This window comes from Streptomyces sp. NPDC088766, assembly GCF_044750845.1.
Classification (GTDB): domain Bacteria; phylum Actinomycetota; class Actinomycetes; order Streptomycetales; family Streptomycetaceae; genus Streptomyces.
This window is the reverse complement of the sequence record NZ_JBIVKQ010000032.1, coordinates 15,471-71,629: the sequence shown is the minus strand read 5'-3', so window position 1 is coordinate 71,629 and position 56,159 is coordinate 15,471. Positions and strand designations below refer to the sequence as shown.

At 72.2% G+C, this 56,159-nt stretch carries 50 protein-coding genes, 1 pseudogene and 1 riboswitch; of the genes and pseudogenes, 33 read left to right on the top strand and 18 right to left on the bottom strand.

From position 1 onward, the window contains the following. The first annotated feature begins 87 nt into the window (after positions 1-87). Entirely contained in the window at positions 88-1,521 is a 1,434-nt protein-coding gene (locus tag ACIP5W_RS32190) for a DUF1775 domain-containing protein (protein WP_401481007.1), read from the top strand. Positions 1,522-1,671: 150 nt separating this feature from the next. Here the strand turns inward: ACIP5W_RS32190 and ACIP5W_RS32185 are convergent, their stop codons facing one another. Beyond that, positions 1,672-2,031 carry a metalloregulator ArsR/SmtB family transcription factor gene (locus ACIP5W_RS32185; protein WP_363089483.1) on the bottom strand — a complete coding sequence of 120 codons (360 nt, stop codon included), beginning with the start codon at positions 2,029-2,031 and terminating at the stop codon, positions 1,672-1,674. 198 nt (positions 2,032-2,229) lie between these two features. On the opposite strand from ACIP5W_RS32185, the gene ACIP5W_RS32180 reads away from it, so the two are divergent. Both ACIP5W_RS32180 and ACIP5W_RS32175 read left to right on the top strand, forming a co-directional pair. Beyond that, on the top strand, positions 2,230-3,549 hold the full coding sequence (locus ACIP5W_RS32180) for an MFS transporter (protein WP_401481005.1): 1,320 nt from the start codon (positions 2,230-2,232) through the stop codon (positions 3,547-3,549). Between the two features lie 184 nt (positions 3,550-3,733). Continuing rightward, entirely contained in the window at positions 3,734-4,360 is a 627-nt protein-coding gene (locus tag ACIP5W_RS32175) for a hypothetical protein (RefSeq protein WP_401481003.1), read from the top strand. A gap of 10 nt (positions 4,361-4,370) precedes the next feature. Here ACIP5W_RS32175 and ACIP5W_RS32170 read toward each other — a convergent pair whose 3' ends face one another. Then, positions 4,371-4,967, bottom strand: a complete 597-nt coding sequence (locus ACIP5W_RS32170) for a TetR/AcrR family transcriptional regulator (RefSeq protein WP_401481001.1) — start codon at positions 4,965-4,967, stop codon at positions 4,371-4,373. Positions 4,968-5,110: 143 nt separating this feature from the next. Between ACIP5W_RS32170 and ACIP5W_RS32165 the strand changes: the two genes are divergently transcribed. Together ACIP5W_RS32165 and ACIP5W_RS32160 are read left to right on the top strand one after the other, a co-directional pair. Then, positions 5,111-5,986, top strand: coding sequence for an NAD(P)-dependent oxidoreductase (locus ACIP5W_RS32165; RefSeq protein WP_401480999.1), 876 nt, complete (start codon positions 5,111-5,113; stop codon positions 5,984-5,986). A gap of 18 nt (positions 5,987-6,004) precedes the next feature. Continuing rightward, entirely contained in the window at positions 6,005-6,904 is a 900-nt protein-coding gene (locus ACIP5W_RS32160; protein WP_401480997.1) for a homoserine O-acetyltransferase, read from the top strand. Between the two features lie 111 nt (positions 6,905-7,015). On the opposite strand, the gene ACIP5W_RS32155 is transcribed toward ACIP5W_RS32160, so the two are convergent. After that, positions 7,016-10,363 (bottom strand): AfsR/SARP family transcriptional regulator, encoded by a 3,348-nt coding sequence (locus tag ACIP5W_RS32155; RefSeq protein WP_401480995.1) that lies wholly within the window; start codon positions 10,361-10,363, stop codon positions 7,016-7,018. 272 nt (positions 10,364-10,635) lie between these two features. On the opposite strand from ACIP5W_RS32155, the gene ACIP5W_RS32150 reads away from it, so the two are divergent. The 4 genes from ACIP5W_RS32150 to ACIP5W_RS32135 all read left to right on the top strand — a co-directional run bounded on the left by ACIP5W_RS32150 (position 10,636) and on the right by ACIP5W_RS32135 (position 14,820). Beyond that, positions 10,636-11,181: an SDR family NAD(P)-dependent oxidoreductase gene (locus tag ACIP5W_RS32150; RefSeq protein ID WP_401480993.1), complete on the top strand. Its 546-nt coding sequence runs from the start codon at positions 10,636-10,638 to the stop codon at positions 11,179-11,181. Positions 11,182-11,349: 168 nt separating this feature from the next. Further along, the gene (locus tag ACIP5W_RS32145; RefSeq protein ID WP_401480991.1) at positions 11,350-12,594 is read left to right on the top strand and encodes an MFS transporter; all 1,245 of its coding nucleotides are present in this window, start codon (positions 11,350-11,352) and stop codon (positions 12,592-12,594) included. Positions 12,595-12,893: 299 nt separating this feature from the next. Continuing rightward, positions 12,894-14,093 carry a transposase gene (locus tag ACIP5W_RS32140; protein WP_401480989.1) on the top strand — a complete coding sequence of 400 codons (1,200 nt, stop codon included), beginning with the start codon at positions 12,894-12,896 and terminating at the stop codon, positions 14,091-14,093. Between the two features lie 37 nt (positions 14,094-14,130). Then, positions 14,131-14,820 carry a response regulator transcription factor gene (locus ACIP5W_RS32135; RefSeq protein WP_401480987.1) on the top strand — a complete coding sequence of 230 codons (690 nt, stop codon included), beginning with the start codon at positions 14,131-14,133 and terminating at the stop codon, positions 14,818-14,820. A 65-nt stretch (positions 14,821-14,885) separates the two neighbouring features. On the opposite strand, the gene ACIP5W_RS32130 is transcribed toward ACIP5W_RS32135, so the two are convergent. After that, a complete protein-coding gene (locus tag ACIP5W_RS32130) occupies positions 14,886-15,638 on the bottom strand; it encodes an arylmalonate decarboxylase (protein ID WP_401480986.1) in 753 nt (250 codons plus the stop codon). Between the two features lie 170 nt (positions 15,639-15,808). Between ACIP5W_RS32130 and ACIP5W_RS32125 the strand changes: the two genes are divergently transcribed. The 12 genes from ACIP5W_RS32125 to ACIP5W_RS32070 all read left to right on the top strand — a co-directional run bounded on the left by ACIP5W_RS32125 (position 15,809) and on the right by ACIP5W_RS32070 (position 28,519). Beyond that, positions 15,809-16,960 carry an isopropylmalate synthase gene (locus ACIP5W_RS32125; protein ID WP_401480984.1) on the top strand — a complete coding sequence of 384 codons (1,152 nt, stop codon included), beginning with the start codon at positions 15,809-15,811 and terminating at the stop codon, positions 16,958-16,960. Positions 16,961-17,029: 69 nt separating this feature from the next. After that, positions 17,030-17,215, top strand: a complete 186-nt coding sequence (locus ACIP5W_RS32120) for a lysine biosynthesis protein LysW (RefSeq protein WP_401480982.1) — start codon at positions 17,030-17,032, stop codon at positions 17,213-17,215. A gap of 1 nt (position 17,216) precedes the next feature. Continuing rightward, complete coding sequence (locus ACIP5W_RS32115) at positions 17,217-18,065, top strand: RimK family alpha-L-glutamate ligase (RefSeq protein ID WP_401480980.1); 849 nt, start codon at positions 17,217-17,219, stop codon at positions 18,063-18,065. Then, a complete protein-coding gene (gene argC / locus ACIP5W_RS32110) occupies positions 18,062-19,129 on the top strand; it encodes an N-acetyl-gamma-glutamyl-phosphate reductase (RefSeq protein WP_401480978.1) in 1,068 nt (355 codons plus the stop codon). The genes ACIP5W_RS32115 and argC overlap by 4 nt, the downstream gene beginning before the upstream one ends. Positions 19,130-19,170: 41 nt before the next feature. Continuing rightward, entirely contained in the window at positions 19,171-19,983 is an 813-nt protein-coding gene (locus tag ACIP5W_RS32105) for an acetylglutamate kinase (protein WP_401480976.1), read from the top strand. A gap of 12 nt (positions 19,984-19,995) precedes the next feature. Further along, positions 19,996-20,559, top strand: a complete 564-nt coding sequence (locus ACIP5W_RS32100) for a type 1 glutamine amidotransferase (RefSeq protein ID WP_401480974.1) — start codon at positions 19,996-19,998, stop codon at positions 20,557-20,559. Between the two features lie 53 nt (positions 20,560-20,612). After that, on the top strand, positions 20,613-21,731 hold the full coding sequence (locus ACIP5W_RS32095) for a Glu/Leu/Phe/Val dehydrogenase dimerization domain-containing protein (protein ID WP_401480972.1): 1,119 nt from the start codon (positions 20,613-20,615) through the stop codon (positions 21,729-21,731). Beyond that, entirely contained in the window at positions 21,728-23,398 is a 1,671-nt protein-coding gene (locus tag ACIP5W_RS32090) for an AMP-binding protein (RefSeq protein WP_401480970.1), read from the top strand. The genes ACIP5W_RS32095 and ACIP5W_RS32090 overlap by 4 nt, the downstream gene beginning before the upstream one ends. 87 nt (positions 23,399-23,485) lie before the next feature. Beyond that, entirely contained in the window at positions 23,486-24,778 is a 1,293-nt protein-coding gene (locus ACIP5W_RS32085; protein WP_401480968.1) for a pyridoxal phosphate-dependent aminotransferase, read from the top strand. A gap of 31 nt (positions 24,779-24,809) precedes the next feature. After that, entirely contained in the window at positions 24,810-25,760 is a 951-nt protein-coding gene (locus ACIP5W_RS32080) for a fumarylacetoacetate (FAA) hydrolase (RefSeq protein ID WP_401480966.1), read from the top strand. 162 nt (positions 25,761-25,922) lie between these two features. After that, on the top strand, positions 25,923-27,308 hold the full coding sequence (locus ACIP5W_RS32075) for an NtaA/DmoA family FMN-dependent monooxygenase (protein WP_401480964.1): 1,386 nt from the start codon (positions 25,923-25,925) through the stop codon (positions 27,306-27,308). Next, positions 27,305-28,519, top strand: coding sequence for an LLM class flavin-dependent oxidoreductase (locus ACIP5W_RS32070; protein WP_401480962.1), 1,215 nt, complete (start codon positions 27,305-27,307; stop codon positions 28,517-28,519). The genes ACIP5W_RS32075 and ACIP5W_RS32070 overlap by 4 nt, the downstream gene beginning before the upstream one ends. Positions 28,520-28,726: 207 nt before the next feature. Here ACIP5W_RS32070 and ACIP5W_RS32065 read toward each other — a convergent pair whose 3' ends face one another. From ACIP5W_RS32065 to ACIP5W_RS32010, 12 genes are all read right to left on the bottom strand, one after another. Then, complete coding sequence (locus ACIP5W_RS32065; RefSeq protein WP_401480960.1) at positions 28,727-29,854, bottom strand: LLM class flavin-dependent oxidoreductase; 1,128 nt, start codon at positions 29,852-29,854, stop codon at positions 28,727-28,729. A gap of 14 nt (positions 29,855-29,868) precedes the next feature. Next, the gene (locus ACIP5W_RS32060; RefSeq protein ID WP_401480958.1) at positions 29,869-30,960 is read right to left on the bottom strand and encodes an LLM class flavin-dependent oxidoreductase; all 1,092 of its coding nucleotides are present in this window, start codon (positions 30,958-30,960) and stop codon (positions 29,869-29,871) included. Continuing rightward, positions 30,957-32,330 (bottom strand): NtaA/DmoA family FMN-dependent monooxygenase, encoded by a 1,374-nt coding sequence (locus ACIP5W_RS32055; protein ID WP_401480957.1) that lies wholly within the window; start codon positions 32,328-32,330, stop codon positions 30,957-30,959. The genes ACIP5W_RS32060 and ACIP5W_RS32055 overlap by 4 nt, the downstream gene beginning before the upstream one ends. A 21-nt stretch (positions 32,331-32,351) precedes the next feature. Beyond that, a complete protein-coding gene (locus tag ACIP5W_RS32050; RefSeq protein ID WP_401480955.1) occupies positions 32,352-33,557 on the bottom strand; it encodes an LLM class flavin-dependent oxidoreductase in 1,206 nt (401 codons plus the stop codon). A 301-nt stretch (positions 33,558-33,858) separates the two neighbouring features. Continuing rightward, positions 33,859-34,635 carry a GNAT family N-acetyltransferase gene (locus ACIP5W_RS32045; RefSeq protein WP_401480953.1) on the bottom strand — a complete coding sequence of 259 codons (777 nt, stop codon included), beginning with the start codon at positions 34,633-34,635 and terminating at the stop codon, positions 33,859-33,861. A gap of 89 nt (positions 34,636-34,724) precedes the next feature. Then, a complete protein-coding gene (locus ACIP5W_RS32040; protein WP_401480951.1) occupies positions 34,725-35,750 on the bottom strand; it encodes an ABC transporter substrate-binding protein in 1,026 nt (341 codons plus the stop codon). Between the two features lie 118 nt (positions 35,751-35,868). Further along, entirely contained in the window at positions 35,869-36,744 is an 876-nt protein-coding gene (locus tag ACIP5W_RS32035) for an amino acid ABC transporter ATP-binding protein (RefSeq protein ID WP_401480949.1), read from the bottom strand. Continuing rightward, positions 36,741-37,805, bottom strand: coding sequence for an amino acid ABC transporter permease (locus tag ACIP5W_RS32030; protein WP_401480947.1), 1,065 nt, complete (start codon positions 37,803-37,805; stop codon positions 36,741-36,743). Before ACIP5W_RS32030 ends, ACIP5W_RS32035 begins: the two co-directional genes overlap by 4 nt. Positions 37,806-37,970: 165 nt before the next feature. After that, on the bottom strand, positions 37,971-38,105 hold the full coding sequence (locus ACIP5W_RS32025) for a hypothetical protein (RefSeq protein ID WP_401480945.1): 135 nt from the start codon (positions 38,103-38,105) through the stop codon (positions 37,971-37,973). Between the two features lie 251 nt (positions 38,106-38,356). Beyond that, positions 38,357-39,508, bottom strand: coding sequence for an LLM class flavin-dependent oxidoreductase (locus ACIP5W_RS32020; RefSeq protein ID WP_401480943.1), 1,152 nt, complete (start codon positions 39,506-39,508; stop codon positions 38,357-38,359). Between the two features lie 42 nt (positions 39,509-39,550). Continuing rightward, on the bottom strand, positions 39,551-40,117 hold the full coding sequence (ssuE, locus tag ACIP5W_RS32015; RefSeq protein ID WP_401480941.1) for an NADPH-dependent FMN reductase: 567 nt from the start codon (positions 40,115-40,117) through the stop codon (positions 39,551-39,553). A gap of 178 nt (positions 40,118-40,295) precedes the next feature. After that, positions 40,296-40,661 (bottom strand): hypothetical protein, encoded by a 366-nt coding sequence (locus ACIP5W_RS32010; RefSeq protein ID WP_401480939.1) that lies wholly within the window; start codon positions 40,659-40,661, stop codon positions 40,296-40,298. 1,177 nt (positions 40,662-41,838) lie between these two features. Between ACIP5W_RS32010 and ACIP5W_RS32005 the strand changes: the two genes are divergently transcribed. The 6 genes from ACIP5W_RS32005 (at position 41,839) to ACIP5W_RS31980 (ending at position 47,064) form a co-directional block, all read left to right on the top strand. Continuing rightward, entirely contained in the window at positions 41,839-42,165 is a 327-nt protein-coding gene (locus tag ACIP5W_RS32005; protein WP_401480937.1) for a winged helix-turn-helix domain-containing protein, read from the top strand. A gap of 25 nt (positions 42,166-42,190) precedes the next feature. Then, entirely contained in the window at positions 42,191-43,420 is a 1,230-nt protein-coding gene (locus tag ACIP5W_RS32000) for an acyl-CoA dehydrogenase family protein (RefSeq protein ID WP_401480935.1), read from the top strand. A gap of 442 nt (positions 43,421-43,862) precedes the next feature. Further along, entirely contained in the window at positions 43,863-43,991 is a 129-nt protein-coding gene (locus tag ACIP5W_RS31995; protein WP_401480933.1) for a putative leader peptide, read from the top strand. 215 nt (positions 43,992-44,206) lie between these two features. After that, the gene (locus ACIP5W_RS31990) at positions 44,207-45,313 is read left to right on the top strand and encodes an aliphatic sulfonate ABC transporter substrate-binding protein (protein WP_401480931.1); all 1,107 of its coding nucleotides are present in this window, start codon (positions 44,207-44,209) and stop codon (positions 45,311-45,313) included. A 40-nt stretch (positions 45,314-45,353) separates the two neighbouring features. Beyond that, on the top strand, positions 45,354-46,151 hold the full coding sequence (locus ACIP5W_RS31985) for an ABC transporter ATP-binding protein (protein WP_401480929.1): 798 nt from the start codon (positions 45,354-45,356) through the stop codon (positions 46,149-46,151). Continuing rightward, complete coding sequence (locus ACIP5W_RS31980) at positions 46,138-47,064, top strand: ABC transporter permease (protein WP_401480928.1); 927 nt, start codon at positions 46,138-46,140, stop codon at positions 47,062-47,064. The genes ACIP5W_RS31985 and ACIP5W_RS31980 overlap by 14 nt, the downstream gene beginning before the upstream one ends. A gap of 265 nt (positions 47,065-47,329) precedes the next feature. On the opposite strand, the gene ACIP5W_RS31975 is transcribed toward ACIP5W_RS31980, so the two are convergent. Then, on the bottom strand, positions 47,330-48,115 hold the full coding sequence (locus tag ACIP5W_RS31975; protein ID WP_401480926.1) for a TSUP family transporter: 786 nt from the start codon (positions 48,113-48,115) through the stop codon (positions 47,330-47,332). A gap of 565 nt (positions 48,116-48,680) precedes the next feature. Further along, positions 48,681-48,790: riboswitch (SAM riboswitch) on the top strand. A 28-nt stretch (positions 48,791-48,818) separates the two neighbouring features. Between ACIP5W_RS31975 and ACIP5W_RS31970 the strand changes: the two genes are divergently transcribed. From ACIP5W_RS31970 to ACIP5W_RS31945, 6 genes are all read left to right on the top strand, one after another. Next, positions 48,819-48,941: a putative leader peptide gene (locus ACIP5W_RS31970; protein WP_401480924.1), complete on the top strand. Its 123-nt coding sequence runs from the start codon at positions 48,819-48,821 to the stop codon at positions 48,939-48,941. Positions 48,942-49,124: 183 nt separating this feature from the next. Continuing rightward, complete coding sequence (locus ACIP5W_RS31965) at positions 49,125-50,747, top strand: ABC transporter substrate-binding protein (protein WP_401480922.1); 1,623 nt, start codon at positions 49,125-49,127, stop codon at positions 50,745-50,747. A 3-nt stretch (positions 50,748-50,750) separates the two neighbouring features. Then, a complete protein-coding gene (locus tag ACIP5W_RS31960) occupies positions 50,751-51,710 on the top strand; it encodes an ABC transporter permease (RefSeq protein WP_401480920.1) in 960 nt (319 codons plus the stop codon). Then, a complete protein-coding gene (locus tag ACIP5W_RS31955) occupies positions 51,707-52,633 on the top strand; it encodes an ABC transporter permease (RefSeq protein ID WP_401480918.1) in 927 nt (308 codons plus the stop codon). The genes ACIP5W_RS31960 and ACIP5W_RS31955 overlap by 4 nt, the downstream gene beginning before the upstream one ends. Next, entirely contained in the window at positions 52,630-54,339 is a 1,710-nt protein-coding gene (locus ACIP5W_RS31950; RefSeq protein ID WP_401480916.1) for a dipeptide ABC transporter ATP-binding protein, read from the top strand. The genes ACIP5W_RS31955 and ACIP5W_RS31950 overlap by 4 nt, the downstream gene beginning before the upstream one ends. Continuing rightward, positions 54,336-55,160 (top strand): DUF1684 domain-containing protein, encoded by an 825-nt coding sequence (locus ACIP5W_RS31945; protein WP_401480914.1) that lies wholly within the window; start codon positions 54,336-54,338, stop codon positions 55,158-55,160. The genes ACIP5W_RS31950 and ACIP5W_RS31945 overlap by 4 nt, the downstream gene beginning before the upstream one ends. Before the next feature lie 43 nt (positions 55,161-55,203). On the opposite strand, the pseudogene ACIP5W_RS31940 reads toward ACIP5W_RS31945, so the two are convergent. Beyond that, positions 55,204-55,401, bottom strand: a pseudogene (locus tag ACIP5W_RS31940) (hypothetical protein); the annotation flags it as partial. Positions 55,402-56,159 lie beyond the last annotated feature (758 nt).

The following is a 56,159-nucleotide window of genomic DNA, read 5'->3' as shown; positions in this document are numbered from 1 at the left end:
ACCGGCCGGCTGGACCCCGCTGCCGATCGGCCACTTTTCCCGGGCCGCGCACCCGGCACACGGCCGGTACCGCATGATGGGCGGGCCATGCAGCAGCCCACGACGACACCACGCCCGCCCCTGCCCGTCCTGCGGGCCGCGGTGTTCGCCGTCGTCGGCACGGTGCTGGGGACCGGCGCGCACCAACTGCTGGCGGAGCGGCCGGTGCCGTGGGCGCGGGGCGCGACCGCGGCCGCCGTGCTGTTCGGCCTGGGACTGGCCGGCACGCGCCGCCCGCGCCGTCCGGCCACGGTCGTCGTCGTGAGTGTCCTCGCGCAGTCCGGGCTTCACCGGTGGCTGACGCACACCGGGCACCCGCAGGCGTCGCCCGCCGCACACGTCCACGCCCCGCACGACGCTCACGCCGCCCGGCACGTGCGGCTGCACGATTCCCTGGCCATGACGGCGGCCCACGTCCTGGTCGCGGCGGGCGCCGCCGTCCTGCTGCACCGCGCGGACACGGTGTGCTGGTCGCTGGCGCGCGGGCTGACGGCCGCGCTCGACGCCGTCCGCGCCCGTCTGCTCCTCGGGGCGACGCGACGCGTGGGTTACGCGTCCGGTGCGCCGGTCGCGCCCGTCGCGGCGGAGGGGGACCGGTTGCCCGCCTTCGGGCCGGTGCTGGCACACGCACTGGTCCGACGGGGGCCTCCCCGGTCGAGGTCCGCCCTCGTCAACCGACCTCGTGGGAGAGCCCGTCGGCAGCGGCCGTACGGCTCCCGCCACACCCCGTACCTGGAGAGACCCATGTCCCGCACCACCCTGCCGCGCGGCGCGCGGCGCCTGACACTCGCGGTGGCCGCCGCGACGACCGCCGTCCTGCTGACCGCCGTTCCGGCCGCCGCCCATGTCGAGGTCGAGTCGGCCGGAGCGCAGGCCCTCGCCGAGAACGTCCGGCTCACCTTCGTGGCCGAGTCGGAGTCCGCCACCGCCGGCATCACCGAACTGCGGGTGGTCCTGCCCGAGGGCATCGAGCCGGCCGACGTGACCTACGGCGAGGGCCCGGCGGGCTGGGAGTTCGCCGCCACCGCCGACGGCTACCGCGTCAAGGGCCCGGCCGTGAAGGTCGGTGAGGACGTCGAACTCTCGGTGGTGGTCAGGCAGTTGCCCGACGTGAAGGAGCTGGCGTTCAAGACGCTCCAGACCTACGGCGACGGCAAGGTCGACCGCTGGATCGAGCTGGGCGGGTCCGGCGGCGACGACCACGGGCACGGCAACGAGGCACCCGTCCTGAAGCTGAGGGCGGCCGCGCCCGGCGCGCACACCGTCAGCCCCTCCCCCAGCGTCCCGGCGAGCCCCGCGGCGACCCCGGCGCCGACGGCTGGGGAAACCGCCACCGACCCGTCCCCGCAGGCGGCCGACACCGCGAAGGACGACGAGGGGGGCCTGTCCGCGGGCGCCTGGACCGGCATCGTCGCGGCGGTCCTGGCCGCGGCCCTGGCCGCGGTGTTCCTCGTCCGTCGCCGGGGCGCCGCCCGGCAGTAGCCGGACAGACGGCCGAGGGCCCTCGCGCACGGGGCACGGGTGCGCGGGGCCCTCGGCCCGCCGTGCGGACGGCCCGTCGGCCACGCCGCCACGCCACCAGTCCGCCACGCCGCCCGTCCGCCACCCCGGCAGGTCGGCTCCCCCGGCAGGTCAGCCGTGCGGCGCCTGTCCGCTCACCCGGTGGTCGGCGTGGCTCAGCGCCTCCAGGACCAGGCGCCGCAGATGGCCGTCGCTGAGCCGGTAGTGGATGTGCCGGCCGTCGCGGCGGGTGTCCACGAGACCGGCGAGCCGCAGCTTCCCCAGGTGCTGGCTGACCGCCGTCCGGGAGGCGCCGCAGCGTTCGGTGAGGGAGCCGACGTCCGACTCGCCCTGCGCCAGCAGCCACAGCAGGTGCAGCCGGGTGGCGTCCGAGAGCATCGCGAACACCCCGGTGGCCTCGGCCAGCCGCGCACTGTCGGGGGCTCGCAGATGCACATCGGCCGCAGGTGAGATGGGGTGGCTGTCGGACATGGGGCCAGCCTAGAGCCATCCGTCCGCGGGGCGGCCATCCGCCCGAGGCACGATCGGGCGCCCGAGGCACGATCGGGCGGCCGGGGATCGCGAGCGTCAGGGACCGCGCGCACATCACTTCATCATGTGCACAGATGCGCACATGACAGCTACACTCGTGGCACCGACCCGGACCGCGCCGCCGAGAGGGCCTCCCGCATGCTCGCCGTCCTGCGCAACCGCAGCTACCGCCACCTCTTCGCCGCCCAGGTCGTCGCCCTGGTCGGCACGGGTCTGGCAACCGTGGCTCTCGGGCTGCTGGCCTACGACATCGCGGGCGCCGACGCCGGTTCGGTGCTCGGCACCGCGCTCGCGATCAAGATGGTCGCGTACGTGGCGATCGCCCCGGCCGTGGGCGCGCTGGCCGACGCCCTCCCCCGCAAGGCCCTCATGCTGTCGGCGGACCTCACCCGTGCCGGAATCGCCCTGCTGCTCCCCTTCGTCGACCAGGTGTGGCAGGTGTACGTCCTGGTCTTCGTGCTCCAGTCCGCCTCGGCCGCGTTCACCCCGGCCTTCCAGGCCGTCGTCCCCGAGGTGCTGCCCGAGGAGCACGACTACACCCGGGCGCTGTCGATGTCCCGGCTCGCGTACGACCTGGAGAGCCTGTTCTCACCGGCCCTGGCGGCGGTCCTGCTGTCCGTCGTCACCTACAACCGGCTGTTCACAGGCACCGCCCTGGGTTTCCTCGCCTCGGCCGCACTCGTGGTGTCCGCCGCCCTGCCCCCGGTCCGCCCGGCACGGGCGGGCGGTGCCCGCGCCCGGGCCGCGGCGGGCACCCGGCTGTTCCGCACCGTCCCCGCGCTGCGGGCGCTGCTCGCCCTCAACCTCGCGGTGGCCGCGGCGAGCGCGATGGTGACCGTCAACACCGTCGTCTACGTACGCGACTTCCTGGGCCTGCCGACCGGGGCCGTGCCCCTCGCGCTCGGTGCGTACGGCGCCGGCTCGATGACCGTGGCCCTGGTCCTGCCCCGACTGCTCGACCGGGTGCCGGACCGGACGGTGATGGTGCGCGGGGCCGCGCTGCTCGGGGTCGTCTTCGCCGCGCTCGGTGCCGTCACCGGCGCGGGCGGCGGCGGTTGGCGGTGGCCCGCCCTGCTCGCCGTGTGGGCCGCCTTCGGTGCCGCCTGCGCGATGGTGCTGACGCCGACCGGACGGCTGATCCGCCGTGCGGCGCCGGCCGAGGCGCGGACGGCGGCCTTCGCGGCGCAGTTCTCGCTGTCGCACGGCTGCTGGCTGCTGACGTACCCGCTGGCGGGCTGGCTGGGGGCGGCGGCCGGACTCGGGTGGGCGGTGGCCGCCCTGGGCTCGATCACCCTGGGAGCCTCGCTGACGGCGGTACGGCTGTGGTCGGCGCCGCCGCCTCCCGCGCACACGGACCTGCCCGCGGGGTACCCGCACCCGGCGCCCGCCCGAGGCGTACGGTCCGGCCGACGGCACCGCCACGGCACCCTGGCGGACGGGGCGCACGCCCGGCCGTAGCCCTCTCCCCCGACGCGGACGTGGCGGACGCCCGCTCCCAGCCCCCTCACGAGCGCGGTGGACGCCGCTCCCGCCACTCCCGCGAACCGGCGTGCGCCCGCTCCCGGCACTCCCGCGCACGGCACGTGCCGGGATGTTTCAGCACGTTCCGGGTAGGGCTGTCCCAGGCAACCCGGAGGAGTCCATGCCCCCTGCGTCCCCTGTGCCCCCTGCGACACGCCGTGCGGCCCGCTGGGCGGCCACCGCCGCCGCACTCGTCCTCACCGGCGCCTGCGGCGGCGGCGAAGGCGACGGCGCGACGCGGACCGCGCCGGCCCCGCCGCCCACCGGCTCCGCGGCGGCACCGGCCCCCGCCGGCAGCTCCCCACCGCCCACCGCGCAGTCCCCCACCCCCACGGGCACCGCCCCGGCGGACCCGGACGGGGCCGAGCGGGACATCCGGGCCGCGTGGAAGACCCTCTTCGCCCCGGGCTCCTCCGTCGACGACCGGAGCGGGGCGGTCGAGGACGGCCCCCAGAACGCCCTGATGATCGAGAACCTCTTCGCCGACCGCCTCGGCGGCCGCCTGCGCGCCACGGTGACCTCCGTGGCGTACACGACGTCCCAGGACGCCGCCGTCGGCTACACCCTCACCCGCGACGGCCGGGCGCTGGACCCCGGCGGGCCGGGTGCGGCCGTCCGGCAGGGCGACACCTGGAAGGTCGCACTGCGTACGGTCTGCGCCCTGACCCGGCACGCCGAGGACGCGCCCAGGGCGCCGAGGTGCGACGAGCCCGGGTCGCCGTCGGCCACGGCGCGGGTGCGGCCGTAGCGCCGTCCGTTCAGCCCTTGCGGCTCACCGCCGCGTCGAGCAGCGGACCGAGTTCACGGGCCGCGCCCGTCAGCGCGCGCACGTCCTGCTCGGCACGGGCGATGAGGATCGCCCCCTCCAGGGCTCCGATCATGAGCGTGGCCAGCGGTGCGGCCCGTTCCGACGGGACACCCATGCCGGTCAGGGCGTCGGCCACGGCGCCGTTCCAGACGGCGAACGCGGCGGCCGCGGCCTCCCGCGTGGACTCGACGGACTCGGCGCAGTCCACCGTGGCCGCGGCGACGGGGCAGCCGCCCGCGAACCCGGCCGACTCGTACTCGTCGGTCCACTGCCGCACCATCTCGCCGAACAGAGCGCTCGGCGTCGGCTCGGGCAGCGCGGCCAGGAACCGCGTCACCCGGCCGGCCGCATAACGGCCGGCCCAGGCCAGCGCCTCGTTGACCAGCTGCTCCTTGCCGCCGGGGAAGTAGTGCTGGAGCGAGCCCCGGGGCGCCCGCGCGTGGGCGGCCACCTCGCGCATGCCGGTGGCGCCGACGCCCTCGCGCCGGACGAGCTGGGCCGCGCTGAAGACCATCCGCTCACGCGGCCCCCGTTCGGACGGCGCCATGGTCGACCTCCAGGATGTCGCGACTGACCGGCGCCCACTCTATGACAGCCGTCATGGGAGCGCCTACCATGACGGCTGTCATAGTGGCCCGCCCAGGGCGACGGCAATGGCTCCGCCTCGGCACGGGCCAGGAAAGGCAGCACATGACGTACGTCGGTTTCCTCGGCCTCGGGGTCATGGGGCAGCCCATGGCACTCAACCTCGCCCGAGCCGCGACGCCCCTCCTCGTGTGGAACCGCACCCCCGGCCGCTGCGAGCCCCTGCGCGCCGCCGGGGCCGAGGTCGCGGCGAGCCCCGCCGAGGTCTTCGAGCGGGCCGGCACGGTGATCCTCATGCTGGCCGACGAGACGGCCGTCGACACGGTCCTCGGCCGCGGCACCCCGGACTTCGCCGCCCGCGTCGCCGGACACACCGTCGTGCACATGGGCACGACCGCGCCCGAGTACTCCGGCGAACTGCGGGACGACATCCTGGCCGCGGGCGGCCGTTACGTGGAGGCGCCGGTCTCCGGCTCGCGGGTCCCGGCGGAGCGGGGCGAGTTGGTCGCCATGCTGGCCGGGGACGACGACGCCGTGGCGGCCGTACGCCCGCTGCTGGCCCCGCTGTGCCGCGAGACCTTCGAGTGCGGCGGGGTGCCGGGCGCCCTGCTGATGAAGTTCTCGGTGAACCTCTTCCTGATCACCCTGGTCACCGGTCTGGCCGAGGCCTTCCACTTCGCCGACCGGCACGGGCTCGACCGGCGCCTGCTGCGGGACGTCCTGGACGCGGGCCCGATGGCCAGCGCGGTCTCCCGGGTCAAGGCGCCCAAACTGCTGTCCCGCGACTTCACCGTCCAGGCGGCGGCCGCGGACGTCCTGAAGAACAACCGCCTGATCGCGCGGGCCGCCCGCACGGCGGGCATCGCCTCCCCGCTCCTCGACGTCTGCCACGCCCTCTACGGCGAGACCGTCGAACAGGGCCACGGCGACGAGGACATGGCGGCCGTCCTGCACGCGCTGGAGGCCCGCACCCGGGGTTGAGGGGCACCTCGGTGCCGGGTGGTCAGAGGACGGCGGCCGTGGCCTTGGGACGGGCTCATCGGGGCCGGTCTGGCCCTGGACACGGACCGCTGGTTCGTCGTCGCCCCCAATGTGCTGGGCGGCTGCCAGGGCAGCACCGGACCGTCCTCGACGCGTCCGGACGGACGACACTGGGGTGGCTCCTTCCCCGCTCTGACACAACGTGACCAGGTCGCCGCGGAGGCCGGCCTGGCCGACGCGCTCGGCATCGGCCGCTGGGCCCTGGTGGTCGGCGGCTCCATGGGCGGAATGCGCGCCGTGGAGTGGGCCGTGTCGTATCCGGAGCGCACGGGCGCGCTCCTCCTGCTCGCGACCACGGCGGCGGCGAGCGCGGAGCAGATCGCCTGGGCCGGCATTCAGCTCCACGCCATCCGCGGCGACCCGTACTGGCGCGGCGGCGACTACCACGGCACGGGCCGGGGCCCGCACGCGGGGCTCGGCCTGGCCCGCCGCCTCGCCCACGTCACCTACCGCAGCGAACCGGAGTTGCAGGTCCGCTTCGGTCGCACGCCCCAGGGTGCGGAGGACCCCTGGAACGGCGGCCGGTACCAGGTCGAGTCCTACCTCGACCACCACGCCGCCAAGCTGGTGCGCCGCTTCGACGCGGGCAGCTATGTCGTGCTCGCAGACGCCATGAACACGCACGACATCGGTCGCGGTCGTGGCGGTACGCGCGCCGCCCTGCGCCGTGTGACCGCCAGGACGCTTGTCGCCGGAGTGAGCTCGGACCGCCTGTATCCCCTCACCCAGCAGGCGGAGCTGGCCGCCGGGATCGGCACGGCGGACGACCTCCGGGTGATCGAATCCCCCCACGGTCACGACGGCTTCCTCATCGAGGTCGAGCAGGTCGCCGCGTTCGTACGCGAACTCCTGGGTTGACGGCTGCCGTTCGGGGCCGCCGATGCGATCGCCTCGGAACCCGGCGCGCGACACGGGCCGGCGGATCCCGGGGGACACGTCCTCGAGCCGTCGCAGGACACCGGCCCGTGCTCAACCGGCCTCGCCCATCAGCCGGTCGAGTGTCGTCCGGGCATGGAGTACCGCCTCCTCCACGGCCAGCCGTGTGCCACGGTCGAACGCCTCCGCGAAGGCGGGCCCGCCCAGGGCGGCCCGTGCCGCCGCCGCGATGCGGTCGACGTCTGCGCGCTCGGCGGGCGGCAGCGGGGCGCCCACGCCTCGCCGGGCCGCATCCGCCGCGCCGAGCAGTACGACTGCGCACGTGGCGGCGGGTTCGTCTCCGCGCAAGGCCAACGCTCCCGCGAGACCCTCCAGCGACAGCGCGAGGGCGCGCGGCTCGCCGAGGGAACAGGCGACGTCCAGACCGCACAGGTGGTGAGCGGTGGCACGGGCCGCGTCGCCGCGGAGTTCCGCGACGAAGCCGAGTTCGGCCAGGAGGAGGTGGTCGCCCGCCCGGGAGGAGACGTCCGCGTGGCCGTCGCCGATGTGCAGCAGGTGCGCTTCGGCGGCGTCGAGGTCGCCGGAGCGGCGCGCGCCGAGGGCGAGGCCCATCTCGGAGTGGATCTCGCCGTACTTGTAGCCCTGTTCGAGGGCGATGCGGCGGGCCTGCTCGTGCAGGTCGCGGGCTCGGTCCCAGTCGCGGGCGAGCAACGCGAGCCGGCCGAGCCCGGAGAGCCGCGCCGAAACCTCCGCCTCAAGTCCCAGCTCCCGGGCCATCCTGAGCCCTTCGTGCTGGCGGTGTGCCGCTTCCCGGTACTCGCCCTTGATCTCGGCCAGCGCGGCCAGCGGCGAAACGGTCTGCAACTCTCCCCATCGGTCGCCCAGTTCGCGGAAGAGACCGGCGCTGCGCAGCCCGTCGCGGCCGAGCCCGGCCAGGTCGCCGCGGACCAGCGCGAGCATCGCCCGCAGGCCGAGCGCGGCGGCGGTGCCCCACTGGTCCTTCGTGGCGGCGGAGAAGGCGAGGACACGGGTGTTCAGCTCGTCGCCGTCGGTGGTGGCGCCCGCGCTGAACAAGCCGTACGCGCACAGCCACAGGGCGCGGGCCCGGTGCAGGGTGTCGGGAACGGCCTCGACGGCACGGATGGCGGAGGCCGCGCCGGGCTCGCCGGTGAGAAGCGCGAACGCGGCGTGCAGCAGGACGAGTTCAGGGGCAACGTGACCGGGCGGACCCGCGTCCTGCGGGAGGGCTCCGAGGACGGCCCGCAGGCTGCGGCGGGCCTCGGTGAGGCGGCCCCGCAGGAGCCACCACCAGGACAGGGCGGTGGCGAGCCGTACGGCGTCGTCCGCGTCGTCCGCGGCGGCGCGGCGCAACGCCTCGTCGAACGCCGCGCGCAGATTGCCGGTCTCGGCGTCCAGACGGGCGAGCCAGGACTGCTGCCCGGCAGCGCGCAGCTGAGGCTCCGCACGTTCGGCGAGGGCAAGGTAGTGGCGCAGATGGCGGTCACGTACGGCGGTGAGGTCCTCCATTTCGTGCAGTCGCTCCCTCGCGTACGCGGAGACGGATTCCAGGAGCCGGTAGCGCCGCCCGGCCGGCACGTCCACGACGGCGACGAGGGACCGGTCGACCAGCCGCGTCACGAGATCGAGCACTTCGTCGCGGGTGACCCCCTCCCCCGTGCACACCGCTTCGGCGGCCTCGAGGTCACAGCCGTCGCTGAAGGCGGCAAGGCGGCGCAGGACGATGCGCTCGGGCGCGCTGAGCAGTTCCCAGCTCCAGTCGATCACCGCCCGCAGGGTCTGCTGGCGGGCCGGCGCCCCACGCCGTCCCGCGGTCAGGACCCGGAACCTGTCGCTGAGCCGGGCGGCCAGCTCCCGCACGCCCAGGGCGCGTACACGGGTCGCGGCGAGTTCGAGTGCGAGCGGAATGCCGTCGAGGCGGCGGCAGATCTCGGCGACGGTGTCCCGGTCGCCCGGGTGGGACGTGTCCGGATCGAGCGGGAAGCCGGAGGCGGAGGCACGCTCCATGAACAGCCGGACGGCGTCGGCGGTCGGGAGGGGCTCGACCAGGAACACCTCCTCGCCGGTCAGACCCAGCGGTTCCTGGCTGGTGGCGAGGACGTGCACGCCGGGTGCGGCGTGCAGGAGTGCCTCGGTCAGTTCGGCTGCGGCCTCGATGACGTGCTCGCAGTTGTCCAGGACGAGCAGGGTGCGACGGTCCCGCAGGGCAGCGGTGAGGTGGTGCACCGGGGAGGGGGTGCCGGTGCACGTGCCCGGCAGGACGGAGGGAGCGTCGTCCCTGATGCCGAGGGTGGTGGCGACGACCTGGGCGAGGTCGGCGGCGGTGCCGACACGGGTGCCGGCGAGTTCGACGAGCCAGACACCGTCGGGAAGTCCACCGGCGTCGGCCGCTGCCGCGGTGCCCGCCGCCACGGCCAGGCGGGTCTTGCCGACGCCGCCGGGGCCGGTGAGGGTGACCAGCCGTGCCGAGCCGAGAAGGTGTGAGAGGCCGGTGAGGGCCCGGTGCCGGCCGATGAGGGGAGTGAGGGGAACGGGCAGGTTCGAGCGGATACCGGTCGGGGGCAGGTCCTCGAACGCGGCGGGCGGTCGTTGCGCGTGGCGGAGGGGAACTCCCCCGTCCGAGCGGGGCCGGGAACCCGGTGAAGGCCGGCCACGCCGTCCGCCGCCGGGTGCGCCGGGGGCGGGGGCCAGTTCGGGATCCTGCCGGAGCACCGCCTGGTGCAGTGCGGTGAGCTCGGGGCTGGGATCGACCCCGAGCTCCCCGACGAGGCGGGATCTCAGGTCCTCGTACGACGCGAGGGCCTCGCTCTGACGTCCCGCCACGTAGAGGGCCCGGATCTGCAGGGCGCGCAGGCGCTCCCGCAGCGGGTGCTGAGCCACGAGGTCGGCGAGCTCTCCCGCGAGGAGCACATGGCCTCCCGCCTCCAGACGGGCTTGCGCCTGTTCCTCCAGCACGGACAGCCGCTGTTCCGCGAGGCGCTGCGCGGTTCCCCGCACGAACTCCTCGTCCGCGAAATCCGCGTATGCGGGTCCCCGCCACAGTTCGAGGGCCTGGGTGAGCAGCGCGGCTCGCGCGCCGGGGTCCTGGACGAGGCGGGCCTCGGCGGCAAGGGCGCCGAACCGTACGGCGTCCACCTCGTCGCCGTCACCGTCGAGCCGCAGCCGGTAGCCCGGCGGCTGCCGCACCACCCGATCCCGGCCGAGGACCCGGCGCAGCTGGGAGACCCTGGCCTGCAGGGCGCCCGCGGGCCTGCCCGGCGGCCGGTCGCCCCACAGGTCGTGGATGAGGCGGTCCGCCGCGACCGGGCCCCCGTCGTGCGCGAGCAGGTTCGCGAGCAGCGCGCGGACCTTGACTTCGGGGACTTTGACCGTCTCTCCCCCGTCGTCCCACACCACCAGTGGCCCAAGCACCCCAAACCGCATGCGAGTCACTGTATATGTACCTGCATATGTACGGGTGGCCGCCGTCTCCGGTTGCCCGGCCCGCCGCTCCGCCGACGGATCGGGCCCCGGCGGCGGGGAAGTCCACCCCCCCCCCGCTCCCTTCGGACGCATCTTCACCCACTCGTCCGGTGCGACCGGCCGGCCCGCAGCCGTTCCGAAGGATTTCCGAAGCGCCCCCGCGCACAGTCGTTCCCGACGGGTGGCACCGCGCGCCCGGCGGGAACAGCGCATCCGGGGAAGGAGCGGCGCACATGGCCAAGTACGCGGACAGGAGGGCCGTGGTGGTGGTCGGTGCGGCGAGCGGCATCGGTCTGGCCATCGCCAAGCGCCTCGTGGAGGGAGGCGCGGAGGTCCTGCTGACCGCCCGTACCCCGCAGGAGCGCGTCCGTATGGGCAACGAGCTGGGCTCCGCCGCCCGTGTCGTCGCACCGGGCGCACTCGAGGGCTGCCTCGCCCCGGGAGACGGCGTCGATCTCCTTTTCGCCGACGCCATGTCCACGGTGCAGGCCCTGGTGCCGAGTCTGAGGGACGGCGGCGCGGTCGTCCTCACCGCCCTTCCCCCGTCGCCCGCCTCCGTGCACGCGCTCGCCAGGGAGCTCGTCTCCCGCGGCATCCGCGTCAACGCGGTGGCCCCGGGCTGTATCGAGGCGCCGGGCGGCGGCGCCGTCCCCCTGCCGCCGTTGGGCCGTCTCGGCGCCGCCGAGGAGGTGGCCCGCGCCGCGCTCTTCCTGGCAACGGACGCGACCTTCACGACGGGCGCCCGGCTGCCGGTCGACGGCGGACTCGGTCCCCCGTGACCCGACGAGCACGGTGCCCGACGAGCACGGTGCCCGACCACCACCCGCGATCCGACGCAACGCGTCACCGAGAACACGTGACCGGTCCCCGACTCGGCACCGCCCCCGGACACCGCACCCCGGGCGACCGGAAGACGACACGTCCCCAGAGAATCCGGAGCACACCACATGAGCACCGCACCCGACACCGAGGCCGGTTCCGCCTCGGGCACCGGCACCGCGTCAGGTCCGGAGGGCGGAGCCGAGGGGCAGCAGAAGCTCCCGCTCCTCGCCCTCCTCGCCCTGGCCACCGCCGTCTTCGTCACCAGCCTCACCGAGACCCTCCCCGCCGGCCTCCTCCCCGCGATCAGCGACGACCTGCACGTGAGCGAGTCCGCGACCGGGCAGACGGTCACCGTCTACGCGATCGGCACCGCACTGACCGCGATCCCCCTGACGGCGGCCACCGCGGGCTGGCGGCGCAAGCGGCTGCTGCTGACCGCCATGGGCGGCTTCGCCCTCGCCAACACCGTCACCGCGGTGTCGTCCCACTACGGGCTGACGATGGTGGCACGCTTCGTCGCGGGTGTGGCGGCCGGTCTGGCCTGGGCACTGCTCGCCGGGTACGCGCGGCGCATGGCACCCGTCCGCCTCCAGGGCAGGGCGATCGCCATCGCCATGGCGGGCATTCCCCTCGCACTCTCGCTCGGTGTGCCTGCCGGAACCTTCCTCGGCAAGGTGACCGACTGGCGTGTGGCCTTCCTCGCGATGACGGCGCTCACCGTGGTGCTCCTGCTGTGGATCGTGGCGGCCGTACCGGACTACCCGGGTCAGGAGCGCGGCGAGCAGCCGAAGATGCTGCACGCTCTGCGCGTCCCGGGCGTGACCCCGGTCCTGTTCGTCACGCTGGTCTTCGTCCTGGCCCACACCATCCTGTACGCCTACATCGCCAGCTTCCTCGACGACCTGGGCATGAGTGACAACACCGACCTCGTGCTCCTCGTCTTCGGCGCCACGTCACTGGCGAGCATCTGGATCGTCGGCGCCCAGATCCACCACCGGCTGCGCGCCCTCACTGTCGCCAGCACCTTGCTGGTCGCCGTGGCCGCGGCGCTCCTGGCGGTCCTCGCCGACCACACCGCCCTCGTCTACCTCGCCGCAGTCCTGTGGGGCCTGGGATGGGGTGGCGTACCCACCTTGCTGCAGACCGCCGCGGGCGACGCGGGCGGCGATCACGCCGACGCGGCACAGGCGATGCTCGTCACGCTGTGGAACGTCGCCATGGCAGCCGGCGGGATCATCGGCGGCATCCTGCTCGACCTGATCGGCAGCGACTCCTTCCCCTGGACCGTTCTGCTGCTCCTGTTGCCGGTCCTCGCGGTCGTCCTCTCCGCACGCGGCCACGGCTTCCCCGCCAGGCGGAGCGCGGTTTAGGGCGGCGGCCGACGCCTTCGGAATCCCCGTGCACGGGGATTCCGAAGGCCTTCCCCGATGATTCGCTCGCTTCACCAAGCAATTTGTTCATATGTTTTTGACAATTCACCGCTCTCCCGCTCACACGGTGTCCACGCCAGGCCCCGAGCACGTTTCCGCTGCTCAGACCGCGAAGTTTCAAAGTGAACGACCGACCGCTGAAATTTTCACTTCGAACGGTATTTTGATACCTCGTACAGATGCGTTACGCACCGACCCCGGTGCGTGAGTGTCGCGGATACGAGGGGGCGTAGCTTCACATGCCATCAAGCGGGAGACGGACGACGGTGGGCGACGGTGCGCGCACGCAGATGTTCGTGGAGGACGTTTTCGGATCGCTCCAGCGGGTGGAGCAACGCCGTTGGGCCCGAGCGTATCTGTGGGCCCTGACCCACATCTCGGGCAAGAAGACGCCGAGGCGTCTGGCGCGGGCCGGGTCGTTACCTTCGGCCGCGGTGAACGGCCTGCATCAGTTCATCAACGGCAGTCCGTGGGACTGGCAGCCCGTGCGGCGCAGGCTCGCCCTGTGGGTTTCCGCCAACGCGGCGCCGTACGCCTGGACGGTGGCCGAACTCATCATCCCCAAGAACGGCGAACACTCCGTGGGCGTGCACCACCGAGTGGACGCCGCGACCGGCCGCACCGTCAGCTGCCAGCGCGCGATCGTGCTCTTCCTGGCCACCGACACCGACTGCTTTCCCGTGGACTGGAGTCTCGTGCTCAGCGGTCCCTGGGACTGGGACGTGGAACGCAGACGCCGCGCGCGTGTACCGGAGGCGGAGCCGGCCCGCCCCGCCGGTGCCCACGTCCTCGGCCACGTCGCCGACGTGCTCGCACAGCCCCTGCTGCCACGCGTTCCCTGGGTCCTGGACCTGACACGGTGCGAGGACGCGGGCGGCGTGCTCGCGGGGCTCGCCCGGCAGGGCGTCGACATGGTGTGCGAGGTCGACCCGGATCAGGTCGTCCTCATCGGACGGCGCACTCCCACGGTCAGCACCGTGGGCGCGCTGATGGAGATGCGTCACGCCCGGAAACCACACCTGATGTCGCGCCAGACCCCGGGCGGCCGGGCCAGGACGGTGCCGGTCTACAGCTGCACCGGCACCGTGCGTCTGCCGCTGCTCGGCATCGGCGGGGAGGGGAACTCCCGCGAATACCGCGTCCTGAAGCGGCCCGACCCGGACGGCCGGCGGTCCCCCCGGTACTGGATCACCAGTCTCACGGACCGCGACGTGGAGGAGGTTCTCGCCCTCGTCCGCGGCCTTGTCGCCACCGTGGCGGCCGTCACCACCATGCGGGAACGATTCGGCGTGCTCGACTTCGAGGGGCGTTCCTTCCCCGGCTGGCACCACCACATGACCATGGCCTCGGCCGCATACGTCTACCAGCGTCTGCACGCCGCTCCCCCGACGCCGACCGTGTCGCCGCCGCCCTCCGAGCTCATCGGGACCGCAAGCTGACGAGAGGTGAGGAGAGCCACGAGAAAGGGCGGAACGTATGACGACCGTACTGGTGGTGGAGCAGAACGCCTCCGTCGCCGAGGCCATGGTGCACAGTCTCGGACGCCAGGGGTACCGGGCTCGCAGCGTCGACACGGGGGCCCGGGCACTGCGGGTGTACCGCGAAGCGGACCTGGTGCTGCTCTCCCTGGAACTGCCCGACATGGACGGACTGGAGGTGTGCCGGTCCCTGCGCAGCGGCAGCGACAAGCCCCTGATCGCCGTCACCGATCTCGACGACGAACTGGACCGGGTCCTCGCCCTGAAGGCCGGCGCGGACGACTGCGTGGTGAAGACCTGGGGATTCCGGGAGATCGGCGCCCGCATCGAGGCGGTACTGCGACGCGCCCGCCCCCTGCCGGGTACGACGGGAACCATTTCCCTGCATCCTCTCCACATGGATCCACGCACCCAGGAAGTGCGCCTGGACGACCGGGTCGTCCCCGTCACCTCGAAGGAGTTCGAACTGCTCTACGCCCTGGCCGCCGCTCCCGAAACCGTCCTGTCGAGAAAAGCCCTGATGGCGAAGGTGTGGGGCAGCAACTGGGTGTGCGCCAGCCGCACCATCGACACGCATGTGAGCAGCCTGCGGGCGAAGCTCGGCTCCAGCGGATGGATCATCACGGTTCGAGGGGTCGGTTACCGGATGGGGCACGCCCGGCGTGCGCTCGAGGCGTCCGAGGGCTGAACCGCCGTACGACACGGCCGGGCCGGTGGCCCCGGGGTGGCGAACGCTCCGGGGCCATGGCGGTGTCAGGCGGCCGCGCGCTCCAGGCGCCGCAGCAGCGGGTGTCCGGCGGGAGTGCCGTCGCCCGCGACTCGCCGCGCCCACCAGGCCGACGCCAGGTTGGAGGTCAGCAGTGTGCGGCCGGCGTCCTCCCGGACGAGCTCGGCGAGGGCGGCGAGCGTGGCCATGCCCGTGCCGGTGAACAACAGCGCGGTGTCGTCGGGGAGTTTCCGCGCCCGTATGCGGTCGAGGATCGCCTCTGTCGTGACCTGGTACGGGTCGTAGCGGTCGTCCCCGGACGGGTCCTGTGCCGCCGGAACCCGCACGACACCGTCGACCGTGAGGCCGGCCTGCTCCCAGAAGGCGCGGGAGGTGTCGGTGAGCCACGACTCGTACGGGGAGACGAGCGTCAGACGCGTCACGCCCAGCGCACCGCACGCCGTGAGGATCGCCTGCGTCGACGACTGCACGGGGAAGCCCGCACGCGCGGACAGTTCGGCGCAGAAGGTCCGGTCGCCGTCCGGGCCCAGCAGATAGTGCGAGGCACTGCACGCCACCACGGCGGCGTGCAGACGCATGCGGCCGAAGGCGCCGACGGTTTCCGGGAGTACGTCGTTGTACGTCTCCAGCATTTCCCTGAGCCCGACTCCGGGCGTCACCGGGAAACGAGACGTGTACACATTCACACGAGGACTCAGCAGGTGATGGAACTCCGGTTCCGCCGTGGGGTTTTCCGGAGGTACGACAACCCCGATCCGAGGCAGCGAAGAAAGGTTCATCTCAACACCGTACGACGGTACTCGCATCAGTGGCGCCCCTTTCCCTCTTCACATTCCTTGACTTTTTTCCACAGAGCCTGACTCGAGAGATCTTGCCCTTTTCCACGGTCCGGCCGAAGGTATTCATCAGCGCATCGACTGCAGCATCCCTTTGATGAGGAGTGAAGGAAATGGCCGCAGCAGAAAGCGACGAGAAGACGCCGGAACCGCCCCGCATATCGGACGCGACCTTGCGGGACTCCGCTCACATGGCAGGCGTCGAGTTCGGCCCCGAGGACGCCGCGGTCATCTCCGACCTGCTGGTGAAGACCGGCGTCGAGCTGGTCGAGGTGGGCATGGTGGCCGGTCCGGACTCCAAGGACGCCGATCTCGTCCTCGCCACCCATGAGGCCGTCGGCCCGGAGCGCAGCATGACGCTCGTCGTCGTACGAGACCGTCGGCAGGTCGCCACGGCCCTCGACGAGGCCGAACGCCTGGGCGTGCGCCACATCATGTACTCCATCCCCACCTCCGAGCAGCACGCGAAACTGAAGCTCGGCTCACCCAGCGCCAAGTTCCTGCACACACTTGCCCGTTCGGCGATCTCGCAGGCCAAGGAGCGAGGCTTCCACGTCACCTTCAGCGGCGAGGACGGCGCCCGCACCCCCAGGGAGCGGCTCGTCCCCTACGTCACCGCGGGATTCGAGGCCGGCGCCGACCGGTTCCGGCTGGCGGAGACCGTCGCCCGTCTGTCGCCCTGGCAGATGGAGGAGGTGATCGCCGGCCTCACGGAGATCGACGGCTCGGAGATCGAGATCCATTCGCACAACATGCTGGGCATGGCCGTCGCCAACTCCCTCGCCGCCGTCCGCGCGGGCGCACGGTGGATCTCCGCGACCGTCGGCGGCATCGGCGAACGCGGCGGCAACGCTCCACTGGCCGAACTGCTCACCTCGTTGCGCGTCATCCACGGCGACACCCGCTTCGACCTGACCCATCTCACCGAGCTGTCGCGGGTCGCCCTCAAGGGCGCCGGCCTCGGCGAGGCGTTCCAGCCGGGGCCGACCACGCCGCACGCCTTCGCCTACGAGCTGCCCGGTCAGCTCAGCCACCCGGAGGCGTACGAGACGCTGCCCGCCGAATCAGTGGGCAACACCAGGGAGTTGCAGGTCCGCACCCGTCTCACTCCCGCCCTGGTCACGTGGGCGCTCGCCGACTCGGAGATCTCCGTCGACGTCGAGGCCTTCACCCCGTGGCTCATCGAGCGGCAGGAACACGGCGGCCGCCCGCTGCTCGACCGGGACGCGATCCGCAAGGCCGCCATCGACTTCCGGGCCGCCTGAACCGCATCCCCACCCGACCCACCCCCTTGCCGCCATCCCCTCACCCGCCACCACCGACGGAGTTGACTTATGTCCACCGCCACCCTCACCGGTGTCTGCCCCGAGTGCGAGACCGACCTGACCGTACCGCCGCTGGTCCAGGGCGAGACCCTCTCCTGCCCCGAGTGCATGCTCACGCTCCGCGTCGAAGCCGTCGACAACGGACGGCTGACGCTGCAGATGGTCGAGGTCCAGCTCCGCGACTGGGGGCAGTGACATGGCCGGCAAAGTGGCCGTCGTCGCAGACCGGGTCGGCTGGGAGGAACGCCAACTCATAGGCCGCGCTGCCGACTTCGGCCTGCAGATCGACTGGGTCGACGACGGCTCCCTGGGCCTGGGTGACGCCGGGGCACCGTCGATCGACGGCTACGACGGCCTGCTGATCCGCAGCCGCAGCTACACCCGCGGCGGTCTGCTCGCCACGCTGGCCGAGTCGACCGGCGTGCCCGTCCTCAACTCCGCCGCGGCCGTCCACGCCTGCGAGAACAAGCTGGTGCTGCGCGCCGTGCTGCGCGCCGCCGGCGTGCCGGTGCCGGAGTTCCGGCTCGTCCTGTCCCGCAAGGATTTCGAGAAGGCGCTCGACGACCTGGGTCTGCCGGTGGTGCTCAAGCCCGTCTACGGCGGCATGGGCAGACGCGTCACCCTGATCCGTGACCGGGACCTGGCGCACTCCGTCTACGACTACGTCGAGGACCTCGGTCACGCCTTCGAGCAGGCATGCCTGGTGGAGCCGTACGTGAGCGGCGGCTCGGTCCGCGCTCTGGTCGTCGGCCGGCAGATCGTCGCCGCAGCCGAGTTCGAGAGCGCCGGTGCCGACTGGCGCAGCAACGCGGCGCTCGGCAACCGGAGCCGGGCACTGGCCCACGACCCCGAGGTGCAGAAGGTCGTGGACGACGTCGTGGACCGGCTCGGCGCCGGCATCTACGGAGTCGATCTCTTCAGGACACCTTCGGGCCTCCTCGTCAACGAGGTCAACCATGCCCCCGCCTGGCGGGGTGTGGCGTCGACGACGGGAGTGGACATCCCGTCGGCCGTCGCCCGGCACGTGCAGGAGACACTCGCATGATCCGTGCAGGAATCATCGGCGCCTCCGGATTCACCGGCGGTGAACTCATCAGGCTGGTGAGCCGGCATCCCGAACTCGAACTGACCTTTCTGGGCGGCAACTCCAGCGCCGGCAAGCGCCCGGCCCAGCTGCACCCCGGGCTCCGCACCGACCTGGGCCTGGCCATCGAACCCGTCACGGCCGACGCCGTCGCCGAGCGGTGCGACGTGGTGTTCCTCGCCACGCCCGCCCAGGTCTCGGCCGAGCTGGCCGTGCTCCTCGCCGACCGCGTCCCGTGTGTGATCGACCTGAGCGGTGCCTTCCGCATCCGCACCCCGGAGTTGCACGAGCGCTGGTACCCCAAGGCCGAACGGCGCACCGAACTGGCCGACCGCTTCGTCTACGGGGTGCCGGAACTCGTCGGGGACCAGCTGGTCGGGGCCCCGCTCATCTCGGTGCCCGGTTGCTACGCCACCGCGATCACGCTGGGGCTCGCCCCGCTGACCCTCGGCCTGGGCCTCGACCTGAGGACCGTGGTGGTGGACGGCAAGAGCGGCTCCAGCGGCGGCGGCCTGCAGCTGCGCACCGCCGACCTGCACCCGCTGCGCCACGGTGCCATCGCGCCGTACGCGCCGACGGGGCACCGGCACGCCGCGGAGGTAGGCGACTTCCTGAAGCGCGGCAGGCGCGGCACCATCGGCTCGCTGACCATGTCCGCGTACGGGGTGTCGCATGTGCGCGGACTGCTCGCCAGCGCCTACGTGTTCACCGACGACGCCGTGGACGGGCGCGAGCTGCAGCGGGCGTATCTGCGCTTCTACAAGGGGCATCACTTCGTGCGGGTGCGGCGGCACACCGAGACGCTGATCCCGGTGCCGGACCCGCAGGCCGTCCTGGGCTCCAACTTCTGTGACGTGACGGTCCTGCGTGACGACGAAAGGGATGCGGGCGGCCGCATCGTCGTCCTCGCCGCCCTCGACAACCTCGTCAAGGGCGCCGCGGGCCAGGCCGTGCAGGCCATGAACAAGCGGTTCGCACTGCCCGAGGAGACGGGCCTGACGATGCAGCCGGTGATGCCCGCATGAGCAATGCCCGCGTACACGATGCCCGCGTGCACGATGCCCGCGTGCACGATGCCCCGGCGAACCGGAACGACCGGACCCCGACCGTGGTGAAGCTCGGCGGCAGCTGCCTGGACGATCTCGGCGCCGCGTGGTGGGACGATCTGGCCCGGCACGGGCGGGAACGGCCGCTGGTCCTCGTGCACGGCTGGTCCAAGCCGCTGAAAAGGCTCCACCCCCGCTACAGCGAGCCGTCGGCCATCCTGCGCGACCGGTACGGCAACCAGAGCCGCTGGACCACACCCGAGGTCATCGCCGACGTCAAGACCGTCAGCGCCTCACTGGGCGAGGAGGTCCTCGGGCGGCTGGAGCGACGCGGCGTCCTTGCCGAGCGGCTGCTCGGCAGCGACGGTCTGGTCCGCGCCGGCGAGGGCGAACGCTGGTGGTGGCGGAACAAGCAACTCGTCGAACTGGACAACCTCGTCGGCCCGATCACCGGTGTGGACCCGGCCCGGCTGAAGAACCTCCGGCCGGGCCACGCCTACCTCGTCACGCCGCTGGCCCGCAACACGGCGGGCCAGGAGGTGAACACCGATGCCGACCGGGCCGCCGCCGCCCTGGCCGGGGCCACCGACGCGGCCGACCTGGTCCTGGTCACCGACGTGGCGCACCTGCTGATCGGCGGGGAGCCGGTGCGCCGGATCACCGCCGAAGCCGCGGCGGCGTTCCGTGACAAGGGCGCCACCGGCGGCATGCGCAAGAAGCTGCGGGCCGCGGGCGAGGCCCTGGAGCGGGGCGTGCAGCGGGTGGTCATCGGCAACGCACCCGTCACGGAGCTGCTCGCCGCCCGTACCGGCACCGTCATCACGCGAGACTGAGGAGTACAGGACGTGGCGCATTCACGTGTTCTGGTCGTCGACAACGGAACGCTCTCCCTCAAGCAACTGCGCAGCCGATTGGAGGAACTGGGCTCCGACACCGAGGCCGTCGACGCGGCCTCCGTACCTGCCCGGCTCGACAGGCGCCACCGGGCGATCGTGCTGAGCGGCACCAAGGTACGGGCCTACGACCGCGAGCACTACAAGCCGCTCGTCGACCTCGTCATGGGCGCCGACGTCCCGGTCCTCGGAATCTGCGGCGGCATGCAGATCCTCGCGGTCGCGGCGGGCGGCGTCCTGGCGGAAGGGCCGCAGCGGGTCGGCGGCCACGAGGTCCAGGTCGACAAGGAAGACCGGCTCTTCACGTACGTGAAGCCGACGGTGACGGTCTTCCACCGCCACACCCTCTACCTCCGAGGGGCCCCGGAGGGCTTCCGCTCCATCGGCCGTTCCGCACACGCGCCCGTGGAGTTCCTGCGGTCCGACGACGGCCGGATCTACGGCGCCCAGGCGCATCTGGAGTTCCGCAGCGACGGCCTGGAGATCCTGCGCGGCTTCGCCCAGCTCTACCGGTGACGCCACGCCGCGCGCAGTTCCCCCGACCTCATCTACGTACTCGAGGACTTGGCATGAGTGATCTGGAAAACCCGCAGGAGCCCGCCTTCACGGTCCACCTGAACGGCAGCGGCGGCACGGTCAGGGGCTGGGTAGTCGTCGACACGCTGTACGACGGCCTGGCCATGGGCGGCGTCCGGATGACCCCCGCGGTCACCGAGGAGGAGGTGGCCGGCCTCGCCCGCGACATGACGCAGAAGTTCACCCTCGCCGGACTGCCCATCGGTGGGGCCAAGGGCGGCATCGTCTCCGACGGCGACAACCGCGAGGAGACGTTCCGCACCTTCGGCCGCACCGTCAAACCGCTCCTGCACGGCGGCATCCACCTCGGCATCGACATGGGCGTCACCCCCGCCGACCGCGCCGTGTTCTTCGCCGAGGCCGGCTACGACCCGCGCTACCGCCTCGGCGCCCCCGACATGCCGATCGACTGGCGCACGTACTACGAGCCGCTGATCGACTGCACCGGTCACGGCGTCGGGGTCGCGGCGGTCACCGCCCTGGAAGCGAGCGGCCGCACCGGCCCGGCCCGGGTCGTCGTCCAGGGCTTCGGCGCCGTGGGCCGGGCGGTCGCGCGGTTCCTGGAGGACCGCGGTCACGTGATCGTGGGCGTCGCCGACGTGCACGGCACCCTCAGCGCGGACCGGCTGCCGGTGGCCGACCTGGTCGCCGTCACCGACGAGTTCGGGCGGATCGACCGCTCCCGGCTGCCGCAGCACGTCACCGTCTCCACCGAGCCGGACGCCTGGCTCGACATCGACGCCGACCTGCTGATCCTGGCGGCGCAGAAATACGCGCTGAACACGGACAACGCGCACCGGCTGCGGGCCGGCCTGGTGGTCGAGGGCGGCAACCTCAGCTCCGACGCCGAGGCGAAGGAGAAGGCGCGGGCGTCGGGCGCCGTCCTGGTCCCGGGTGTGATCGCCAACATCGGCGGGGCCGCCTCGGCCGCCCTGGCGGTCACCCGGGTCGTGCCCTTCGACCTGGCGGCGGACGCGCGCAAGGCATGGGTCTTCGCATGGGTCGGCGACCGCGTGCGCCACAACACGCGGGACCTGCTGGAGATCGCCGCCGCGCGGGCCGGCGACCCGCTGCCGGAACTGCTCGCGGCCCGCCGCGAGGAGCGCCGATGACCGGGGCCGCACACCCCGGCCCGGCAGCGGCTTCTCCCGGGGACCGCGCGGCGGAGTACCGGCGACGCGGCTGGTGGCGCGACGAGACCTTCCTCGACGACCTGCGCCGGCAGGCGCGGGAACGCCCGCACCGGCTCGCCGTCGCGGGCCGGCGCATCACCGAGTCCCGCACGGACACACTGGACTACGCGGAACTGGCCCGCCTCACCGACAGGTTCGCCCATGCGCTGCTGGACCTCGGTGTGCGCAGGGGCGACTTCGTCGCCGTGCAGCTTCCCAACCGGTGGGAGATGGTGCCGCTGATGTTCGCCTGCATGCGCGTCGGCGCCGTCGTCTGCCCGATCTCCCCCGTCTGCCCCGAGGACGAGCTCCGCCACCGTCTCGCCCTCACCGGGGCCCGGGTGTGCGTCACGCTCCCCGCCTGGTCGGGCACCCCCTTGGTGGACATCGCCGTCAAGCTCAGGGACGAACTCCCCACGCTCGACGCCGTGGTGGTGGTGGACGGCCCGGTGCCCGGTGGTGCGCTCTCCTTCCACGACCGCTTCGTGGCCGGCGCCGGGGAAGAGGGCCACGGCGCGGGCCTGGACGGCCTGGCGCTGACGGCCGACGAGCCGTTCGTGGTCCTTTTCACGTCCGGCACCACCGGCGCGTCCAAGGGCGTGCTGCACAGTCAGAACACCGTCCACTCGGCCGTGCGCGGCTACGTCGACGCCTTCGGGGCCGGGGACGACTGGGTGGCAGCCGTGTCCACGCCGCTCGTCCACTACTCCGGCTTCGCGCAGGGCGTCCTCGCGGGTGTGATGCTCGGTGGCACCGTCGCCTTCCAGGACGTGCGCAGGAACGAGGCACTGCTCGACCTGGTGGAGCGCTACGGCGCCACGCTGCTGTACGGACCCCCCGCCACCCTCGCCGACGTGGCCGCCTCGCAGCGGGCCGAGAAACGCGACACGAGCACCCTGCGTCACGTCGTGATCGGCTCCGCACCGGTCCTGAGGGAGCTGGCCGACGAGGTCCGCGAAACGCTCGGCGCGCGGGTCCACTCCCTGTGGGGCATGTCCGAGAACGGGCCGGTGACCATGACCCGGCCGGAGGATCCCGAGGGCTGGGCAGCACACAGCAACGGCCGCGCCATCGACGCCATGGAGACGCTCATCGACCCCGCGGGCGTCGGGGGCGGGAACGACTCCGTGGGCCGACTCAAGGTGCGCGGCGCATCACTCGCGCTCGGCTACCACCGGCGTCAGGACGCGTTCGCGGCGGAGTTGGGGGCCGACGGCTGGTTCGACACCGGTGACCTCGCGCGGGACGACGGCCGCGGCGGTGTCCGCATCGTGGGCCGGGCCCGGGACGCGATCGAACGCGACGGCCTGATCGCACCCATGACGGAGCTGGAGGCGGTCATCGGCAGCCACCCGAAGGCCGCCGAGGCCGCGCTGGTCGGCCTGCCGGCAGCCGACGGCCGGGCCGGGCCGGTGATCTGCGCCGTCGTGGTCCCGAACGGCTCGGTGGGCCCGTCGCTCGACGAAGTCCGCTCGCACGTGCGGGAGTCGGGACACGATTCCCGCTTCCTGCCGGACCGCGTGGAGCTGCTCCCCGCACTCCCGAAGACGCTCACCGGCAAGGTGCGCAAGGCGGAGCTGCGACAGCGGTACGCCGCGACGAGCTGACCGGCTCCCGGCCGGTCCACCCGACCGGGAGAAACCTCGCCCCCCCTTTCGTCACCGACTCTTCCGTCACCGACCGTTGGAGCCCCCATGCCCGAACCCACACCGGTGTCCATGTCGGCCACCCTGGCCGCCGACGAGGCTCTGGAGCGCAGGCGCCGCGCCGGTGAGCGGGTCCTGTCGATGGCGAGCGGGGAGATCGGCCTGCCGGCCCACCCCGCGCTGAAGGAGCGGCTGTCGGCCGCGGCGGACGACAACGCGTACGGCCCCGTGCCCGGAAGTCCCGCGCTGCGCGCCGCGGCCGCCGGGTACTGGGGGCGGCGTGGACTCGGCATCGACCCCGGCCTCGTCGTGGCGGGCCCGGGCAGCAAGCCGCTGCTGTTCGCGCTGCTCCTGGCGATCGGCGGCGACGTGGTCGTACCCGTACCGAGCTGGGTCAGCTACCCGGCGCAGGCCCGGCTCGTGGGGGCGCGCCCGCTGCCCGTACCGATCCTGCCGGGGCAGGGGGGAGTACCCGACCCGGAACGGCTGCGCGAGGCCGTCACCCTCTCGCGCGCCGCCGGACGGGACCCGCGATGCGTGGTGGTGACGGTGCCGGACAACCCGACCGGCACCGTCGCGGCGCCCGCGACGGTGCGGCGCCTGGCGGACGCGGCCCGGGAACTGGACCTGGTCATCGTGTCCGACGAGATCTACGGCGATCTGGTGTACGACCCCTCCTCGCCCGCCGTGTCCCCGGCCGTGCACGCACCCGAGCGCACCGTCGTCACGACCGGTCTCACCAAGAACCTGGCGCTCGGCGGCTGGCGCACCGGGGTGGCGCGGCTGCCCGACAGCGGCATCGGGCGCGCCCTGCACACCCGCCTCGTCTCCGTCGCCAGTCAGATCTGGTCGAGTCCGCCGGCGCCGGTCCAGGCGGCGGCCGCGTACGCGTTCGGGGAACCTCCGGAGATCACCGAGCGCATCGCGTCGAGCCGAAGACTGCACCAGGCCGTGGCGCGCGCCGTCGCCCACCGCTTCACCGCCGTGGGGGCCGCCCTCTCCCCCGTCCGTGCGACCTGTTACCTCTACCCGGACTTCGGACCTCTGCGTGCCCGTCTGGCCGAGGCCCACGGCGTGAGCGACGGCGACGGCCTGGCCCGTCTCCTCCTGGAACGCCATGGAGTCGGGGTGCTGCCGGCGAGTGCCTTCGGGGAGTCCGGGCGCGCCCTGCGGATCCGCGCGGCCACCAGCCGCCTCTACGGCGAGAGCGACGAGCAGCGCACGGCCGCACTGCGAGCGGCAGATCCGCTCCGACTGCCGTGGATACACGCGGCGGTCGAGCGGGTCGGTGAGGTCCTGACCGACCTCACCGGCACTCCCGTCCCGGTTTCCCGCCCCTGACCGTCACCACCGTCCACAAGGAGTCCTCCCCGTGTCCTCGTCCTCGTCTCTTCCCCCCGTCCTGTTCGAGGCCTCGTACAAGGGCGAACGCCACGTCGGCTTCGGCCTGCCCGTGCCCGGCGCACCGCAGACCCTGCACCGGGTGGCCGACGGACAGCTCGCGGCCGCCTTCATCGACACCGACGGCTCGCCGGCCGCTGTCCGGACAGCCGTCACCGAGCGTGCCGGGACGACCGTCACCGTCGCCGCCGACGACCCCGAGGTACGCCCGCTGCCGCCGCTGCTGCCGACGGCCACGGGCAACGCCCTGCTGAGCGGTTTCATGGGTACGCACAAGAAGAAGTGGGGCGGCGAAACCGCTCCGGAGGGTGCGGAGTTCACGCCGCCCAAGTGGTTCTTCAAGGGTTTCGGCGACTGGGTGCGGCTGCCGGGCGAGCCGTTGAACGTACCCGCACGGCCGGTCGCCCTCATCGAGGAGCCGGAGGTCGCCCTCGTCTACGTCAACGACGCCGACGGCACCCCGCACTACGCGGGCTACACCTTCGGCAACGACCTGTGCGACATCGGCCTGCACCGCAAGGACCCCGGCTACAACCCCTACTGCAAGTTGTGCGACACCGCCCTGACGCCCTGGCTGTTCCTCGGCCCGCCGCCGCGCTCGGTGAACGGACGGGTCCGCATCGTGCGGGGCGGTGCGACGGCCTGGGAGGGGAGCTTCGAGTGCGGCGGCGACGCCCTGTACTTCCGGGTGCAGGACATGGTGGAGCACCTGTTCTCGTTCCCCGCGGTGCGGCGGCCCGGTCTGGTCAACTACGTGCTTCTGGGCGCCGACGAGGCCAGCTTCCACGACGGGTTCAGGATCGCCGACGGCGACCGCGTCGCCATCGACGTGAAGAGCCACGGGGTGACCTTCGAGAACGCGGTGCGGCACGTCTCCCCCGCGCCTCTCACCACCTCCGGGAGCGGCGTCCCGGCGGTATGAACACCTCGTGAAAACCCGCCCCTGAACCTGTGCACTCCCCCACCGGCGTGTGCAGGCTCTGGGGGGGGAGCCGCAGGGCACCACCCCGCCACCCCCTTCATCTCATTCGGCCGGATCTCCGCAGGAGCCGGCCCGGACCTCAGCAGAAGGAGAGACCGCACCGTGCCCGCCGCAGGAAAGAAGCAGGTGCACCTCGCCGCGCAACTGCCCGCCATCCACAACGTGACCGTCTGGTCGGACCCCAGGTCCGAGAGCCAGATCGCCATCGACTCCTTCATACGGCTCGCACAAGCCGCCGAACGCGGCAAGTTCGACTTCTTCTTCCTCGCCGAGGGACTGCGGCTGCGCGAACACAAGGGCCAGGTCTACGACCTGGACGTGGTGGGGCGCCCGGAGAACCTGACCGTGCTCAGCGCGCTCGCCGCCGTCACCACGCGCCTCGGCCTCGCCGCCACCGTCAACGCCACCTTCAACGAGCCGTACGAGGTGGCGCGTCGGCTCGCCACCCTCGACCACCTCAGCGACGGGCGCACCGCGTGGAACGTGGTCACCAGCTTCGACGCGTTCACCGGCGAGAACTTCCGCCGGGGCGGCTTCCTCCCCGAGACCGATCGCTACACCCGCGCCGCCGAGTTCCTCCGCGTCGCCCGTGCGCTGTGGGACAGCTGGGCCGACGGCGACGTCCGCGCCGACGCGGAAGCGGGCGAGTTCGTCCGGCCCGCCGCCGGGCGGTTCACCGAGCGCGGCCGGCACTTCGACGTCTCCGGGCGGTTCACCACACCCCGCGGCCCGCAGGGACACCCCGTGATCATCCAGTCGGGCGAATCCGGCGAGGGACGCGAGTTCGCCGCGTCCGACGCCGACGTCATCTTCAGCAAGTACAACCGGCTCGACCAGGCCCGTGCGTTCTACCGCGACGTGAAGGGGCGCCTGGCCCGGTACGGCCGTGCCCCGGAGGACCTGAAGATCGTCCCCACCGCCACGGCCGTCGTCGCCGACACCGACGAGGAGGCCGCCGCGTACGCCGACGAGATCACCCGCGCCCAGGTGGGCCCGCAGACCGCGATCGCCCATCTGGAGGCCGTCTGGGGCCGGGACCTGTCCGCGTACGACCCGGACGGACCACTGCCGGAGATCGACCCCGAGCCCGACTCCCTCGTCCTGAAGGGGCATTCGGTGTTCCGCAAGGGCCGTGGCAAGACGGCGCGGCAGTGGCGGCAGCTCGCTGCGGAACGGGGCCTGAGCATCCGCGAACTGGTCATCGAGGTCAGTGGCGGCCAGACCTTCGTCGGCAGCCCGAGCACCGTCGCCGACGCCATCGATCACTTCGTCCAGAGCGACGGCGCCGACGGCTTCGTGCTCGTGCCCCATCTGACCCCCGGCGGCCTCGACGACGTGGTGGACCGGGTGGTGCCGCTGCTCCAGGAGAAGGGCGTGTTCCGTACGGAGTACACGGGCACCACGCTCCGGGACCACCTGGGCCTGAGCAGACCACCGCACGCGACGCATCCCGGCCGTGACCAGAAGGACGAGAAGGAGGCATCGTGACCGACGACGCCCCGCTGCACCTCGCCGTCGCTCTCGACGGCGCCGGATGGCACCCGGCGGCCTGGCGGGCCGCCGGCGCCCGGCCCGGCGAACTGTTCACAGCCGGATACTGGGCGGACCTGGTCGCCGAGGCCGAGCGCGGCCTGCTCGACTTCGTCACCTTCGAGGACGCCCTCGGCCTGCAGTCCGCCGCCTTCCACCGGCCGGACGACCGCACCGACCAGGTCAGGGGCAGCCTGGACGCGGTCCTGCTCGCGGCCCGCCTCGCCCCGCTCACCACGCACATCGGTCTGGTCCCGACCACCAACGTCACGCACACCGAGCCGTTCCACCTGGCCATCGGCATCGCCACCCTCGACCACGCCAGCGAGGGCCGCGCCGGCTGGCGCCCGCAGATCTCCGCGCGCGCCGCCGACGCCGCCCACTTCGGCCGCCGCACGACACCACAACTCACCGACGGCGACGTACGCGACCCGGAGCTGATCGCGAGGCGGCTGCGCCCGCTGTTCGACGAGGCCGTCGACGTGGTGGAGGTGGCGCGACGGCTGTGGGACAGCTGGGAGGACGACGCCGAGATACGGGATGCGGCCACCGGCCGTTTCATCGAGCGCGACAAGATCCACCACATCGACTTCGAGGGCGGGTACTTCAGCGTGCGGGGCCCCTCGATCACGCCGCGCCCGCCGCAGGGCCGGCCACCGGTGACGGTCCTAGCCCACGCCTCCACGCCGTACGACCTCGCGGCGCGCGGCTCCGACGTCGTCTACGTCACGCCGCACGACCGCGCAGGCGCCGCGGCGATTCTCACGCAGGTGGACGCGGCGGTGGAGGAGGCCGACCGGGACGTGCGGGAGTGGCCGCTGAGGAAGTTCGCGGACCTCCTCGTCTTCCTCGACGCGGAGCCGGGCGCCGCCGCCGACCGCAAAGCGCGCCTGGACGGTCTGGACGGCGCCGCTCTCTCCTCCGACGCCGAGATCTTCACGGGCACGCCCGGCGACCTGGCCGATCTGATGCTCGACTGGCGCACCGCAGGGCTCGACGGTTTCCGGCTGCGGCCCGGCACGTTGCCGCACGACCTCGTTGCGATCACCCGTGGCCTGGTCCCGGAGCTGCGGCGGCGCGGCGCGTTCCGTACCGCCTATCACAGCACGACCCTCCGGGGTCACCTGCGTCTGCGGCACCCGGACAACCGCTACGCGCGAACACGTTGACACCGGACGGGTGATCGACGGCCACCGGCCTGCGGGCCGGGGCAGCGGCCGGCGGCTGTTCCCGCCGGGGAACCGGTCTCTGCCGCTCCGCCACTCACCCTCCCGTCACACCACGACAGGAGGGTGAGTGGTTCCGGAAGGGCCTCGGCCGCTGTCCGGCGCTCCCGGGCATCGGCCCGGCCGCAGGGGACCGGAGCCGGCGCCCGCTCACCTCTTGCGCCACTCCTCGGCCAGCAGCTCGTAGGACCGCACCCGGTCCGCGTGCCCGTGGGTGATCGTGGTGATCAGCAGCTCGTCGGCGCCGGTGGCCTCCTGGAGCTGTTCCAGCTGGTCGGCGACCCGGCCCGGGGAGCCGACGAACTGGGTGTCGAGGCGGTCCTGGACCAGCGCCCGGTCGGCGTCGGACCATGTGTGGGAGCGGGCCTCGTCGGGCGTGGGGAACTGGATCGCGCCCTCGGCCGTACGGATGCTGCGGACCCACAGGCCGTAGCCGGTGGCGAGTTCGCGGGCGGTCTCGTCGTCCTCGGCGACCACGACGTCCGCGGAGACACTGACGTACGGTTCGTCCAGGACGTCGGAAGGCCGGAACGCGGCGCGGTAGGCCTCCGCCGCCTCCAGCACCGTGCCCGGACTGACGTGGTAGTTCGACGCGAACCGCAGACCGTTGCGGCCCGCGACCTCGGCGCTCTCGCCGCCGCTGCTGCCCAGGATCCAGATCTCGAGGTCGGCGCCCTCTCCCGGCACGACGTGGGCCTCGGCTCCGTCCGCGGAGCGGTACGTGCCCGCCAGCAGCGCCAGGATGTCGTCGATCTGCTCGCCGTAGGGCTGCGACTCGGCGTTCGGCTGCTGGAGCAGCTTGCGCTGGAGGGCGATGCGCGGTGAGCCGAGCAGGTGTTCGAAAGAGAAGCGGGGCGGGATGCGAAGGCCGTTGGGGGCGCGGCCGTCGACCACCGGAGTGGAGGTCGGCGATGCGGTGGCGGGCCCGCTGGGCGGGCGTCCGCCGGAGCGGCCGAGCCCCAGGTCGAGGCGCCCGGGGTGCAGCGCGTCGATCAGGCCGAACTCCTCGACCGTGGACAGGGCGGTGCGGTGGCCGAGTTGGACGGCACCGGCGCCGAGCCGGATGGTCGAGGTCGCGGAGGCGGTCAGGGCGAGGACGACCGCGGGCGAGGTGCCGGCCACGCCCGGGTTGAGGTGGTGTTCGGCGAACCAGTAGCGGGTGTAGCCGAAGCTCTCGGCGTGCCGGGCCAGGTCCATGGAGTTGCGCAGCGCCTCGGTGGCGGTGGAACCGGACGAGATCGGGACCAGGTCGAGGACGCCGAGGGGGATGCGGGACATGTGCGGAGGGCTCCTCAGTGGTTGGCGGGGACGGAGGCGGGCGCGGGTTCCGCGAGGACCGGGCCCCACGGGAACGGTGGATCGGGGATCTCGCGGCGCAGCACCGACGCGATGTCCGACTGGAAGAGTTCGAGGGAATCCCGGTGCTGACGTTCCGTCAGTCCACCTGCGTCCGCGTGCAGATGCAGCACGGTGTGCCCGAACCGCTCGTGGTAGCGGTGCACCTTCTCGATGATCTGCCGGGGACTGCCGATCAGCGCCGAACTGCGCTCCACGAAGTCCTCCAGGGTCGGGAACACCGGCTCCAGGCCCAGCCGTTTCTGGAAAGCCAGGTTCCCCTCGAACACGGGCCGGTAGGCGGCGATCGCCTCCTGGGAGGTACGGGCCGCGCAGAGGCCCGCCGTCCCCGCGCCGACCACGACGGCGGCCGGGTCGTGGCCGTAGTGCTCCCAGCGCTCGCGGTAGTGGCGGATCAACTCGGCGTAGGGCTCGATGGGGTTGGTGACGTTGGCGGAGAAGAGCGGGTCGCCGTGACGGGCGGCCAGGTCGACCGACTCCTTGCTGGTCGCGCTGCCGTGCCAGACCCGGATCGGCTGCTGGAGGGGCCGGGGCCACACCTCCGCGTCCTTGAGTTCCGGGCGGAAGCGGGTCCGGGCGGTCACCTTGTCCTGGCGCCAGATCCTGCGGAACACGTCGTAGCTTTCGGCGTTGCGGTCCCACTGGTCCTCCGGGGTGACCTGGAACAGGTCCCGCTGGGCGGCCCCGTTGCCCTTGCCGATGATCAGCTCGAGGCGTCCGCCGGAGAGGTGGTCCAGGGTCGCGTAGTCCTCGTACGCCCGCACCGGGTCGAGGAGGCTGAGCGTGGTGACCGCCGTGAACAGCCGGATGCGGGAGGTGAGGGCGGCGATGTGGCTGAGAACGACCGGTGGTGAGGAGGAGATGAAGGGCCGCTCGTGCCGCTCCCCCACGCCGAAGCCGTCGAAGCCCAGTTCCTCGGCGAGAAGAGCGTTGTCGAGCGCCTCGCGGAAGCGGTCCCGGGTGGACTTCCGTACGCCCGTCACCGGGTGCGGGGCGTGCGCGATCAGGGTGATGGCGAGGAACTTCATGACGCCGCACGCTCGTCGCGCGCCTCGTCGGGGTGAGCCAGGCCGAGGTGGTCGCGCAGGGTGGTGCCCGCGTACTCCGTGCGGTACACGCCGCGTTCCTGGAGCAGCGGGACCACCTTGTCGGCGAAGGGGTCGAGGCCGCCGGGGGTGATGTGCGGGACGAGGATGAAGCCGTCGGCGGCGTCGGCCTGGACGAAGTCGTTGATGGTCTCGGCGACGGTGGCCGGGGAGCCGACGAAGTTCTGCCGGTTTCCGGTCTCGATGACCAGGTCGCGGATCGACCACTTGTTGGCGGCGGCCAGGTCGCGCCACTCGCGGGCCGTGGTCAGCGGGTCACGGTACATCCGTACCTGGGCGCGGCCGCGGGCGATGGTGTGCTCGCCGGGGTCGGGGTCGATGTCGGGGAGCGGGCCGTCGGGGTCGTAACCGGACAGGTCCCGGTTCCAGACGAACTCCAGGTGCTTGATGGCCGTGGCCCCGCTCACCTGTTGGCGGCGCACCTCGCGGGCCAGTTCCTCCGCCTCGGCGTCGGTGTCGCCGAGGACGAAACTCGCGGCGGGCAGGATCAGCAGTTGGTCGCGCGTACGGCCGTAGCGGGCGAGGCGTCCCTTGACATCCGTGTAGAACGCCTGGCCCTCCTTGAGGGTGGCGTACCGGCTGAAGATCGCGTCGGCGCTGGAGGCGGCGAACTCTCTCCCCTCGTCGGAGTCCCCCGCTTGGAAGATCACCGGGCGCCCCTGCGGGCTGCGCGGGACGTTGAACTGCCCGTGGATGTCGAAGTGCCGGCCCTGGTGCACGAAGGATCCGGCCTTCGCGTCGCGCAGGAACGTGCCGGTCGCCCGGTCGGCGACGATCTCGTCGCCGTGCCAGGAGTCGAAGAGCTCGTTCGCCGCGGTCAGGAACTCCTTGGCCCGGGAGTAGCGCTCCTCCTGCGGGAGGAAGCCGCCGCGGCGGAAGTTCTCGCCGGTGAAAGCGTCCCAGGACGTGACGACGTTCCAGGCGGCGCGGCCGTCGGAGAGATGGTCGAGGCTGGCGAACTGGCGGGCCACCTCGTAGGGCTCGTTGAAGGTGGAGTTGATGGTGCCGGTCAGGCCGAGGCGGTCGGTGACGGCGGCGAGCGCGGCGAGGATCGTGAAGGTGTCAGGACGGCCCACCACGTCCAAGTCGTAGATCTTGCCGCCCTGTTCGCGCAGCCGCAGCCCCTCCGCGAGGAACAGGAAGTCGAACTTGGCACGCTCGGCGGTCCGGGCGAAGTGGGCGAAGGAGCTGAACTCGATGTGGCTGCCGGCCTCGGGCGCGCTCCACACGGTGGTGTTGTTGACGCCGGGGAAATGGGCCGCGAGGTGGATCTGCTTGAGCGGCTTGCTCATGGTCGGGGGGGTCCTTCCGGCTCAGGCGGTGGCGTAGCGGTTGGCGGGACGGGAGAGCCCGAGCAGCCCGCGCAGGGTGTCGGCTTCGTAGGCGCGGCGGAAGGCGTTCCGGCGCTGGAGTTCGGGGACCAGGCCCCGGGTGATCGCCGGGAGGTCGTGGCCGGCGACGGCGGGGCGCAGCCGGAAGCCGGACAGCCCCGACGACTGCAGTTCCTGCAGCAGGTCGGCGAGTTGGGCGGGAGTACCGGTGAAGACGGGGGCGTCACCGGTGTACGGGTGTCCCGCGAGGGCGTCCAGACGCGCACGGCGGGCCGCGGCCTCGGCGGGGTCGTCGTCGAGGAAGACCACCAGGTCGCCGAAGATGTGCAAGGTCTCGTCGGCGCGGCCGGCCGCCGTCTGCTCGGCGCGGATCTCCTCGACGACGGCACGCGCCTGGCCGGCGTCGTGCGGGGTGACGTAACCGATGTCGGCGGCCCGGGCCACCAGCCGGTAGGGGATGGTCGCATGGGCCAGGGCGCTGACGATCGGCTGGCCCTGGGGCGGGCGGGGAGTGATCGAGGGGCCCTTGACGTTGAAGTGCCTGCCCTCGAAGTCGATGTGGTGCAGCTTGTCCCGGTCGACGAAGCGGCCGGTGGCGACGTCCCGGATCTCCGCGTCGTCCTCCCAGCTGTCCCAGAGCCGGCGCACGACCTCGACGTAGTCGGCGGCCTCGTCGAAGGCGTCGGCCACCACTTCCTGCACAGCAGGCGTGTCGTAGTCCTCTGTCCGGAACGGCGGGAACGTACGGCGGCCGAAGTGCGCGGCCTCGTTCCGGCGTGCCGTGATCTGCACCCGCAGACCCGCGCGGCCGGTGCTCACGTAGTCGAGGGTGGCGATCGCCTTGGAGATGTGGAACGGCTCCGTGTGAGTGGCCACCACTGTCGGCACCACACCTATGTGGCTGGTCAGCGGGGCGACCCGCGCGGCGATGAGGACGGCGTCGAGGCGACCGCGAACCTGGTCGGTGCGGCCGTCGGGCCCGGTGGGGGACGAGGACTGGAGACCGAGGGCGTCCTCGATGGTCACGAAGTCGAGCAGACCGTGCTCGGCCTCGGTGACGAGGTCGGTCCAGTAGGCGGCGGTGAGGAGTTCGCCGGGGCGGGCGACGGGCTCGCGCCAGGCGGCCGGGTGCCAGCCGGCGCCGTCGAGGGCGACGGCGAGGTGCAGGGGGGAGGGTGACGAGGACACGGGAGTGGCGCCTTCCTGATGAGCCGTACGAGGGAGTCGGCCCCGTACGAAGGGTGTGGCTGTGAGGACAACGGGTCAGGAGCAACGGAGCGCGCCGGCCGTGCGCAGCAGGTCGACGTGCGGCCGGGAGCACAGGTGCGGGCGGCGGGGCGGGGCGGGTTCCACGGCGCGGTGACGGGACACGGGACGCATGTGCCTCATCTGCGCCCTTCCGGCCCGGCACCCCGGGGTCCTGGCCGGTCTCGGGCCCGCGGGCCCCCGAAGGGGCGCCGCTCGCTCGTCGGCAGGCACGGCAGCACGGCTATGCCCTTCCTTCCGGCCGTCCGGCTTCCTGTCCGCCGCGGCCTTGCGTTTCCGGCTGCCCGCCCGGCGCGCGCACCAGCGCGAACCGCGTACGACGGCGCAGCGTGAACCCGATCGACTCGTAGAGCCGGATCGCGTCGGTGTTGCTCGCGGCCGCGTGGAGGAAGGGCGTGTCGCCGCGTTCCCTGATGCCCGCCGCGACCGCGCGGACCAGCCGGGTGGCCAGGCCGCGGCCGCGGTGGTCGGGATGGGTGCAGACGGCGCTGATCTCGGTCCAGCCCGGCGGGCGGAGGCGTTCGCCGGCCAGGGCGATCAGCCGCCCGCGGTCCCGGATGCCGAGGTAGGTGCCGAGTTCGACGGTACGGGGCAGGAAGGGGCCCGGCCGGGTGAGGGCGATCAGGCCGAGGATCTCGGGTACGTCGGCGGCCCCGAGCCGTACCGCTTCGGGTGCGGGTTCGGCGTGCAGCGCGGTGTCGACCATCTGGACGCCCTCACCGCTGTCCTCGGTCTCCCAGCCGCCCGGCACGGTCCGGACGGCGGTGACCGGGGTGACGGTGCCCGGTCCCACCAGGGCGGCCAGGTCGTCCCAGGCACGGGGATCGGCGGGGTCCTCCAGGGCGGTGAACGGGGAGACGTCCCTCGGGTAGCGGGCGGCCCGGCCCACACGCTCGGCGAGATGGGCGTGCGGGCCCGTGAGCGCGGCCCAGGCGGCGTTGTCCAGGACGTGCGGTTCCGTCGGGCTCGGGGACGGGGCGTGGTGAACGCTGGTGGACATGGCGGTGCGGGATCTCCGTATCTGGAACGCGGCGGGGCACGGCCCGGGCTCCGCCGTGACACGGCGGAGCCCCTGGGGCGGGCGGCGGATCAGGAGTTGTCGAGCGGCAGCCCGGGCGGGTTGACCTCGGACTTGGCGACGGCCTCGTTGGAGAGGTTCCAGGCGGTGAGCCACTTGGCGTACTGGCCGTTCTCGATCAGGTGGTTGATCGCGTCCGCGAGCGGCTTGGCCAGCCCGCTGCCGTTCTTCGCGGTGGCCGCGATGAGGCCCTGGAGCGTCGCTCCCGCGCCGGAGAACTCGCCCGCGTTGCGCGTCGGGTCGGGCGTCCTGGCGACCTGGGTGATGTGGTAGGAGATGCCGGGGTTGGGCCCGAAGTAGGCGTCGATCTTCCCGCTGGACAGGGCCAGGTAGACGCTGTTGTTGTCCTGGAAGTACTTGACGGTGAGTTTCTTGCCCTCCTCGGCCAGCTTCTCCTTCCACTCCAGCAGGATCTTCTCCTGGTTGGTGCCGGCGCCCACGGAGACGGTCTTGCCGGCCAGGTTCCTGTAGTCGCCGTCGAAGTTCCAGGTGCTCTTCTTCGGCACCTCGAAGGCGAGGTTGTCCTGCCGGTAGGAGGCGAACTCGTACTTCTTCTTGCGCTCCTCGGTGTCGGTGACGTTCGAGAAGGCCACGTCGACCTTGCCGCTGTCGATGCCGACGAACAGGTTCTCCCAGGTGGAGTTCTTCACCTCCGGCTTCAGCCCGAGGACCGCGGCGACCAGCCGGCCGAGGTCGGGTTCGGCACCGGTGAGGGTCTTCTGGTCCTCGCCCACGTACGCCAGCGGCGGGAAGCCGGCGGGCAGGGCGCCGACACCGATCACCAACTTGCCGCTCTCGGCGACCGACTTGGGCAGTTCGGCACTGATCGACTTCACCTCGGAGACCTTCAGTTCGGTCTCCTCGGCGGCTCCGTTGGAGAGTGCGCCGACGGTGACCGTGCCGGCCGACTGGCTGTCGGTCCTGGTGGCGGCGTCACTGTCGCCACCGCACGCGGCGAGCCCTGCGGCGAGGGAGGCGACGGCTGCGGACGCGGTGACGCCTCGGAGGAGTCTGCTGCGGAGGCTGGGAGTGCGCATGGGTGTCCTTGTCGGTTGTGCGATGAGAGTGTGTGCAGCGGGGGGGTGAGGCGGTCCCGGTGGGTCGCGGGCCGCGGAAGGAGCGCTGTGGAGGCGTTCCGCCGAGCGGACGGCAGGGTCACAGGACCTTGCTGAGGAAGTCCCTGGTCCGCTCGTGTTTCGGGTGGTCCAGCACCTCGGCGGGCGGGCCCTGTTCGACGATCCGGCCGCCGTCCATGAAGACCACCCGGTCGGCGATCTCACGGGCGAAGCCGATCTCGTGGGTGACGATGACGAGGGTGGTGCCGCTGCCGGCCAGGTCCTTGATGACGGCCAGTACCTCGCCGACCAGTTCGGGGTCGAGGGCGGAGGTGGGTTCGTCGAAGAGGATGACCCCGGGCCGCAGGGCGAGGGCACGTGCGATGGCCACGCGCTGCTGCTGGCCGCCGGACAGCTGCCGGGGGTAGGCGGCGGTCTTGTCCGCGAGCCCGACGCGGGCGAGCAGGTCGCGGGCCAGTTCCTGGGCCTCGGGCCTGGTCAGTTTGCCGGTCGCCACCGGAGCCGCCGCCACGTTGTCCAGCACGGTCAGGTGGGGGAAGAGGTTGAAGTTCTGGAACACGAAGCCGATCCGGCCGCGCTGGGCCAGGATGGCCCGTTCGCTCAGTTCCTTCAGACGATCGCCGTGTCTGCGTACGCCGATCAGCTCACCGTTCAGGCTGACATGGCCGATCTCGGGCTTCTCCAGGTGGTTGATCACCCTGAGGAGCGTGGACTTGCCTGAGCCGGAGGGGCCCAGGATGACCGTGACCTCTCCGGGCCGCACGGTCAGCTCCACCCCGTCCAGGACCCGGTGGGCGCCGTACCACTTGTGCACGTCGTGCACCTCGACCGCGGCAGGGCGTGTCCCGTGCGTCACGCCGGTCTCCGCCGTCGGTGTCGCCTCGGTCTTCCCGGTCGTCTTGGCCGTCCCGGTCGTCTTGGCCGTCCCGGTCGTCCCAGTCGTCTTGGCCGTCATATCGCCGTCTCCCTCCGGACTCGGGCCCGCAGGTCGCGCAGAACGGTCAGCAGCTTCTGCAGCGGGGTCGGCGGCAGGGTGCGCAGCGCGCCCCGCGAGTAGTACCGCTCGACGTAGAACTGGATGACGGACACGAGACTGGTGAGGATCAGGTACCAGGTGGTGGCGACCAGCAGCAGCGGCACGATGTCGCCGGGGTAGGTGCTGCCCATGCTCTGTACCGAGCCGAAGAGGTCGAGCAGCGAGACGTAGAAGACCAGTGAGGTGCCCTTGATCAGGCCGATCAGCTGGTTGACGTAGTTCGGGGTGATGGAGCGCAGCGCCTGCGGGAACACGATCTTCGCGAACTGGTACCGCCTGGGCAGGCCGAGGGCGGCGGCCGCCTCGTGCTGGCCCTGGTCGACGGAGAGGATGCCGCCGCGCACCGCCTCGGAAGCGTACGCCGCCTCGTTCAGACTCAGTCCGACGACCGCGACGACCATGTCGGTGGCGAGCCGGGACTCGTCGAAGGTGAAGAAGGCCGGGCCGAACGGCACTCCCACGCTCAACGTCTGGTAGAGCGCACTGAAGTTGTAGAGGAACAGCAGGACCACGATCAGCGGCACCGACCGGAACAGCCAGGTGTAGACCCAGCTGACCGCGCGCAGCACCGGGCTCGGGGAGAGCCGGGCCAGTGCCAGCAGGACGCCGCCGAGCAGGCCCAGCACGGCGCTGTACACGGTGACTTCGAGGGTGATGAGCAGACCGTCGAGGATCGTCGGGCGCAGGAACCAGTACGAGAAGCGGTCCCACTGGAAAAAGGGGTTGGTCACCAGTCCGTGGGTGATCTGGGCAACCAGCACGAGCACGACGGCCGTGGTGATCCAGCGGCCGGGGCGCCGGAGCGGAAGGACTCGCTGCGCCGTCAGGGGCTTCGGCGCGGCAGGGGTGTCGGGGCGGGGGATCGCCTCGGCGGAGGTGTCGGGGCGGGGGATCGCCTCGGCGGAGGTGTCGGGGCGGGGTGTCGCCCCGGCGGGCGGTGCTGATCCGGAGGACACAGCGATGCCCGGGGATTCACTCATGGTGGGCTCCAGCGGATTCGGAAACCCCGGTCCACGGAATGCGGCAGTACCGCGCCGAGCGGGAACGGCTCGGCACGCGGCGACGCACGGGTGCACGCGGAACGGGGGCTGGGCGGGGAGAGGTCACACCGCGACGGCGGTGGTCGTCAGAGGCTCAGAAAGCCGTCAGCCTCGACAGAGGGTGCGACAGGCGGCCGTACACAGCGCGCTGTTGACGCGCAGCAGGTCGACGGAGCGGTCCGCGCACAGCAGGACGCGGCCGGGGCGTCGCCGTGCGGCGGTCCCGTCGGCTGCGTACATCGCTGTCACCATCACTTCTCCGGCCCTCAGGCATCTCGGTCTGCGTCGCAAGTTAGGCATGTCCCGAAAAGAATGTCAATGCAAGTGACCACCAGGTGAGACCGCACCCGCGGCCTTCTCGACGGCCGCACGGAACGCACCGGAATCAGCGCGACCGGTCACGAACGTCGGCGCCCGCAGGGCGGGTTCGCCCCGCTCACGCGGGCAGCGGCCCCGGCCCGCCGGCAGCAGGACGAGGCTCATCGCTGAGTTCACGAGCCTGCGGAGGGGATCGCGGCCGCGGGCCGGGCGGCCGGGTCCGTGCGCGTGGCCCGGGTCCACAGTCCCTGAGCGGCGAGGCGCGGCAGGACGTTCTCGCCGAACCAGTACGCCTCCTCCAGGTGCGGGTAGCCGGAGAGGACGAACTCGTCGATGCCGAGCCGGTGGTACTCGGCGATCCGTTCGGCCACCTCGTCGTGGCTGCCGACCAGTGCCGTACCGGCTCCGCCGCGCACCAGGCCGATGCCGGCCCACAGGTTGGGGTGGATCTCCAGTCCGTCGCGGCCGCCGCCGTGCAGGGCGAGCATGCGTTTCTGTCCCTCGGACTCGCTGCGGGCGAGCCCTGCCTGTACGGCGGCGACGGTCTCGGGATCGAAGCCGTCGAGCAGTCGCCGCGCCTCCGCCCACGCCTGCTCGGCGGTGTCGCGGGTGATGACGTGGAGGCGGATGCCGAAGCGGATGTTCCGTCCCTCCTGCTTCGCCAGGGTCCGGATCCAAGCGGTCTTCTCGGCGACGGCGGCGGGCGGCTCGCCCCAGGTGAGGTAGACGTCGGCGTGCCGTGCCGCGACCTCCCCCGCGGCGGGCGAGGAACCACCGAAGTAGATCTCCGGCACGGGGTCGGGCAACCGGGTGAGCCGCGCGTCCTCGACCCTGAGGTGCTCGCCCGCCAGATTCACGGTCCCGCCGTCCCACAGCGCGCGGACGACCTGAAGGAACTCGTCCGTGCGGGCGTAGCGGGCGTCCTTGTCGAGGAAGTCACCGTAGGCGCGCTGCTCGTGGCTCTCCCCTCCCGCGACCACGTTGAGCAGCAGGCGGCCGCCGCTCTGCCGCTGGAAGGTGGACGCCATCTGCGCGGCCAGCGTGGGTGAGACGAAGCCGGGCCGGAAGGCGACCAGGAACTTCAGCCGCTCGGTGTGCCGGCTGACCATGGCGGTGGTCAGCCAGGCGTCCTCGCACCAGGCGCCGGTGGGGGTCAGCGCGCCGGTGAAGCCTAGGTCCTCGGCGGCGCGGGCGATCTGGGTGAGGTAGCCGATGTTCGGCGGCCGGTCGCCTCCGGTCGCGGTGACCGGGGTGCCGTGGCCGCCGCCCACGACGTGGCGGCTGTCGCCGTTGGTGGGCAGGAACCAGTGGAAGGTGAGGCTCACTTGGGGCTCACGCCCTTCGCTCGTCGTCGTCGGCGGTCACGGTCAGGCTGCTCGTCCGGCGGCAGCCGGCAGGGCCGTTCGGCTGCCGAGGGCTTCGGAGAACTGGTCGACGACCTGTGCGAGGGCCTCGGCCGGGCCCGGCGCGACGGTGAGCGTGCCGTCGGTGCCGACCGCGATGTCCTTGTCGAGCGTGAACCAGCCCTGGACGATGTGCGCGGCGCCCATGGAACTGAGGACCGGGCGCAGGGCGTAGTCGATCGCCAGGACGTGTGCCGTGCTCCCGCCGGTCGCCAGCGGCAGGACCGTCTTGCCGGTCAGTCCGTACTGCGGCAGCAGGTCCAGCAGGGACTTCAGCAGCCCGGAGTAGGCGGCCTTGTAGACGGGTGTGCCGATCACGACCCCGTCGGCGCGGGCGAACAGTTCGGCCGCCTCGACGATCGCCGGGTGCCGGAAGTCGGCGCCGAGCAGTGCCTCGGCGGGGATGGTGCGGACGTCGAGCGGGATCACCTCGTGCCCCTGGGCCGCGAGCCGCCGGTCCAGATGGCGCAGCAGGCGGGCGGTACGGGAGGCGGCGGAGGGACTTCCGGATACGGAGAGGACGGTGGCCATGGCGGACCCTTCGGGGGCGTGGGACGGGGGTGGGGTCGGTGCGGGGACGCGGAGCGGACCCCGCACCACGGCGGTGCTGCGGGTCCCGTTCCTGCGAGGGCTGCTTGTCGGACTGGGGCGGTCCGGGCGGGCTGCTTGTCGGACTGGGGCGGTCCGGGCGGGTTGGTCTCGGACTTGGTCACGGCCTCGGCGGGCAGGCCCTGCGGGCCTCGTCGCCGGACAACGGGGTGTGACCGGTCGTCGGGTGCGGGCCGCGGGCCTCCAACCGGCTCGGCCCGGTGGTCAGGTGGATCCGCCGGTGACCGCGGGTGCCCGCCTCACGCTCCGGCTCGGCGACGACGCGCCGGGCCAGGCCGCGCCGCCACTGGGCGGAGTGCGTCCGGCTCCTCCCCCGGACTCCGTCCGTGGGGACCCCCGTCGGCTCGGCCGTGGTCGCGTCGTACCGACGGAAGGCATCGGTACTCCTTGTCGAAGGCGGCACCGGGGCGCGGGGGGTTTCGGAGCCGGCGTTGGTGGCGGCGATGCCGAGGAACTCCGCTGGCATGGGAGATGGCCTTTCTCGAGTCCTCCGGGGCCGTGCGTGGGCGGCGTGCGGGCACGACGGAGCAGCCCAGGGTGCGGCCGGGTGTGACGGCACTTCAGAGGGCTGTAAACCAGGTGGGGAGCAGATCTGATGACGCCGGGGCACGGGCCTTCGGCGGGGTCGGGCCGCAGTCCCGCGTGTCAGGTCTCGCAGGACCGTCCGTCCACGGATTCAGCGTGTGTTCAGCGAACGCGTACGACGGTGCGGCGAGGGAAGCACTCGGCCCGCGACGGGGCACCGTGGGAGGAACGAACCGACCGGACGGCCCTTGGCCGAGTCAGGTGCAACACGCGGCGGACCACACTCGACCGAAGTCGATGTGGTCACGGGTGACCAGGCGCTGCTCGGCATTCATGCGACCAATTGAGCAGCACATCTCGCTTCTCGTCAACTCAGGCCCGGATGATGGACCTGAGTCGGGCAGCTCCGGTGTTCCGCCGCGCGCGGCAGCCGCACCGGTCGCATCGAGGGACGCGGCGAGCACGGTGACGCGAGCCGTCCAGGCCTTCGTGAGGCCCTGGGCCGTCCGGTCGCACTTGTCGCCCGATCGGACGGGGCGAACGCACCCGAGGCCCGTCGGCGGTCGGCGGTCGGCGGTCGGCGGTGACCGGTGAGCCCGCCCACGGTGTTGCGTTCCCTACATTCCCGATCGAATTACTAGGGAAATGTTGACGGCCTGCCCGGCAGGTGCGCAGGATGATGCACATGTCCCCCCCGCAGCAACGACTCGTTCGTCGTCGGCATGTCGACTTTGGTCACGTCGTCAGCGCCGCCTGCTGTCGCCCGTGAGGCACACGGCTCACACGTCGCCCGTGCCACTCCGCTCCTTCTCCTTCCTCCCAGGCGGTCAGGCGAATCCGCCCGCTGCGCCTGGTGGCCCGACACACCCCTGAAGGACGACCGCCATGACCACGGCACTTCCGGCCCAGGCCGCTCCACCGGATTCACCGCTCCCGGACATGCGCCGTCTGCGCCTCGTGGACGACACCACGCAGAGCGGCACGGAGCAAGACGGTTCGCCCCCCCCCTCGTCGGCTACCTCGTACTCGTCCCCGAGGGCACCGATCCCGCCCGGCTCTTCGCCGAGAACGTGACACGGCCGGAGATCCGACCGGTCGCCCACGCGGACCCGTCTCCCGTGCGACAGAGGGGAGTCGGGACCCTGCGCATCGATTCCGCACGGCACGTCGCCGAACTGGACGGACGCGAACTCGACCTCACCTACCTGGAGTTCGGGCTGCTGGCCCATCTGGTTCTGCATCCCCACCAGGTGCACTCGCGCGAGCAGCTGATGTCCGACATCTGGGGCTACGAGCACATCGGCGACGGCCGCACCGTGGATGTCCACGTCGCGCGCCTGCGCCGCAAGCTCGGCAGCGCTCACCGGCACCGGATCGTCACCGTACGGCGCGTGGGCTACAAGTACGTGCCCGACCAGCAGGAAAGCCCCAACACCGCACCCTGATGCCGACCTTGAGGAGACCACCGCCATGGGCGTTGCCACCGCGCCGTCCGGACTCGTCCCGGAATCCGACCGGAGCGGGCCCGGCCGTGCGCTCTGGCTGCGCGTGGCCCGCGAGGCGGCGGACGACCTGGCCACGGACGCGGTGAGCCGGGAGCAGGCGGGCAAGGCCCCCTTCGACGAGGTGTCCCGGCTGCGTGAGGCAGGACTGCTGACGCTCCTGGTACCGGCCGAACTGGGGGGCGGCGGCGCGGACTGGCCCACGGCGTACGCGGTCGTCCGGGAGATCGCCGCCGCCGACGGCGCGATCGGTCAACTGCTGGGCTGTCACTACTTCCTGTCGTGGAACGCCCGGTTCTTCACCGAGCCCTCTCTCGCCGCCCGGATCGAGCGGCAGTCCGCGACGGAGCAGTGGTGCTGGGGCGGCGGTTTCGCCCGCCAAGAACTGCCTCCGACCCTGACCAGGAAGGCCAGGGGCTACACGCTCGACGGTCGTCAGAGCTACGCCACCGGGGTCCTGGTGGCCGACCGCCTCGCCGTGCGGGCCGTGCGGGCCGACACCGGCGAACCGCTCGCCGTCGTCGTCGATCCCGCCCACCACGGCGTCCGGATCGACGGCGACACCGGCACCTTCGGCCAGCGGCTCGCGGCCGGCGGCAGCGTGGAGTTCGACGCCGTACCGGTCGCCGCCCGCGACGTACTCGGTTCCCTCTCCGCCGACGAGGACGTCCTGTCCCCCATGGCTGCTCTCACCTCGCCGGTCGGACGCCTCCTCTCCGTCCAGCTCCTTCTCGGCATCGCCGAGGGGGTGCTCGCCGAAGCCCGCGAATACAGCCGGGCAGGGCACTCGCCCTGGTATCCCGCCCGGCCGGTCGACCACTCCCAGGACCCGCAGGTACTGACCGCCTACGGAGAAATCACCGTCCTCACCCGCTCCGCCTCCGCACTCACCGATCAAGCACTGGAGGCCGTGCACGCCGGGCTGGCACGCGGCGAGGATCTCACCTACGACGAGTACGCGGACATCTCGGTCCTCGTCACCATGGCCGAAGCCGCCGCCTCCCGGGCCGCGCAGGAGTCCACCACCCGCGCCCTCGACATCATCGGCGCCCGCTCCGCCTCCGCACGGCTGGGCTTCGACCGCTTCTGGCGCAACGCCCGGACCCACACCCTGTACGAGCCCCCCGCCCACCGGCTCCGCGACGTCGGGGACTACTTCCTCAACGGTGCGCACCCTCCCTTCGTCCTGCCCGTCTGACCCGGAGGTCACGGGGCGCAGGATCGCCGGATCGCCGGATCGCCGGATCGCCGGATCGCCGGATCGCCGGCAGAGCCCGCTCGGCCGTCCGCCGAGTCCGAAACCTCGTCGCGCGCCTGCGCGTCGGTCCGGATCTCCGGGCCGGCGCCGGCTGCGCCGTCGGACGCTGAACCCGCCGGCGGACGCCGCTCTCCACCACCGCATCTCGCAGTCGGGCTGCCACGGCCATGCCGCTGTCGGCGGCAACTCACGGCCCGGCCGCCCGCCGACATGTCCGCGTCGACCAAGGCCCCGGCGCCCGGACAAACCCCCTGACGCACCGAGCCACCCACCGTCTGTCCCAAATAGCGAGAAGGGGTTGTTCACCATGTGAACACCCCCTTGGGGTGGGCGCCACCTTCTGCCACGATCCCCATCAACCAGGTAGGAATACTAGGGATCGATGGGGGTGGCCATGCGAACGCTCGACCGCACGAGCCGGATGCTGCCCCTTCTGACGTCGCGTCGTCACATCGACCTCGTCCGTACGTCCAGTGCCATCTGTCGGCCCCTCCGACGCAGCAGCACCTGACCCCCTCCGAACCAGCACGGCCTCCCCGTCCGCTCCGGCTCCGTCGGCGGACCGGACGCCTTCGGCCGGCTGCGCCCCGGCGTTCCACTTCTCGGCACGGGCCGGCATGCCTGCCACCGACGGCCGAGGGGTGGGGGTGCCGGCGCGTGCCGACAAGCAGTCGCCCCGCCTTCTCGTACCTCCCTGTTCACCCAATTCCCCGAAAGGACACCTCCGTGTCTGCCGCGAGACCGCTCACCACCCTGCGCACCATCGCCGTCATAGCCTCGCTCCCCGTGCTGCTGACCGCCTGCGGGTACGGCTCCGAGTCGACCGACGAGGGCGGGAAGAGCGCGGTCGCGGCCGGCGCCGAGAAGCTCTCCGCCGACGAGGTGAAGATCGGCTACTTCCCCAACCTCACGCACGCCACCGCTCTCGTGGGCGTCCAGGAGGGGCTGCTCCAGAAGGAGCTCGGCGGGACCACGATCAAAGCCTCGACCTTCAACGCCGGTCCCTCCGAGATCGAGGCGCTCAACGCCGGCTCCATCGACATCGGCTGGATCGGCCCCTCCCCCGCCATCAACGGCTACACCAAGTCGGACGGCAAGAACCTGCGCATCATCGGCGGTTCCGCCTCCGGCGGCGTGAAGCTCGTCGTCGACCCGAAGAAGATCAAATCCCTGGACGACGTCAAGGGCAAGAAGATCGCCACCCCGCAGCTCGGCAACACGCAGGACGTGGCGTTCCTCAACTGGATCGCGGACAAGGGCTGGAAGGTCGACGCCCAGAGCGGCAAGGGCGACGTCTCCGTCGTCCGCACCGACAACAAGATCACCCCCGACGCCTACAAGTCCGGTTCCATCGACGGCGCCTGGGTGCCCGAGCCGACCGCGTCCAAGCTGGTCGCCGAGGGCGCCGAGGTGCTGCTGGACGAGTCCGACCTGTGGCCCGACAAGAAGTTCGTGATCACGAACATCATCGTGTCGCAGAAGTTCCTCAAGCAGCACCCGGACGTCGTCGAGGCCGTACTGCGCGGCTCGGTGAAGACCAACGAGTGGATCAACGCCAACCCGGACAAGGCGAAGGCGTCCGCCAACACGGCACTGGAGAAGCTGTCCGGCAAGGCGCTGCCCGCCGGCGTCCTCGACCCGGCGTGGAAGTCCGTCACCTTCCTCGACGACCCGCTGGCCGCCACCCTCGACGCCGAGGCGGAGCACGCGGTGAAGGCCGGCCTGCTGGAGAAGCCCGACCTGAAGAGCATCTACGACCTCACCCTCCTCAACAAGGTCCTCAAGGCCGAGGGCAAGGACACGGTCGACGACGCCGGTCTCGGCGCCCGGTAAGGACGACCGGACCCGATCACGTTCCCAGGAGGTGACGACCATGACGACCACGATCGCCAAGACTGCCGAGGACGCCACGGCGGCCGCGCACGCCGCCCGGATCGAGCACGTCTCGAAGTCCTTCCGCGTACCGGGCACGCCCGGCGGACAGCAGCTCGTGCTCGACGACATCACGCTCGATGTCGCACCGGGCGAGTTCGTCACCCTCCTGGGGGCCTCCGGCTGCGGCAAGTCCACCCTGCTCAACCTGGTCGCGGGACTGGACCGGCCGTCCGCCGGCTCGATCGACACGGACGGCCGGCCCGCCCTGATGTTCCAGGAACACGCCCTGTTCCCGTGGCTGACCGCGGGCAAGAACGTCGAACTCGCCCTGAAACTGCGCGGAGTCGCCAAGCAGGAACGCCGGCAGGAGGCGGAACGGCTGCTGGAACTCGTACGGCTGCAGGACGCGTACCGCAAGCGGGTGCACGAACTGTCCGGCGGCATGCAGCAGCGCGTCGCCCTGGCCCGTGCGCTGGCCCAGGACAGCCGGCTGCTGCTGATGGACGAACCGTTCGCCGCACTGGACGCCATCACCCGTGACGTACTGCACGACGAGCTGACCCGCATCTGGAGTGAGACGGGACTGTCGGTGCTGTTCGTGACGCACAACGTGCGGGAGGCGGTGAAGCTGGCGCAGCGGGTGGTGCTGCTGTCCTCACGGCCGGGGCGCATCGCCCGGGAATGGACCGTCGGCATCCCGCAGCCGCGCCGCATCGAGGACAGCGCGGTCGCCCGGTTGTCCCTCGAGATCACCGAGGAACTGCGTGAGGAGATCCGCCGCCATGGCCGGCACTGACACCGGCGTCGACATCGCGAAGGGCGGCTCTCCCGCAACCGGGGAGCCCCAAGATCCCCGTGACCTGACGGGTCTGGAGGCCGGGCTCGACGCGCTGGACTCCGTACGGACCGGTCGTACGCCGCTGCGCGAGACGCTGACACGCAAGGTGCTGCCGCCCGTCACCGCCGTCGCACTGGTGCTGGTGGTCTGGCAGCTGCTGGTGTGGGCCGAGATCGCCCCCGCCTACAAGCTGCCCCCGCCGTCGGCGGTGGGGGACGAGGTGACCGCCGCCTGGCGGCAGGGCACGCTGCTCGACTACATCTGGACCAGCGTCTCGCGCGGTCTGCTCGGCTTCCTGATGGCCCTCGTCATCGGTACGCCGCTCGGCCTGCTGGTCGCCCGGGTCGCCTTCGTCCGGGCGGCGATCGGCCCGATCCTGTCCGGCCTGCAGTCGCTGCCGTCGGTGGCCTGGGTGCCCCCCGCCGTGATCTGGGTGGGCCTGAACGACTCGATGATGTACGCCGTGATCCTGCTCGGCGCGGTCCCCTCCATCGCCAACGGCCTCGTCGCGGGCATCGACCAGATCCCCCCGCTGTTCCTGCGCGCCGGCCGGACACTGGGCGCGACCGGGCTGCGCGGGGCCTGGCACATCGTGATGCCCGGGGCGCTGCCCGGCTACCTGGCGGGGCTGAAGCAGGGCTGGGCGTTCTCCTGGCGGTCGCTGATGGCCGCCGAGATCATCGCCTCCTCGCCCGATCTGGGCGTCGGCCTCGGCCAGTTGCTGGAGAACGGGCGGAACAACTCCAGCATGTCGCAGGTGTTCCTGGCCATCTTCCTGATCCTGCTCGTCGGCATCGCCATCGACCTGCTGATCTTCAGCCCGCTGGAACGGTGGGTGCTGCGCGGCCGGGGCCTGCTGGTCACCCGCTGAACCAGCGGATCGCGCCCGCCACGGACACCCGCCCGGCAGCGCCGCCCCGCCGCGCCGCCCCCGGCGCACGGCACCGGCTCCGCGGAGGCGGGCATCACCCCCACGGCGGAGCCGGCCGCGCTGTGCGCGCAGGAGACGGCCCCGGCCGCACGTGTTCCACGGTGTGCCGGCCCGGTCCGCCGCGCGGGGAGCGACAGCCCGGGTTCGCCGTCAGTGGCGGTTCCCCCCTGCGGCCTTCGGCGGGGGACCCCGCCCGTCGCGGGGGTCAGCTGAGCGCGTCGATCGCGTAGAGGGCGCCGAGGGCGGTGGCGAGGGTGCCCAGCAGCAGACGGAGGAGCGTTTCGGGCAGACGGGGCTGGAGGCGGGCACCCAGGTAGCCGCCGATGAGGCCGCCGAGGCCGCAGGCCAGGCCGAGGGACCAGTCGGGGGCGATGCTGCCGGTTCGGGCCAGGGACAGCAGCGCGTAGGTGGAGGCTCCGACGACGGACGTGGCGAAGGTGGAGGCGAGCGCGGCGGGGGCGACCTTGGCGACAGGGACCCCGCGGCCGGCCAGGACGGGGCCGAGGATCGAGCCACCGCCGATGCCGTAGATCCCGCCCACCACCCCGACGGCGAGCGCGAGGCCGGTGACCGTCCGGGGCGCGGGCTCGGGGCGCGGGCTCTCCAGGTGCGCGGGGCGGAGTGTCCCGGTGATCAGCCAGAGGCCGAGCGGCAGCATCAGGGCGGCGATCAGGAGCCGGAAGACGTGGGGGCCCGGCAGGGCGAAGACGCGGATGAACGCGCCGAGGACCACGCCGGGGAGCGTGCCCGTCACCAGCCGGCGGACGAGCGGGCCTCGCAGGGCACCGGCACGCCGGTAGCGCAGGAGGGCACCTGGCCCTGCTACGACGTTGTAGAGAAGGTTCGTGGGGGTGACGGCCGGGTCGGGGACAGCGAACACGCTCAGTTGCACCGGCAGCAGGAAGACGGCTCCGGACACCCCGGCCGGGGCGGTCACCACGGCGATCAGCAGGCCGACCACGACGCCGGCCGCTCCCAGTCCCCACTCCACCCGGTTCCCCCTGCGCGCGTGTCAGCCGATGCGGACCCCGGCTCGTGCCCCGAGGAGAGCGTAGAGCGTCTCGCCGACGTGACGGCGATGAGGCCGATGCCGGTCGTGGCCGGGCGGCGGCCGCCGCCGTGGACGGGGTCACCGGTGTCGGCGACCGGTCCCGACCGCGGTACGGGCACCGAGCGCCCTTCCCCTGCCGCAGCCGGGTGCGCGCCGGTACCCGCCGAGCAGGCCGGACTCGTCGAGTTCCGCCGCATCGCGGAAGCACGAGCCGGAAGGGACCGCGTCACCGGTGGTGCGACGAACAGCGGGTCGGCCGGTCAGTACGCCTCACGCCGCAAGCAGGTCCGGCAGTTGTCCCGTCGCGCGATCACCGGAACACCGTCGGGGCCCTGTCGAACACGCACGTCGGGCACACCTCGCCGCACCGGTCGCGTCCGATGCGGCGGTCACCTTCGACGATCTCGATCACGCGGCCCGGCCTCCTGCGACCGCCGACCGACGCGGCTCGGACTGCGGCCGGCTCCATTGACGGATCACGGCGGCGATCGGTAAAGTTTCAAGTGGCATTGAGTGTCAGCGTGAAGCCCTGGCTTGCTGACCGGCAACCCTCCGACGCGGTGGGGTGCTCCAGGTGAAAGCCCGGCCGGGTCGCCCACCCGGCAAGCGCGTGGCCCCGTGACAGGGCCTGGACCACGGAGGAATGAGCGTGCGGCACAGCAGCGTCTCGAGTCCCTCCATCACGGCCGTGGCGGCTCTCTCCCGATTCTCCCGCCGACGCCACATCGACCTGCAGCGCATCACCACTTGCCTGTGTCGTGGCTGACCGAGTCCCGTCGGCTGTCCGAGGACGTTCACCGCTGCCTCTGACGCCCGCGGCAACCTCCTGATCCTTCCCCGCCCCACGCCCTTTGACCGTGTCGCTCTTTCCCGGGAGCGACACCGTCCACGCCTCTCCATGTCCGCACGGAAACGTGCGTGACGGCTTTCGAGTAGGAGAAATCATTCCGTGATACCGCATCCGGATTCCCGCCCTGCCCGACGGGCGGCACTGACCGCGCTCCTGACAACCAGTGTGCTGCTGACCGCATGCTCGTCCGGCGGCGGCAGCGGTTCGAGCAACGACAGCGGCCGGGCCCGGTCCGGCGGCACACTGACCTTCGCGGTGGGCTCCGACGCCGGCTGCGTGGATCCGCAGCAGGTCGCCAGCAACGACACCGTCTACTCGCTGCGCCAGATCGTCGACTCCCTGACCGACCAGGACCCCGGGACCGGCAGGATCGTGCCGTGGCTGGCGAAGAGCTGGGACATCAGCCCGGACACGACGACCTTCACCTTCCACCTCAGATCCGGTGTCACCTTCAGCGACGGGACACCGCTGACCGCGCAGGTGGTCAAGGACAACTTCGACGCGGTACCGAAGCTGGGCGCCCTGGGGGGCCTGGCCCAGGGGTACCTGAGCGGCGTGGAAAGCACCTCCGTGGTCGGCCCGCTCACCGTGCGGGTGAAGTTCAAGCAGCCCAACGCCCAGTTCCTGCAGGCCACTTCCACGTTCTCACTGGGCATCGAGTCGTCGGCGAGCGTGAAGAGGTCCCCGCAGCAGAAGTGCAGCCGGGGAATCGCCGGCAGCGGCCCGTTCACGCTGAAGCAGTACGTGCAGAACCAGTCGATCACCTTGGCCAAGCGCGCCGATTACGACTGGGGTTCCTCGCTGTGGACCAAGAAGGGCGCGGCGTACCTCGACAAGCTGGTGTTCAAGGTGGTGCCCGAGGCAGGGGTGCGCACCGGCAGCCTCCAGTCCGGTCAGGTGGACGCGATCAGCAGCGTGGGCAAGGCCGACGAGGCGGCGCTCAAGGGCGCTCACGTGGACCTGCTGCGGCGGGCCAACCCGGGCAACGTGTTCCACCTGGGGCTGAACAACTCCCGGCCGCTGCTCAAGGACGTGAAGGTGCGTCAGGCGATCCTGTTCGCCATCGACCGGCAGCAGATCGTCGACGCCGTGTTCCCGACCGGTACGCAGCCGGCCACCAGCATCCTGGCGCACACCACACCGGACTACGCCGACCTCGGCCCGGAGCTGGCCCACGACGCGGCGAGGGCGAAGTCCCTGCTGGACTCGGCCGGCTGGAAGACGGGCAGCGACGGCATCCGGACGAAGAACGGCGGCAGACTGAGGCTGTCCGTCACGTGGTTCGCCAACGCGGCCACGAACCAGCCCGCACTGGAGCTGATCCAGCAGCAGCTCAAGGCCGTCGGCATCGACGTGGTGCTCGAGGAACGGCAGATCACCCAGTTCGCCCCGACGCTGCAGTCCGGCGACTTCGACGCCGTGTGGGGCAACCTGACCCGGGCCGACCCGGACATCCTGCGCAGCCAGTACTCCACCCGGCTGGCCAACTTCTACCACCTGCCGGCGAGTCCGCTGGACTCGCTGCTGACCCAGCAGGCGGCCACCACCGATGCGGCCAAGCGCAAGCAACTGGTCGGCCAGGCACAGCGGTTGATCGTGCAGAACGCGTACGTGGTGCCGGTGGTGGAGCTGCAGACCCAGCTCGGGGTGGCGAAGAAGGTGCACGGCCTCGGCCTCGAGGCCTCCAGCCGGATCCAGCTGCACGACACCTGGATCGGCTAGCGCATGCTCCACTACGTGATCAAACGCGTCGCGCAGGCGCTCGGAGTGCTGTGGGCGGCCTACACGGTCTCGTTCCTGGTGCTGGACTTCCTGCCCGGTGATCCGGTGTCGGCGATGGCCGGTGCCGGAGCGGACTCCGCGCAGATCGATCCGGCGCAGCTCGCCAGGCTTCGGCACGAGTACGGCTTCGACAAGCCGGTACTGGCGCAGTACGCCGACCACCTCGGCAACGCGGTGCGCGGGGACTTCGGCGACTCGGTCTCCACCGGCCGTTCGGTGACCTCGACCCTGGGCGACGCACTGCCGCAGACCCTGGCGCTGACCGGTACGGCGCTGGTGCTCGCGGTGGTCCTCGGCGGCGGTCTCGCGGTGCTGGCGACCTGCACCTCGCAGCGGTGGCTGCGGCAACTGCTGCTGTCGTTGCCGCCGCTCGGCGTGTCGGTGCCGACCTTCTGGGTGGGGCTGCTGTTCGTCGAGCTGTTCTCCTTCCGGCTGCGGTGGTTCCCGGCGTTCGGCAACGACGGTCTGCGGGGCCTGGTGCTGCCGGCGCTGACACTGGCGATCCCGACCGGTGCGCAGGTCGCACAGGTGCTGGCCAAGAGCCTGCTCACGGCCCTGGACCAGGCCTATGTGGAGACCGCCCGGGCCAAGGGCGCGGGCAGGTGGCGGATCCACCTGCGGCACGCTCTGCGCAACGCGTCGTTGCCGGCGCTGACGGTCGTCGGGCTGCTGGCCGGGCAGCTGATCGCCGGTTCGGTGGTCGTCGAGACCGTGTTCTCCCGCGACGGCCTGGGCCGGGTCACGGCGGCCGCGGTCACGGCCCAGGACATCCCGCTGGTCCAGGGAGTCGTGGTGTTCGGGGCACTGATCTTCGTGCTGGCCAACCTGGCCGTCGATCTCGTCTATCCGCTTCTCGACCCGCGGATCGTGGTGGCCTCCGGAAGGAAGGGGAGTTTCGCATGACCCGGTCCCTTGTCGACGACGTCACCACCGGTGCCGCGCCCGGCTCGGCGCCACCGGTCGAACCCGGCATCGGCCCGAGTCCCGGGCGAGGTCCCGAACTGCGGCGCGTCCTGCGGTTCTTCCTGCGCCGCCCCGGTCTGCTGGCATCGGTCCTCGTCGTGGTCCTCGTGGTGCTGGCGGCGTTTCGGCCGGGGACGTTCACCTCGCGGGACCCGCTGGACGGGGTGCCGTCGCAGAACTTCCGAAGCCCCGGCGGCGCGCACTGGTTCGGTACCGACGAGCTGGGACGCGACCTTTTCTCCCGGGTGGTGCACGGTGCGCAGCTGTCGCTGAAGGCCACGCTGATCGCGGTGGCGGTCGCCTTCGTGGTCGGCGGTCTGCTGGGCCTGGTCGCCGGATTCGTGGGCCGCTGGGTCGACGACGTGCTGATGCGCTTCGTCGACGTACTGCTGTCGATCCCGGCGCTGTTCCTGTCCCTCGCACTGGTCACGGCGCTGGGCTACGGAACGGTGAAGGTCGCGGTCGCGGTCGGGGCGGCCGGCGTCGCCGGCTTCGCCCGGGTGACGCGCGCGGAGGTACTGCGGGTGCGGCAGGCGGTCTTCGTCGAGGCGTCGCGATCATCCGGGTCCCGCTGGTACTCGGTGCTGGGCAGGCACGTGCTGCCCAACGCGGCAGGCCCGGTGATCGTCCTGGCCACACTCGACTTCGGCGCCTCCGTCCTGGCCGTGTCGTCGCTGAGCTTCCTCGGTTACGGGGCGCCGCCCCCCGCACCGGAGTGGGGCACGTTGATCTCCGACGGGCGCAACTACCTGGCGAACGCCTGGTGGCTCACCGCACTGCCCGGCCTGGCGATCGCCGCGACCGTGCTGGCCACCAACCGCATCGCGCGGGCGCTGGACGGCGAATGGTCCCGACAGCGATGACCGGCCCCACGACGAACGACCCCGGAACGGGTGGGAACTTGACGAACACACCGGAACCACTGCTGGAGGTAAGGGGCCTGTCGGTTTCGTACCGCACCCGCGGCGGCACGGTGCAGGCCGTGCGCGGCGTCGACCTCGACGTACGGCCGGGCCAGGTGACCGCGGTGGTCGGCGAGTCCGGATCCGGCAAGAGCACGACCGCCCATGCGATCGTCCGGCTCCTGGCGGCGAACGGCAGCATCGACGCCGGCACGGTCCGCTTCGGCCGGCACGACCTCGCCTCGCTGTCCGAACGCGATCTGCGCACCGTACGCGGTGCGCAGATCGGCCTGGTGCCCCAGGACCCCACGGTGTCGCTCAACCCGGTCAAACGCATCGGTGAGCAGGTCTCGGAGGTGCTGCGCATCCACGGGCTGGCGACCCGCCGCTCCGCTGCGTCGGAGGCGATCGCGATCCTGGACCGGGCCGGGCTGCCCGACGCGGCCACCCGCGCCCGGCAGTATCCGCACGAGCTGTCCGGCGGGATGCGGCAGCGTGCCCTGATCGCGACGGCCATCGCCGGCCGGCCGAAGCTGATCATCGCCGACGAGCCGACCAGCGCACTGGACGTCACCGTGCAACGGGTCATCCTCGACCACCTGCAGCATCTCACCGAGGAGTCCGGCACCGCCGTTCTGCTGGTGACCCACGACCTCGGCGTCGCCGCCGACCGGGCACAGCGGATCGTGGTCATGTCCGGGGGCCGGGTCGTCGAGGCCGGTCCGACCCGTGACGTCCTCGACGACCCGCGGCACGAGTACACCCGGCGGCTGCTGGCCGGCGCGCCGAGCCTGGCCACGGCCCGCCCCCGGGCCACGGTCACGACACCGTCCGCCGCCGAGGCGGCGCCGCTGGTCGAGGTCCACGGCGTGGTCAAGGAGTTCCGCCTCCCCCGCTCCAAGGGCTCGGCGCGCAGTGTGCGCGCGGTGGACGACGTCAGCTTCACCCTCCACCGGGGCCGCACGCTGGCCCTGGTCGGCGAGTCCGGATCCGGGAAGTCCACCACCGCCCGGCTGGTGCTCCGTCTGACCGACCCGACCGCCGGGCGCGTCGTGTTCGACGGCACCGACGTCACGGCCGCGCGCGGGTCACGGGTGAGGCAGTTGCGCCGCCGGGCCCAGCTCGTCTACCAGAACCCGTACGCCTCGCTGGACCCGAGGTTCTCCATCGGCGAGGTGATCACCGAGCCGTTGCGTGCCTTCAAGGTCGGCGACCGCGCCTCCCGGCTCGCCCGGGCCCGGGACCTGCTCGATCGGGTGGCGCTGCCGGCGTCGACGCTGGAGCGCCGCCCGGCGGAGCTGTCCGGCGGCCAGCGGCAGCGCGTGGCGATCGCCCGCGCGCTGGCGCTCTCCCCCGACCTGGTGGTCTGCGACGAGCCGGTGTCCGCGCTCGACGTGTCCGTCCAGTCCCAGGTCCTCGACCTGCTCGCCGAACTGCAGGCCGACACCGGGGTGGCGTACCTGTTCATCTCGCACGACCTGGCCGTCGTACGCCAGATCGCGCACGAGGTCGCCGTCATGCGGGCCGGCCGCATCGTCGAGAGGGGTACCGCCGAAGACCTGTTCGTCCGCCCCCGCCACGCGTACACCCGCGAGCTGCTCGCGGCGATCCCCGGCGGCCGTTACGCCACGGCCGCATCCGACCCTTTGGAGAAGAAACACACATGACCCTTCAGGACACCACCGCAGAGCTGTCCGCCTTCACCCGCGACTGGCAGGAGTGGCACTCCGGGCGGGAGGCACGACTCGCCGACCCCCACGGGTTCCTCGCGGTCACCGGCCTGCACTGGCTCGGCAACGAGCCGCAGCGCTTCCGGGACGCTCCGGGCGCCTGGTCCACCGGCACCGACGGGGTCGTCGTGGTCCTCGACGACGGTGAGGAACTGGTCGTGGGCGGAACCCCCGTCCGCGGTGAGCACCGCTTCGGGGTGCTCCCGGAGCGCGGCGGAGTCGACGCGGTCTGGGGCGACGCCGTGATCGAGGTGGCCAAGCGCGGCGGACACGACATCGTCCGTCCCCGGCACCCGGACGCCCCCCTGCGCTCCGCCTTCACCGGCACGCCCGCCTACACCCCGCATCCCCGCTGGGCGGTGACCGGCCGCTACACCGCCTTCGACGAGCCGCGGCCGACGACCGTGGGTGCGGCGGTCGAAGGCCTTGAACACGTGTACGACGCGCCGGGCCGGGTCGAGTTCGTGCTGGAGGGACGCCCCCTGACGCTGACCGCGTTCCCCGGACACGGCCCGGGGAGCCTGCTGGTGCTGTTCACCGACGCGACCTCCGGGGTCACCACCTACGCGGCCAACCGGGCCCTCGCCCTCGACCCGCCCGCCGCCGACGGCACGGTCGTCCTGGACTTCAACCGGGCGACGAACCTGCCGTGCGCCTACACCGACCTGGCCACCTGCCCGCTGCCGCCGGCCGAGAACCGGCTGCCCGTGGCGATCGAGGCCGGGGAGAAGATCCCCCGCGAGCGGGGCGGTTCCTGAGCATCCGGCGCCACCGGGACGACCGCGACCAATCGGACTCCGTCTGTCGTCGAACCCTGTCGGCAATCGCGGCTGGGATCTCCTTGGCCGACTCCGGGAACCGGGCCTCCACCTCGAAGGACTTCAGCAGCAGCGCGAACCCGAGACGGGTCGCACCCGGCTTGTTCCGCACCTTCTTCATGTCGTCCTCGAGTGGCGTCCGGACCTCGATCAGGTCCTCCGGCCCCCAGCCCTGCCGCACCCGGGGGGGGGAACCGACGTCGTAGCGAAGCCGGGCAGGTCCCAGGCCTCCACATCGTCACGGGACAGGTACCTGCGGGCACCGTCCCACACACGGTGGGTGTCCGGAACGCCGTGGATCAGGATTGCGGGCATGAAGGTGACTCCTTCGTGAGGAGAAAGTGCCTGCCGGCGAGGTGCGGTCCCGTGGCCGGCCGCGAAGTCTCGGATGATGTGCCGTCGGCAAACATACGTTGTGTCACGTCCGGCCGTGGAAGGTCCTGTCCGGTCACGGCCTCGCTCACACGGTGGAAAATTGTCGCCAGGTGGTGTCGAGGTGGACCGGTAAGGGGATGTGAGGTCGGATCACATCGCTGCCGACAGATCTCGGTGCGGGCGGCGGACCTCGTGGGCGACCGGCCCCGTTCCGTCCTGCGGCAGCAGGTGCGTTTCACCGTATGGACCGGACAGGAGACACTCCCGTGACGCCTCCGCCCGCGACCGCCGGAGGGAGACGCACACCACACACCGTAAATATGAATCTTAAAAGCAAGTTAGCTACGATGCGGTTGTGCGACTGACCAAGTACACGGATCCGGCGTTGAGGGCGGCGATGCGCCTCACCGTCGTCGAGGGTGGTGAACTGCCGACCGCCCGGGAGATCGCCTTCGCCGTGGGGGGGGGCGGGCCCCCCCCCGCCCCCGCCCCCCCGCACCCTCAGGCCACACGGGGGGGGGCATACCCCCCCGGGCGCCACCCCCCCCCCCACCCCACCCGGTC

Bases quoted from the DNA above. Each gene is read 5' to 3' on its own strand.
- ACIP5W_RS32000 (WP_401480935.1), top strand. From the start codon at position 42,191: ATGGGCGTTGCCACCGCGCCGTCCGGACTCGTCCCGGAATCCGACCGG.
- ACIP5W_RS32130 (WP_401480986.1), bottom strand. From the start codon at position 15,638: ATGAACCTTTCTTCGCTGCCTCGGATCGGGGTTGTCGTACCTCCGGAA.
- ACIP5W_RS32060 (WP_401480958.1), bottom strand. From the start codon at position 30,960: ATGAAGTTCCTCGCCATCACCCTGATCGCGCACGCCCCGCACCCGGTG.
- ACIP5W_RS32145 (WP_401480991.1), top strand. From the start codon at position 11,350: ATGAGCACCGCACCCGACACCGAGGCCGGTTCCGCCTCGGGCACCGGC.
- ACIP5W_RS32115 (WP_401480980.1), top strand. From the start codon at position 17,217: ATGGCCGGCAAAGTGGCCGTCGTCGCAGACCGGGTCGGCTGGGAGGAA.
- ACIP5W_RS32165 (WP_401480999.1), top strand. From the start codon at position 5,111: ATGACGTACGTCGGTTTCCTCGGCCTCGGGGTCATGGGGCAGCCCATG.
- ACIP5W_RS31950 (WP_401480916.1), top strand. From the start codon at position 52,630: ATGACCGGCCCCACGACGAACGACCCCGGAACGGGTGGGAACTTGACG.
- ACIP5W_RS32125 (WP_401480984.1), top strand. From the start codon at position 15,809: ATGGCCGCAGCAGAAAGCGACGAGAAGACGCCGGAACCGCCCCGCATA.
- argC (WP_401480978.1), top strand. From the start codon at position 18,062: ATGATCCGTGCAGGAATCATCGGCGCCTCCGGATTCACCGGCGGTGAA.
- ACIP5W_RS32170 (WP_401481001.1), bottom strand. From the start codon at position 4,967: ATGGCGCCGTCCGAACGGGGGCCGCGTGAGCGGATGGTCTTCAGCGCG.
- ACIP5W_RS31970 (WP_401480924.1), top strand. From the start codon at position 48,819: ATGAGCGTGCGGCACAGCAGCGTCTCGAGTCCCTCCATCACGGCCGTG.
- ACIP5W_RS32095 (WP_401480972.1), top strand. From the start codon at position 20,613: ATGAGTGATCTGGAAAACCCGCAGGAGCCCGCCTTCACGGTCCACCTG.
- ACIP5W_RS32190 (WP_401481007.1), top strand. From the start codon at position 88: ATGCAGCAGCCCACGACGACACCACGCCCGCCCCTGCCCGTCCTGCGG.
- ACIP5W_RS32155 (WP_401480995.1), bottom strand. From the start codon at position 10,363: ATGCGGTTTGGGGTGCTTGGGCCACTGGTGGTGTGGGACGACGGGGGA.
- ACIP5W_RS32055 (WP_401480957.1), bottom strand. From the start codon at position 32,330: ATGAGCAAGCCGCTCAAGCAGATCCACCTCGCGGCCCATTTCCCCGGC.
- ssuE (WP_401480941.1), bottom strand. From the start codon at position 40,117: ATGGCCACCGTCCTCTCCGTATCCGGAAGTCCCTCCGCCGCCTCCCGT.
- ACIP5W_RS32120 (WP_401480982.1), top strand. From the start codon at position 17,030: ATGTCCACCGCCACCCTCACCGGTGTCTGCCCCGAGTGCGAGACCGAC.
- ACIP5W_RS31945 (WP_401480914.1), top strand. From the start codon at position 54,336: ATGACCCTTCAGGACACCACCGCAGAGCTGTCCGCCTTCACCCGCGAC.
- ACIP5W_RS32090 (WP_401480970.1), top strand. From the start codon at position 21,728: ATGACCGGGGCCGCACACCCCGGCCCGGCAGCGGCTTCTCCCGGGGAC.
- ACIP5W_RS32065 (WP_401480960.1), bottom strand. From the start codon at position 29,854: ATGTCCCGCATCCCCCTCGGCGTCCTCGACCTGGTCCCGATCTCGTCC.
- ACIP5W_RS31995 (WP_401480933.1), top strand. From the start codon at position 43,863: ATGGGGGTGGCCATGCGAACGCTCGACCGCACGAGCCGGATGCTGCCC.
- ACIP5W_RS32150 (WP_401480993.1), top strand. From the start codon at position 10,636: ATGGCCAAGTACGCGGACAGGAGGGCCGTGGTGGTGGTCGGTGCGGCG.
- ACIP5W_RS31980 (WP_401480928.1), top strand. From the start codon at position 46,138: ATGGCCGGCACTGACACCGGCGTCGACATCGCGAAGGGCGGCTCTCCC.
- ACIP5W_RS32135 (WP_401480987.1), top strand. From the start codon at position 14,131: ATGACGACCGTACTGGTGGTGGAGCAGAACGCCTCCGTCGCCGAGGCC.
- ACIP5W_RS32140 (WP_401480989.1), top strand. From the start codon at position 12,894: ATGCCATCAAGCGGGAGACGGACGACGGTGGGCGACGGTGCGCGCACG.
- ACIP5W_RS32045 (WP_401480953.1), bottom strand. From the start codon at position 34,635: ATGTCCACCAGCGTTCACCACGCCCCGTCCCCGAGCCCGACGGAACCG.
- ACIP5W_RS32035 (WP_401480949.1), bottom strand. From the start codon at position 36,744: ATGACGGCCAAGACGACTGGGACGACCGGGACGGCCAAGACGACCGGG.
- ACIP5W_RS32180 (WP_401481005.1), top strand. From the start codon at position 2,230: ATGCTCGCCGTCCTGCGCAACCGCAGCTACCGCCACCTCTTCGCCGCC.
- ACIP5W_RS32025 (WP_401480945.1), bottom strand. From the start codon at position 38,105: ATGTACGCAGCCGACGGGACCGCCGCACGGCGACGCCCCGGCCGCGTC.
- ACIP5W_RS31960 (WP_401480920.1), top strand. From the start codon at position 50,751: ATGCTCCACTACGTGATCAAACGCGTCGCGCAGGCGCTCGGAGTGCTG.
- ACIP5W_RS32010 (WP_401480939.1), bottom strand. From the start codon at position 40,661: ATGCCAGCGGAGTTCCTCGGCATCGCCGCCACCAACGCCGGCTCCGAA.
- ACIP5W_RS31985 (WP_401480929.1), top strand. From the start codon at position 45,354: ATGACGACCACGATCGCCAAGACTGCCGAGGACGCCACGGCGGCCGCG.
- ACIP5W_RS32040 (WP_401480951.1), bottom strand. From the start codon at position 35,750: ATGCGCACTCCCAGCCTCCGCAGCAGACTCCTCCGAGGCGTCACCGCG.
- ACIP5W_RS32185 (WP_363089483.1), bottom strand. From the start codon at position 2,031: ATGTCCGACAGCCACCCCATCTCACCTGCGGCCGATGTGCATCTGCGA.
- ACIP5W_RS32175 (WP_401481003.1), top strand. From the start codon at position 3,734: ATGCCCCCTGCGTCCCCTGTGCCCCCTGCGACACGCCGTGCGGCCCGC.
- ACIP5W_RS31955 (WP_401480918.1), top strand. From the start codon at position 51,707: ATGACCCGGTCCCTTGTCGACGACGTCACCACCGGTGCCGCGCCCGGC.
- ACIP5W_RS32030 (WP_401480947.1), bottom strand. From the start codon at position 37,805: ATGAGTGAATCCCCGGGCATCGCTGTGTCCTCCGGATCAGCACCGCCC.
- ACIP5W_RS32085 (WP_401480968.1), top strand. From the start codon at position 23,486: ATGCCCGAACCCACACCGGTGTCCATGTCGGCCACCCTGGCCGCCGAC.